Here is a 48,508-nt window from a genome sequence, read left to right as displayed (position 1 = left end):
TCCTCGACCAATACCTCGCCTCCAGTAACCGCCCCATCGAAGGCGGCGAACGCCCGCACCTGAACCTGCACATCGGCCTGCGCGATCTCACCGACCTCCAGGGCAGCGCCGACACCGACGACATCACCGACGACATCACCGACGACGAGAACACCCGCACTGCAGCCGAATCCGATGAACCACCTGCCGCTGAGCGTGGCGCGTATCGCGACTTGTTCGGCGACGGCACTTCGGTCGGGTGGCTGCCGTGGATGGGACCGCTCTCCCGCCATACTTCCCGCCAGTTGGCGTGTGATTGTGTCCTCACTGCCATCGTGATGGACGAGAACGGTAACCCGTTGAACCTTGCGCGCACTGCACGCACCGTCACCGCCACACAGCGCAAAGCCCTCACCGCCCGCGATCACGGCTGCGCCTTCCCCGGCTGCGGCAAACCCGCCGCCTGGACCGAAGGCCACCACATTTGGCATTGGGCCGACGGCGGCCCCACCGACATGAACAACCTCGTCCTGCTCTGCGGATTCCACCACCGACTCATGCACCACTCCGACTGGGAAGTGTTCATCGGCACCGACAACCACCCGTGTGGGGGCACCTCCCGCTTGCGGGGGATCATCCCACCCGCAACCGTCGACCCCTACCGACAACCCCGACAATCCCACGCCCGAGCAGGCCCCCACATCGCATAACCAGCGCACCACACAAGCCCGCTGACAACTCCAGCCCCGCACCGTGAACACGGTGCGGGGCTGGAAGAGATTGTCGTACAGACTGATTCAGTGAAGCAGACTCTCAGTCGTTGGCGTGCAATGCCGCGTTCAGCTCGACTCCGGTGCCCTTCCACGGCACCACCTCGACAGCACCCGACAGAGAGTTACGACGGAACAGCAGGTTGGACTTCCCCGTCAGCGTCGCCGCCTTCACCACGGTGCCATCCGGTCCACTGACCTTCGTGCCCGCGGTGATGTACAGCCCCGCCTCGACGACGCAATCGTCACCGAGAGAAATGCCGAGCCCTGAGTTCGCACCGAGCAGGCAGCTCTTCCCGACCGAAATGACGTTCTTGCCGCCGCCGGAGAGCGTGCCCATGATCGACGCGCCGCCGCCCACGTCGGAGCCGTCGCCCACGATGACGCCCGCGGAGATCCGACCCTCGACCATCGAGTTGCCGAGCGTCCCGGCGTTGAAGTTCACGAAGCCCTCGTGCATGACCGTCGTTCCGCTGGCCAGATACGCGCCGAGACGGACGCGGTCGGCGTCGGCGATACGAACTCCGGTGGGAACGACGTAGTCGACCAGACGCGGGAACTTGTCGACGCCGTACACGGTCACGTGACCGCGGGCACGGAGCTTGGCGCGCACCGTCTCGAAACCGTCGACCGCCGCCGGGCCGAAGTTGGTCCACACGACGTTCGACAGCAGGCCGAACAGTCCGTCGAGATTCTGCCCGTGCGGCTGGACCAGCCGATGCGAGAGCAGATGGAGGCGCAGATATGCGTCGTGCGCGTCGATCGGAGCGTCGTCGAGCGATGCGATGCTGGTGCGCACTGCGACTACGTCGACTCCGCGGGCTTCGTCCGGTCCGACGAGAGCGGCCAGTTCCCCGGGGATATCGGATCCCTCGAGCCTGGTGGTACCGGTCTCGAAGCCCGACCCGAGCTCCGGGCTCGGAAACCAGGTGTCGAGAACGACACCCGATGTCGTGATGTTGGCAATACCTACTGCTGATGCTCCCTGTGCGCTCACGGGACGAAGAATACGCGGTGGACCCGGCGGGTGGGTTCGGCCGTCATCGCGGGAACGTCGACTGTTCCTGGACTCCGATCCGGACGCGGCGTCGGTTCGTTACCTGTTCGAGTGCCGAGTGTGATCGCATCGGGACGCGGGGCTATGGGTGGACGGCGGGGGAGCTGACAGAGTTTCACCGGTGACCACCCGCACCGGCTCGCGCAGTCGTGGACCTGCCGCAGTGATGGCCGAGGGTGTCTCGTTCACCGGACTGGTCACGACGCTGGCCACGACGATCGTTCTTGGAATCGCCCTGGGTTTGGTTGTCGCAGGGGCGTGGTAGACATGCCCATCGGCTGACAGGGGTCGCCGAGTCTGGGGGACGTCATGGGTTCGAGAAAGTTCACACACGTGCGGTCGGCAGTGATGGCGATCGCTGCGGCATCGATGGCGGCGGGCAGCGTCGTTGTCGGGTCGGGCACCGCAGTCGCAGCTCCCACCTGCGCCGGAGTCGGCGGACCGTCCGCGGTGGTCGCACGGATCCCGGGGGCGGCTCTCGAAGGACTGGCGGTGGACGCGTCGGGACGCGCCTATGTCACCGACATCGTGTCGGGCAGGGTCTTCCGAATCGACGCACCGGGCCGGCCCGCGTACCCCATCGCGAAGGTGCCGAGCGGCGGCGGAGGAGCGCTGGCCTGGATGCCCGACGGCACTCTGTTGGTCGGCTACGGAGCCGACCCTCGAGTATTCGTCGGTGACGCCGTCAAGGCCGCCGGCATCGTTCGACTCGACGTGAACACGCTTGCCGTCACTCCCTTCGCGAAGGGTCTCAGTGCGGCCAACGGACTCGCTGTGGCTGCCGACGGAACTGTCTACGCCACCAACGACTTCGGCTCACTCATCGGTCGGATCGGCCCCGACGGTTCCGTCGATCCGGACTGGGCTCGCTTCCCGAGCGCCAACGGCGCTGTCCTCGACGCGGCCGATCAGTATCTGTACGTCTCGCGAACATTCGTGAATCCAGGGGTCAGCCGAATTCCGATCGCCAACCCGTCGGCACCGGAAAGCCTGCTCGACCTGTCGGGGCTGGGCTCCTTCGGAGCCCCGGACGGGCTGACTCTCGATGCCGCCGGACGCCCCGTGGTACCTCTCAATGCCGGCGGATCCGTCGTCCGCATCGATGCACCGGGGGCCACGTGCGTTATCGGCACCGGTACCCGGTTGACCAGTGTCGTCGTCTACGGTCGCTCCGAACAGGGCTTTTCCAGCGGAAGATTGTTCGGCGCAGGCTTCGACGGCGTGGTCCGCGAGATTCCGGGGCCCAAAGCCTAGGGTTGTCGCCGTGACGCTCGAACTGCATGCCGACCCGATAGACCTCACCGCGGCACTGGTGGACATCCCCAGTGTCAGTGAGGACGAATCGCGCATCGCCGACGAGGTGGAGCAGGCGCTCCGCGAGCAGACCACGGGCTTCGAGATCATTCGGAGCGGCAACGCCGTTCTGGCCAGAACGAACCGCGGGCTCGGATCGCGGGTGATGCTGGCCGGCCATCTCGACACGGTTCCCATCGCAGACAACGTGCCCTCGCGGCGAGAGCACGACAGCGCCGAGGGCGACATCCTGCACGGGTGTGGAACTGTCGACATGAAGTCGGGCGACGCGGTGTTCCTGCATCTCGCAGCCACGATCGACAACCCAGCGCACGATCTGACCCTGGTGTTCTACGACTGCGAGGAGATCGCGGCCGCACGCAACGGACTGGGCCGTATCGAACGAGAGCTGCCCGAGTGGCTCGAAGCCGACGTCGCCATTCTCGGTGAACCGTCCGGTGGTTTCATCGAGGCCGGTTGCCAAGGGACGCTGCGGGTTCGGCTGACGGCGTCGGGAACGCGGGCGCACAGTGCGCGGTCCTGGTTGGGCGACAACGCAATTCACAAATTCGGTGCGGTCCTGAACCGACTCGCCGCGTATCGCGCACGCACCGTCGATATCGACGGTTGCGTGTATCGGGAAGGGCTGCAAGCAGTCCGGATCTCCGGTGGAGTCGCGGGCAACGTCGTTCCCGACGCCGCCGAGCTCGATGTCAACTTCCGGTTCGCGCCGGATCGCACCGTCGAGGAAGCCGTCGAACACGTTCGTGAGGTGGTCGAGGGACTCGATCTGGGCTTCGAGGTCACCGACTCGTCACCCGGAGCGCTTCCCGGTCTGAACCGACCCGCAGCGGCCGCTCTCATCGAGGCCGCGGGCGGTCAGTTCCGAGCCAAATACGGCTGGACGGACGTGTCCCGGTTCTCGGCGCTCGGAATCCCGGCGGTCAACTACGGGCCCGGCGATCCAAACCTCGCCCACAAGCGCGACGAACGCGTGCCCGTCGAGCAGATCACGCACGTCACACAGGTCCTCCGGGCCTACCTCACCGCCCGATAGCCTGAACGCCATGAACAGCGTCGAGGAGCACGGCAGCTCCGAGGAACACAGCGGCGAGAAGTCGGCCAAGCACAAGGGATCCGTCGTGTTGCGGCGCGGCCGAAACACCGAGACGTCCACGTCGGATCAACGGCTGCTCGACGAGCGTGGATCCGGTAACTGGATTCACTCGGACACCTGGCGCGTCCTGCGTATCCAGAGCGAATTCGTCGAGGGATTCGGCGCACTCGCCGAGGTACCGAAAGCAGTGACGGTGTTCGGCTCGGCCCGCACCCCCGTCGACCATCCCGAGTATGCGCGAGCTCGGCAGCTCGGAGCCGCCCTCGCGAAGGAGGGTTTCGCCGTCATCACCGGCGGTGGCCCCGGGGCGATGGAGGGTGCCAACCGTGGCGCGTGCGAGGCCGACGGCTACTCGATCGGGCTCGGCATCGAGCTTCCGTTCGAGCAGGGTCTCAACGAGTGGGTGGATCTGGGCGTCAACTTTCGATACTTCTTCGTCCGCAAGACCATGTTCGTGAAGTACTCCCAGGCGTTCGTGTGTCTGCCCGGCGGCTTCGGTACCCTCGACGAACTCTTCGAGGCATTGACCCTGGTGCAGACGGCCAAGGTCACCAGGTTCCCGATCGTGTTGCTGGGCACGGATTTCTGGTCGGGACTGCTCGACTGGATCAGGACGACTCTGGTGAAAGAAGGCAAGGTGTCCGAGAAGGACCTCGATCTGATCCACTGCACGGACAGCGTCGACGAGGCCGTCCGCATCGTCCGCGAGGCCCAGCAGTGAGCGAGCGCGCATCCACCGAGCCTGGGCTCAGTATCTGCGTCTACTGCGCGTCGGGTCCCGTCGATTCCTCCTTCATCGACCTCGCCCGCGACGTCGGGACCGAGATCGGTCGACGCGGCTGGCAACTCGTCTCGGGCGGCGGCAACGTCTCGATGATGGGCGCGGTGGCCGCGGCGACGCGAGCGGCAGGCGGCAACACCGTCGGCGTGATTCCGAAAGCGCTCGTGCACCGCGAGGTCGCCGATGTCGACGCGGACGAGCTGATCGTCACCGACACCATGCGCGAGCGTAAGAAGATCATGGAGGACCGCGCCGACGCGTTCATCACGTTGCCCGGCGGTATCGGGACGCTCGAGGAGCTGTTCGAGACGTGGACGGCCGGCTACCTGGGAATGCACAGCAAGCCGATGGTGATGCTCGATCCATTCGGGCATTTCGACGGCATGCTGCAGTGGATCGACGGTCTGCGTGCGACCGGATTCGTGCAGCAGCGCGCGCTCGATGCCCTGGTCAGAACGACATCGGTCGACGAAGCTCTGGACGCCTGCGCCACGTTGTGACAGGTCACCAACCTCGGGGGCCGAGTGGGATGCTCAAAGTTGTTACTCTCAAGTAGGGTAAGAAATCTCACACCGTCTCAAAGGGGAGTTCATGGCTGTCGATGCCCGTCAGAAAATTGGAGTGACCGACCTCGCGGTCGCGTTGCCGAAAATGGTGACGGAAGTGCCGAGTCTGCTCAAGGGTCTGGCGGGATTCACCCGTAAGCCCGACCACAAGGCGTCGATCGGCCAGATCTTCCAGGACACCGCCGCCAAACACAGCGATCGTCCGTTCGTGCGGTTCGAGGGCGAATCGATCTCGTACAAGGACGCGAACGATCTGGTCAACCAGTACGCGGCCGTGTTCGCCGATCATGGAGTCCAGCGTGGCGACGTCGTCGGAGTACTGAGCAAGAACCGTCCCGAGGCGTTGTTCGCCGCACTGGCGGCCGTCAAGCTCGGAGCCACTGCGGGAATGCTGAACTACAACCAGCGCGGCGACGTGCTCGAGCACAGCCTCGGGATCCTCGACGCGAAGGTACTGGTTCTCGACGAGAACGCGCAGGAAGCGCTCGATTCGCTCGACGGGGAACCGAAGGTCGGAGCAGTGCTGCCGCTGAAGAAGCTGGCCGAGCTCGCAGCCTCCGCATCGACGGCGAATCCGAAGGTCACCGCCGAGATCCAGGCCAAGGAGAAGGCGTTCTACATCTTCACCTCGGGTACCACAGGCATGCCGAAGGCCAGCCTGATGAGCCATTTCCGCTGGCTCAAGTCGATGTCCGGGCTGGGCAACATGGGTGTTCGGTTGCGCAGCAACGACGTCATCTACTGCTGCCTGCCGCTGTACCACAACAATGCTCTGACGGTGACGCTGTCCTCGGTGCTCGCCGGTGGCGCGACCATGGCCATCGGCAAGCAGTTCTCGGTGAGCAATTTCTGGGACGACATCCGGGTCAACAAGGCCACGGCGTTCACCTACATCGGTGAGCTGTGCCGTTACCTGCTGACGCAGCCGAAGAAGAGCTCCGACCGCGACAACTCGGTCAAGCTGATCGTCGGCAACGGACTGCGCCCGGAGATCTGGGAAGAATTCACCGAGCGGTTCGGCATCTCCCGCGTCGCCGAGTTCTACGGTGCCAGCGAGTGCAACATCGCATTCATCAACGCCCTGAACATGAAGAAGACCGCGGGCATCTGCCCGCTCCCGTACGCCGTGGTGCAGTACGACGAAGAATCCGGAAAGGCCAAGCGCGGCCAGGACGGCAAGCTCCGCAAGGTCGGCAACGGCGAGATCGGATTGCTGCTGTCCAAGATCACCGACCGGGCACCGTTCGACGGCTACTCCGACGACAAGGCCACCGAGAAGAAGATGGTGCGCGACGGCTTCAAGGACGGTGACGCCTGGTTCGACACCGGCGACCTGGTCCGCAAGCAGGGCTGGATGCACGTCGCCTTCGTGGATCGCCTCGGTGACACCTTCCGCTGGAAGGGCGAGAACGTGGCCACCACCCAGGTCGAGGGCGCCATCGGTGGACACTCGTCGGTCGACGGTGCCGTCGTGTACGGCGTCGACATCGAGGGAACCGACGGCAAGGCAGGCATGGCTGCGGTGACGTTGCGCGAGGGCGAGACGTTCGACGGCAAGTCGATGGCCGAGCACCTCTACGACAAGCTCCCGACCTACGCGGTACCGCTGTTCGTCCGCATCGTCGACAGCCTCGAGCAGACCTCGACGTTCAAGAGCCAGAAGGTGGCCCTGCGCAAGCTCGGCTACGAAGAAGACAGTGCGAGCGATCTGTACGTGCTGCGCGGCAAGTCCGGTGGCTACGAGAAGGCGTACGACGGGTACGTCGACGAGGTCGCCGCAGGTAAGGCCCCCAAGGGCTGAGCAGTCGAAACATGCGCGCGTGTCACTATTGATTTCATGAGCACCCTCTGCGGCAAACCGGTCGCCGACGATCGCGCTTTGGTGATGGCGATCGTCAATCGCACCCCCGATTCGTTCTACGACGGGGGTGCGAACTTCTCCGACGATGCAGCTATGGCGTCGGTGCATCGGGCCGTCGCGGAGGGTGCCGACATGGTGGATATCGGCGGTGTGAAGGCCGGTCCCGGCGACATCGTGGACGCCGACGAGGAGATCCGCCGCGTTGTTCCGTTCGTCGAGGCCATCCGGGACGCCTATCCGGAACTGCTGATCAGTGTCGACACCTGGCGCAGCGAGGTTGCCCGATTGGCCTGCGGAGTCGGCGCGGATCTGATCAACGACACCTGGGCAGGAGCAGATCCCGAGTTGGTGCGCGTCGCTGCCGCCGAGGGGGTCGGCATCGTCTGTTCACACACCGGCGGCGCTGTGCCGCGCACGCGGCCGTATCGGGTTCGGTACGCCGATGTGGTGGCCGACGTGATCGCGGAAGTCACCGCAGCCGCCGAGAACGCAGTCGCCGAGGGGGTGAAAAAAGATTCGATTCTGATCGATCCGACGCACGACTTCGGGAAAAACACCTATCACGGGCTCGAGTTGTTGCGGCGGGTGGACGATCTTGTAAACACCGGGTGGCCTGTGCTCATGGCGCTGAGCAACAAGGACTTCGTAGGCGAGACTCTAGGGGTAGAGCTCGCCGACCGGTTGGAGGGAACATTGGCAGCGACAGCATTGGCCGCAGCAGGCGGAGCCCGAATGTTCCGGGTGCACGAAGTTGCGTCGACCAGAAGAGTCGTCGACATGGTGGCAGCGATCCAGGGGCTCCGAACCCCGTCGCGGACGGTCAGGGGTCTGGCATGACACTCGCAGATCGAACGGATGTGACCAGGGCGTGGTCCGAGACCAACAGCTGGGACACCCCGCAATGGACAATCGCCGAACTCGAGGCCGCCAAGGCGGGCCGGACAGTATCGGTGGTTCTCCCCGCGCTGAACGAGGAGCAGACGGTCGCCGCCGTCATCGACACCATCCATCCGTTGCTCGGCGGCCTCGTCGACGAGCTGATCGTGTTGGACTCCGGTTCGACGGACGAAACGGCCGTACGTGCCACGGCGGCCGGTGCGCGAGTCATCAGCCGAGAAGAAGCAGTACCCGGCGTCGATCCGGTACCGGGCAAGGGCGAGGTGCTGTGGCGTTCGGTCGCCGCGTCGACCGGTGACCTCATCGCGTTCGTCGACTCCGATCTGATCAACCCCGACCCGGCGTTCGTGCCCAAGTTGCTCGGGCCCCTGCTGATGGGCGACGGTATCCACCTCGTCAAGGGCTATTACCGCCGTCCGTTGCGCACCAGTGGGACAGAGGATGCCAACGGTGGTGGACGCGTCACCGAACTCGTGGCCAGGCCGCTGCTCGCTGCCCTGCGACCGGAATTGACGGGCGTCATTCAGCCTCTCGGCGGGGAATACGCGGGCACTCGGGAGCTGCTGTCCGCGGTGCCGTTCGCGCCCGGCTACGGAGTGGAGATCGGGCTGTTGCTCGACACGTACGACAGGCTCGGTCTGCAGGCGATCGGTCAGGTGAATCTCGGTGTGCGCAAGCACCGCAACCGTCCGCTGGTCGAACTCGGGGCGATGAGCAGGCAGATCGTCGGAACGATGCTGAACCGGTGCGGCATGGTCGATTCCGGGGCCGGTCTGATGCAGTTCCGGGTCGACGGTGACTCGTTCGAGCCGTTCTCGACCGAGGTGTCGCTGCTCGATCGACCGGCGATGAACTCGCTGAAATAGTCGTGTCGGACGGTCGTGACAAGATCGTGGCATGTTGACGCTGCTGATCTACGTCGTCGTCATTGCCGTCGTCGCTGCTGCATTGTTCTTCGTGGCGTCGATCGTGTTCGGTCGCGGTGAGGAGCTGGGCCCGCTGCCCGAGGGAACCACCGCGACCGTTCTGCCTGCGGAGGGCGTCACCGGTCCCGATGTGCGCTCGCTGAAGTTCCAGCAGACCCTGCGGGGATACAAGCCCAGCGAGGTCGACTGGGCACTCGAGCGGCTCGGCGGCGAAATCGACATGCTCAGGTCCAGGTTGTCCGCAGCGCAGTCCTCGGCCACCGCGCAGTCCTCGAACGCAGCGCAGTCCTCGACCACCGCGCAGTCCTCGACCGTCCCACAGGCGGCCGTATCCGAGCCGGACGAGCAGTGAGCGCTGTCGCGGGACCGGACGGCAGGCTGCGCTGCCCCTGGGGTGCCACCGACAACGAGCTGTATCGGGATTACCACGACACGGAGTGGGGACAGCCCCTCCACGGGCGCAACGAACTGTACGAGCGGTTGTGCCTCGAGGCGTTCCAGTCGGGGCTGGCGTGGATCACGATCCTGCGCAAGCGCGACAGTTTTCGCAGCGCATTCGCCGGTTTCGACCCGGAGCGAGTGGCAGGTTTCGGCGAGGCCGACGTCGAACGATTGATGAACGACGCGTCCATCGTGCGTAATCGCCTCAAGATCGAGGCCGCGGTGAGCAATGCTCGGGCCGTTCTCGACCTGGACGACACGGACCTCGACACCTTGCTCTGGTCCTTCGCTCCCGAACCTCGGCCTGCGCGTCTCACGGAGCTCACCGAGGTCCCGGCCTCGACCCCCGAATCGAAGGCCATGGCCAAGGAGCTCAAGCGTCGAGGGCTTCGGTTCGTCGGTCCGACAACCGCCTACGCCTTGATGCAGGCCACCGGAATGGTCGACGATCACCTGTCGGGGTGTTGTGTGCAGGTCACGAATACCGACTCCGATTCCCGGTATCGGGGTCGATAGGGAAGAATAGGACTCAACACCCGTCGCCCCGCGACGAAATATATCTTTTAGGCCGAGGCGCCGTGCTGATGGGCGCAGATCTGGAGGGAGCAGAGGATGGCGGCGATGAAGCCCCGGACCGGGGACGGTCCCCTCGAAGCAACCAAAGAGGGACGAGGAATCGTCATGCGTGTCCCGCTCGAGGGGGGCGGCCGATTGGTCGTCGAATTGACCCCCGACGAGGCCGCGGCACTAGGTGACGAACTGAAGGGTGTCACCGGCTGATAGTCACGTCGATCGATCGTCGCTCAGCCCCGCTCGCCGCACCGGCAAGCGGGGCTTTGTGTTGTGTCGAACTGCGGGATTCGTCTCGATGTGGAGGAGGTGCTCGATGTTGACCGACGTCGTCGATCTGCTGCTGTGTCCGCAGTGCCGGGCACGCGACGTCGAATCCGGGCTCGGCGTCGGCGATACCGACAGGACGCTGTGGTGCGATCGCGGGCATTCGTTCGACGTGGCGCGGCAGGGTTACGTCAGTCTGTTGACCGGAGACGGCGGCAAGTTCACCGGTGACTCGGCCGAGATGATCGCCGCTCGCGACGCGTTCCTCGGCAAGGGCCACTTCGATTCGATCGCGGCAGCGGTCTCGGCTGCCGTCCCGGCCGACACCGAGGTGGTGCTCGATGTCGGTGTCGGCACGGGTCACTATCTCGCGGCCGTCCTCGACGCCCGTCTCGATGCGCGGGGGATAGGCGTCGACGTGTCGAAGTTCGCCGCTCGCCGCGCCGCGCGCTCACATCCTCGGCTGGGATCGGTGGTCGCGGACATCTGGAGCGGCTTGCCGGTACGGACCGAGAGTGTGTCCGCAGTGACGTGCGTCTTCGCTCCGCGCAACGCCGGTGAACTGAATCGGATCCTTGTCGACGACGGTGTACTGGTGGTCGTCACTCCCACGTCCCGGCATCAGCGCGAGCTGCGAGGGCCGCTCGGCCTCATCGGCGTCGAGGAAGACAAGACCCGCCGGCTCGGCGAATCGTTGTCGAGCATGTTCGAGCCGGTGGCCGAGTCTGCGTTGCAGTACCCGATGATGCTCTCGCACAACGATATCGAGGCGCTGATCGGGATGGGCCCGTCGTCGCGTCACGGCGACCCCGATGCGCGGTCGGCCGCTCTGAGGCAGCTACCGGACATCACCGAGGTCACCGCGTCGGTGACGGTGTCGACCTATCGCAAGGCGAATCGCTGAGTCGTCCCGATCAGCGGCGGCGCGCCAACGCGTCGTTGTAGACGGCGAGGGTCTGCTTGGCGATCGACGCCCACGAGAACTCGGCGACGGCGCGCTCGCGTCCTGCCTTGCCCATGGCCGTTGCGAGTGCGGGGTCGAGGACGACCTCGTTGACGGTGTCGGCCAGGTTTCGTTCGAAGGCGTCGGGTTCGTAGGAGTTGTAGTGCACCAGCCGTCCGGTGCGGCCGTCGTCGACGACCTCGGGGATGCCGCCGACATCCGATGCCACGACGGCAGTTTCGCAGGCCATCGCCTCGAGGTTGACGATGCCGAGTGGCTCGTACACCGAGGGGCAGACGAACACGGATGCTGCAGTGAGTATCTCGCGAATCTTGTCGGTGGGCAGCATGTCCTTGACCCAGAAGACGCCGCTGCGCTGCTCGGCGAGCAGCGCCACTGCGCGCTCGGTTTCCGCAGCGATCTCCGGGGTGTCGGGTGCGCCTGCGCACAGAACGAGCTGGATCGACGGATCGAAATGGTGGGCGGCCGCGATCAGATGCCCGACGCCCTTCTGTCGGGTGATGCGCCCGACGAAGGCGACGATCGGCTTGCTTCGATCCACGCCGATCTCGTCCAGGGTCGAGGTGCCGTGGTCGGCGAACCAACGCTGCGTGTCGATTCCGTTGCGCACCACGTGGACTCGACTCGGATCGAGGCGCGGATAGGCGTCGAGCACATCTTTGGCCATGCCCTCACTGACGGCGATGACGGCGTCGGCGTATTCCACGGCGTTGCGCTCGGACCAGGACGAGATGCGGTATCCGCCGCCGAGTTGCTCGGCCTTCCACGGCCGTCGCGGCTCGAGGGAGTGAGCGGTGAGGATGTGGGGGACGTCGTACAACTCGGCCGCGAGGTGACCCGCGAGGCCGGTGTACCAGGTGTGCGAATGGACCACGTCCGCGTCGGCGGCTGCGTTCGCCATCCGCAGCTCTGCCGACAGGGTCGTCAACGCAGCGTTGGCTCCGGCGAGCGCGGGATCCGGGTCGTGCACCTGCGCAGTGTCGCGGGGCGCGCCCATACAGTGGATGTCCACGTCGCACAGTGACTTCAGCTGCGCGGACAACTCGGTGACATGAACTCCTGCGCCACCGTAGATCTCCGGGGGATATTCCTTGGTCATCATTGCTACGCGCACGTGAACGAACCTACATTCCCCAGCAGTTGTGCGTGTACTGCTCGCAAGGTTCTCTCGGTGCGGATAGGTTGAGTGGGTGAGGACACAACCGCACGTACTAGGGATCGTGCTTGCCGGCGGCGAGGGTAAGCGTCTTTACCCGATGACCGCGGACCGAGCCAAGCCGGCAGTTCCCTTCGGGGGCGCCTACCGACTCATCGACTTCGTGCTGAGCAATCTCGTCAATGCCGGTTACCTCCGGCTCTGCGTGCTCACCCAGTACAAGTCCCATTCACTGGACCGCCACATCTCGCAGACGTGGCGGCTGTCCGGGTTCGCCGGGGAGTACATCACCCCGGTTCCGGCGCAGCAGCGTCTCGGGCCCCGGTGGTACACCGGCAGCGCCGACGCGATCTTCCAATCGCTGAACCTGGTGTACGACGAGGACCCCGAGTACATCGTGGTCTTCGGAGCCGATCACGTGTACCGGATGGATCCGGAGCAGATGGTGCAGCAGCACATCGACTCCGGTGCGGGCGTGACCGTCGCCGGTATCAGGGTCCCGCGCAGCGAGGCATTCGCGTTCGGGTGCATCGATTCCGACGAAAACGGCAAGATCACCCAGTTCCTCGAGAAGCCGGCGCAACCGCCCGGCACACCGGACGACCCGGACGTCACCTACGCGTCCATGGGCAACTACGTGTTCACCACCAAGGTGCTCGTCGACGCCATCAAGGCCGACTCCGAGAACGTCGACTCCGATCACGACATGGGTGGCGACATCATTCCCGCGCTCGTCGAAGCGGGCGTCGCCTCGGTCTACGACTTCAACGACAACGTCGTGCCAGGTGCCACCGAACGCGACCGCGGTTACTGGCGTGACGTCGGCACCATCGATGCGTTCTACGACGCCCACATGGACCTGGTGTCGGTCCACCCCATCTTCAATCTGTACAACCGCCGCTGGCCCATCCGCGGATCGGCCGAGAACCTGCCACCCGCGAAATTCGTTCAGGGCGGCTTGGCTCAGGAATCGGTGGTCGGTGCCGGCTGCATTCTGTCGGCCGCCACCGTGCGCAACTCGGTACTCAGCTCCAACGTCATGATCGACAGCGGTGCGACAGTCGAGGGCAGCGTTCTGATGCCCGGCGTCAAGATCGGTAAGGGTGCCGTCGTGCGGCACGCGATTCTGGACAAGAACGTCGTCGTCGGTGACGGCGAGATCATCGGCGTGGATCACGAACGCGATCGTGAACGATTCAACGTCAGCGCCGGGGGAGTCGTCTCCGTCGGTAAGGGCGTCTGGATCTAGGAGCCTGCGGCACGTGCGCGGTAATTCGTAGCTGAATCCGAGTTACCGCGCACATGCGGCGCAGCAGCTCACGCTCTCGACGCGCAGATCAGGCCGTCGCCGAGCGGCAGTAGCACCGTCGTGAGCCGCTCGTCCTCGGCAATCGCTCGCGCAGCGGATCGGACGGCAACGGCGGTGGCGTCGCGCTGAGTGGGATCGGCGACCCGTCCACCGAGCAACGCATTGTGCAGCACCAGAACTCCGCCGGGGCGCAGCAACCGAACGCTCTCGGCAACGAAGTGTGGATGGTCCGCTGGACTGGCGTCGATGAACACGAGGTCGTAGGTGTCGTCGGCCAATCGGGGGAGCACATCCAGCGCCCAGCCGTTGATCAACCGGGTGCGTGAGGGCGCAATTCCTCCGGCGCGGAACGCTTCTCGGGCCGCCCGCTGATGTTCGGGCTCGGTGTCGATGGTGGTGAGGACGCCGTCCGCGCGCATCCCGTCGAGCAGCCACAATCCGCTGATCCCTGCGCCGGTTCCGATTTCGACGACCGTCTTCGCTCCGAGCATCTGCGTGAAGACGGACAGAATCGCTCCGACCGACGGCGGGACCGGGGCCGCGCCGAGATCGACGGCACGCTCTCTGGCTGCTATCAGAACCTCGTCCTCCTGAGCGGAGTCTTCGGCGTAGGCGAGCATCTTCTCGGCATTGGTCGGCACGCCCCGAGGTTATCGTGCCCCGGGCAACTTCTCACGCACACATTCTCAGGTGCGCCTCAGGTGATTCATACCGGACCCACACGAGGATCGGTCAGGCTATGGAGGAATCGAAGGTCCGTCTCGATTGCGAAGTGTGAGCTGGAACATCCGAGGGTAGTCGTCGGTTGAATCAGAAGGACGTACGCAGTCCTGAGCAGGAGGATCCAGCTATTTACAAGTTCAACGGCGATCGCGACACCGCGCGTCTACCCGAGTCTGTACCCGCGCCCGAAGACCTCAGCGGAACCGCAGTGTTCGATGCGACCGGCGAGGATTCCACCATGCCGTCCTGGGACGAGCTGGTTCGCGAGCACGGCGACCGCGTGTACCGACTCGCATACCGCCTCTCCGGCAATGCTCAGGATGCCGAAGACCTGACCCAGGACACGTTCATCCGGGTGTTCCGTTCCCTGTCCAACTACCAGCCGGGCACATTCGAGGGGTGGCTGCACCGCATCACCACGAACCTGTTCCTGGACATGGTTCGACGCCGCAGCCGGATCCGCATGGAAGCGCTGCCCGAGGATTACGACCGCGTTCCCTCCGACCGACCCAACCCCGAGCAGATCTACCACGACGCACGACTCGATCCCGATCTGCAGTCCGCACTCGACTCGCTGGCACCGGAGTTCCGCGCCGCAATCGTGCTGTGCGACATCGAAGGACTGTCGTACGAAGAGATCGGTGCGACACTGGGAGTCAAGCTCGGAACGGTCCGCAGTCGCATTCACCGTGGACGCCAGGCGCTACGCGAGTACCTTCGAGTGCACGGGAAGGTCGACTCAGGTCACGCAAGTGTCCACTAGCTACGAGGAGGGTTGGATGACGCAGGCGCGCAAGCCCCGGCAGTTCAGCTCCACCGAACATCTGGCCAGTGAGGCCGTTGCGGCATACGTCGACGGCGAACTACGAATGCCCGCTTACCTCCGTGCTGCCCACCACCTTGCCGAGTGCCCGGAGTGCGCGGCCGAGGTCGAGGCCCAGCAACAGGCCCGTCGGGCCCTGCGCGGGGCCGGCGAGATGTCGATGCCGCATTCGTTGCTCGGCTTGCTCAGTCAAATACCGTCGTGCGCTGGGGACGACCGGCCCACCCACACCAAACGAACCTTCATGTCGTCCGTGGCAAGCGTCCGCCGCCGTCGACGTTGATCGCATCGAGATCTGCCCGACGACTTCTCACCTGCATCGAGCCGCGCCGACCGCTCGAGTGATACTGAACTCTCACACCGACGTATGCGAGGGGTAACCGGACGCGTGACATCGAATTCGACCAGCACCGAGACCGCAGGCACCGACCCATCGGATTTCGAAGCCGCGCAGAACGGTCCGGAAGGTCCACGGTTGCCACCGCGTCCGGTATATCGGCCCTCCGTCGATCCGATGTCGGCCTCGGTGTTCGGACGTCCCGACGATGTCGACGGCTCTTTCTCTCCGCGCCGACCCGGTGAACAGTTGCCCTCGCGGGTGTCGGTTCGGCCACCCGATCCGGTTCTCGCCGAGGCGTTCGGGCGTCCGGTCGATGCCCAGGAATCGCTTCAGCGCGATCCCGACGCCGAGAACGGGACGACCGCCGCGCCGTCGGAGCCGGCCGATCCGTGGCGCGATCCCACGTCGCGGGTGTCCCTCGGCAGCGCCGCGGTCGACACGCCACCGCCTCCCGTTCTTCCGCCGGGCACCAAACTCGGTGTCCGCGACGTGCTGTTCGGTCGCTCGGTGTCCATCCGGGCTCTCGTCGTGCTCGGTGTTCTCGCGCTCGTCATCGGGCTGGTCGGCGGCCTGTTCGGTCGTCTGACCGCAGAGGTCACAGGCGCTCTGACAAGCCAGAAGGTCACTCTGACCCAGTCCAGTGGCGACGACATCCCGCGCGGTCAGATCAGCAAGGTCGCCGACGCCGTCCTGCCATCCGTCGTGTCGATCCAGGTGACGCTGGGGGAGACCGGGGGCACCGGCTCGGGCGTCGTACTGAGCGGTGACGGCTACATCGTGACGAACAACCACGTGATCTCACTCGCCGCGTCCGACCCGGACAACTCGACACTCGAAGTGACCTTCTCCGACGGCACCAAGGTGCCAGGACGCATCGTCGGCCGCGACACCAAGACCGACCTCGCTGTCCTCAAGACCGATGTGGGCAACCTGACCGAGGCCGTACTCGGGCGCTCGGAGGACGTTCGCGTCGGCCAGGACGTCATTGCCGTCGGATCGCCGCTCGGGCTGAACAAGACGGTCACCTCGGGCATCGTCAGCGCGCTCGACCGGCCCGTCGCGCTGTCGGGGGAAGGCACCGATACCGATGCCGTCATCGACGCCGTACAGACCGACGCCGCGATCAACCCCGGTAACTCCGGTGGCCCGCTCATCGACTTCGAGGGACGCGTCATCGGTATCAACTCGGCGATCCGAAGCGAGAGCGGTGGCTCGGTCGGCCTCGGGTTCGCAATTCCTGTCGACGAGGTCTTCGAGGTGACGCAGTCGTTGATTCGGGACGGCGTCATGCGGCACCCGGACTTCGGCATCAACGCCCGATCGGTCATCAACGACACCTCGGCCGGCGCGGAAGTAGCGAACGTCCGCGCCGACGGTCCGGCGCAACAGGCCGGGATCGTCGAAGGCGACGTCATCACCAAGGTCGGCGACCGCACCGTGGGCGACGCGGACGAACTCGTGGTCGCGGTGCAGGAAACCACGATCGGCCAAGCGGTACCCGTACAACTCGTCCGTTCCGGTCGGCTGGTGGACGTCTCCGTCACGCCGGTTTCGGACTGACGACGTAGGCTGGCAGGCGTGTTCGGCAACATCGGTTGGGGAGAGCTCGTAATTCTCCTCGTAGCAGCTCTGGTCATCCTCGGCCCGGATCGCCTTCCCGGCGCGATCAGCTGGGTGTCCAAGTCCATCCGCCAGGTCAAGGACTATGCCAACGGCGCGAGTCAGCAGCTCAAGGACGAGCTGGGCACCGACTTCGAGGACCTTCGCAAGCCGCTGGCCGACCTCAACCAGCTCAGGGGAATGACCCCGCGAGCGGTGATCACCAAACACCTGCTCGACGGCGACGATTCGATCTTCAAGAACCCCCTGGACGACACCTTCAAGGGCAAGCCCTTCGAGACCAAGCCCTTCGAGACCAAGCCGAAGAATTCAGGCGGCCCGACGCCCCAGATCAGCACTCCACAGGGTGGGGTGTCGATGAGCAAGAACGAACCGAAACTGGCGGCCGGCGATACTCCGCCGATCGACGCCGACGCCACCTAGCCTGAATCCTTCCTCGTTCGGTCTCACCCGTCCGCGTGAATGGACCCTTGCATACGTCTGGGCGCGGCAATGGTCCATTGACGCCGACACCGCTGCTGCGTGAATGGACCACTGCACACGTCTGAGCGCGGCAGTGGTCCATTGACGCAAACGGGGGAGCGCGGGCTAGAGCACCTTGTTCAGGAAGTCCTGGGTACGTGTGTTCTGTGGATTCCCGAACAACTCGTCGGGGGTTCCCTCCTCGACGATGACGCCCTCGGCCATGAAGATCACACGATCCGCGACCTCGCGGGCGAAGCCCATCTCGTGGGTCACGACGACCATCGTCATACCGCCTTTGGCGAGGTCGCGCAGCACCTGCAGTACTTCGCCGACCATCTCGGGGTCGAGTGCGCTGGTGGCCTCGTCGAACAGCATGATCGACGGGCTCATGGCCAATGCTCGGGCGATGGCGACACGCTGCTTCTGCCCGCCGGAGAGGTTGGCCGGCTTGTAGTCCGCGCGCTCGCTCAGGCCGACCTGTTCGAGCAGTTCGACGGCCGAATCCTTGGCCTGCGACTTCGACATCTTCTTGGTCTCGACGGGCGCGAGCATGACGTTCTCGAGGGCGGTCATGTGCGGGAAGAGGTTGAAGTGCTGGAACACCATGCCGATGTTCTGGCGCACCTTGTCCAGGTCGACGTTCTTGGCAGTGAGGTCGGTGCCGTCGACGACGACCGATCCGGCGGTGATGTCCTCGAGCTTGTTCAGGCAACGCAGGAACGTGCTCTTGCCGGAGCCCGATGGCCCGATCACGCACACCACTTCACCGTTGGCGATCTCGGCGTCGATGCCCTTGAGGACCGTGTTGTCGCCGAACGCCTTCTGCAGGCCCTTGATGGAGATCTTGGTTCCGGAACCGCTGTCGACCGGCAGGTCCTTGGTCAGTTCGGTGCTCATTTGTTGATCCTCTTCTCGAGCCGGTTCGACAGCTTGGTGAGAGCCATGATGATGATGAAGTACAGAACGCCGACGATGAGCCACATGTTGAACGACTCGAAGTTGCGGGCGATGATCAGACGACCCGTCTGTGTCAGTTCGGCGAGGCCGATGACCGAGAGCAGTGACGTGTCCTTGAGCGTGATGACGAACTGGTTGATATACGACGGGATCATCGTGCGAATTGCCTGTGGCATCACCACTTTTCGCATCGACTTGAGGTAGCTGATGCCGAGACTGCGCGACGCTTCCATCTGGCCCTTGTCGACGGCGAGGATGCCGCCGCGGACGATCTCGGCCATGTAGGCACCGGCGTTGAGCGAGAGGGTGATGATGCCTGCGGTGAACGCCGACATCTGGAAGTTCAGCGCCGCGGGCACACCGAAGTAGATGAAGAATGCCTGCACCAGAAGCGGTGTGCCACGGAAGATGTCGACGTAGGTGGTGCCGATACCGCGGAGCACGATGTTGGTGGAGACGCGGAACAGGCCGAAGATGCCGCCCAGTACCAACGCGATGGCGATGGAAATGACGGTCAACACGATGGTCAGCCACAGGCCCTTGAGCAACAGCTGCCAACTGCTGGCGATGAGGCCGGGGATGGACGTGTCTGCGGTGGACGCATCGGCGTTGAGGTAGGTGTCGAGAATCTGGTCGTACTGGCCGTTGGCGCGCAGGTTCTCGAGGCCGGTGTTGAACTGCTCGAGCAGCTGCGCGTTGGTGCCCTTGGCGACGGCGAATCCGTAACTGGCACCGGCTTCTTTCTCGGTGACGGTCTTGAATCCGTTGCCCTGGGTGATGCCGTAGGCGAGCACCGGGTAGTCCTCGAAGGCGGCCGCGGAGTTACCGGTGCGCACTTCCTCGAACATCGTCGCCGAGTCGTCGAAGCTCCGGATGGTGAAGCCGTACTGATCTGCGATCGACGCGGCGAAGGTCGCGCCCTCGGTGCCGTTCTTGACTGCGACGGACTTGCCGCGCAGATCCTCGTAGCCCTTGATCTCGTCGTTGGAATCCAGAATCGCCATCTGGACACCGGAATCGAAGTACGGCTCGGAGAAGTCGAAGGTGGCCTTGCGTTCGTCGGTGATCGACATGCCGGCGATCATTCCGTTGAACTGGCCGCTGGTGACGCCCTGGAGCGCGGTATCGAAACCGACTTGCTCGACGGTGTAGTCGAAACCCTGATCCACCGAGATCGCGGCGAGCAGGTCCATATCGATTCCGACGAGTTTGCCTGTCTCGTCCTGGAATTCGAACGGCGCGAACGTGGTGTCGGTCGCGATCGAATAGTTCTGGGCGGGCGGGGCGGGTTGCGCCGACGCCATGGCGGGACCGAGCATCGATCCCAGCAGGGTGATCAGCAGTGCGATCAGAACCGGAACGACGACCGGCCTGACCCGATGCGGCTTCTTCATGAAGGCCACTCTCTATCGACAGTAGGATTGAAGGCAAATCATAAGGCTCCAACCCTGTTTCCCGCGTCGTTTGTCGGGTATAAGCGCGCGCTCTACAGCTTGCGTGCCGAATCGATACCGAGCGACATTCCCACCAGGCCTCGCTCGCGTACGGCGAGTTTCGCCGCGACGGCCTCGAGTGCTTGTGCCGCAGGCGATTCCGGGTTGCTCAGCACGATCGGTGTGCCGGCGTCACCGCCCTCTCGGACGGCGGTGTCGAGAGGAATCTGGCCCAGTAGCGGAACGCTCGCACCGACTGCTTTGGTCAATCTGTCCGATACGTCCTGTCCGCCACCGGATCCGAAGATGTCCATCCGGGTGCCGTCGGGCAATTCGAGCCACGACATGTTCTCGACGACACCGGCGACGCGCTGACGGGTCTGCAGTGCAATCGCTCCGGCTCGCTCGGCCACCTCGGCCGCGGCCTGCTGCGGCGTGGTGACCACGAGGATCTCCGCGCTCGGAATGAGCTGTGCGACAGAGATCGCCACGTCCCCGGTGCCGGGCGGAAGGTCGAGCAGCAGAACGTCCAGGTCGCCCCAGAAGACGTCGGCGAGGAACTGCTGCAACGCACGGTGCAGCATCGGCCCGCGCCAGACGACGGGAGTGTTGCCCTGCGTGAACTGGGCGATCGAGATGAACTTCACGCCGTGCGCCTGCGGCGGCATGATCATCTTCTCGACCTGAGTGGGCCTGGCGTCGTTACCGAGCATCCGCGGCACGGAGTGACCGTAGATGTCGGCGTCGAGCACACCCACCGACAGCCCACGAGCGGTCAGGGATGCCGCGAGGTTGACCGTCACGCTGGATTTACCGACGCCGCCCTTGCCCGACGCCACCGCGTACACGCGCGTCAGGGATCCGGGTTGCGCAAAGGGGATGATCGGCTCTGCGGAATCGCCACGCAAGGACTTGCGGAGTTCGGTGCGCTGCTCGTCGTTCATCACGTCGAGTTCGACCGTCACGGTGCCCACACCTGCGACGTCGGCGACGGCGTTCTTCACGCGATCGCTGATCTCGGTCTTCATCGGGCAGCCGGAGGTGGTGAGGTAGATCCCGACACCGACGGCTCCGTCGGCGGAGATGTCGATGCTCTTGACCATCCCGAGGTCGGTGATGGGTTTGCGGATCTCGGGGTCGATGACCTTCGTCAGCGCGGTCCGAACGTCGGATTCGGTCAGTACAGCCATTGCCTCATGCTAGGCGGTGCGCCGACTCCCGATGAACAGCAGGGCTGGCACGGACACCCGATCAGTGAATGCGCGGCAGCTGGTCGGAGGTCGGGACGATGCCGGTGGCGTAGCCGGCCGACCAGGCGAGCACGTTCGCGACGTAGGCCATCGAATTGTTGTAGCGCAGGATCGCTTTGGTGGTCGATCCCAGGTCGCGCATGTTGGTGCCGCCGTCGCACAGGTACATGCCGGTGGCCAGGGCCGCGTCGTACAGGTTCTGTGGGTCGGAGACTCCGTCGCCGTTGCCGTCGGCGTGATAGAGGTTCCACGTCGAGGGCAGGAACTGCATGGGTCCCACGGCGCGGTCGTACTGGGTGTCGCCGTCGAGTGCGCCGCCGTCGGTGTCGCGAATCACCTGATTGCCGGCGAGGGTGCCGTTCAGAACCGGGCCGAGGATGGGCTCGTGCAGCTCGCCCGAGTCGTCGACCTTGCCGTTGTTGGCGTGGGTGGACTCGACGCGGCCGATGCCGGCGATGACGGTCCAGCTGATGCTGCAGCCGGGCTGCTGCTGGGCCAGGATCCGCTCGGCGTTCTTGTAGGCGGCGACGTTGACGACCGGGATCGCGATGGGGCTGACGGCCAGGTTGGTCGGGAGCTCCGGTGTGGGCGGGATCTCAGGGACCGGTGCGGCTGCAGGAACCGGTGCCGGTACCGGAAGCTCGGCCTGGGCCACCGGCTGTGCCTGCTGATCCTGTGCGATCGGTTGCGGTGTTTCGACCACGGCGTTCGATTCCTGTGCTGCCGGTGTGGTCTTGGCGGAGACGAACGGAATGTATTCCGTTGCTCCAGCGCTGGTGGCGGCGGTGACGAGTCCTGCGGGGACGAGACCTGCCAGAGCAATCACCGAATTCCGTCGAACCTTGGAAGTCGATGCTTTTCTGTGACGACCCACGCGTGCTGTACCTCCTGATTTCCCCGGTGAGAACCGGGGCCCGACCTGATGACCGGGATCGAGGGTACCTGATTCGAGACTGTTCTGTTATCGAGCCGTTACAGAGCAGGTCTAGGGCGTATCGGCGTCCGACGCTACCGGCATACCCGCGTCGTCCTGCGCCCGTGCGGCCGCCTTCTTGCGTGCCTTCTTCGGTGCGGTGACCGGTTGACCCGTCGCATGTTCGAGCAGCGCCTTGATCTCGTCGAGTTCACGGCGCAGGTAGTCGCGGGTAGCGACCTCACCGACGGCGATGCGCAGCGCAGCGAGCTCGCGGGCCAGGAATTCGGTGTCGGCCTTGGTCTGTTGGGCGCGGGAGCGGTCCTCCTCGAGGGAGACGCGGTCGCGGTCGTCCTGCCGATTCTGGGCCAGCAGAATCAGCGGCGCGGCGTACGCGGCCTGAGTCGAGAAGGCGAGGTTGAGCAGGATGAAGGGATACGGGTCCCACTGCAGATTGACCGCAACGACGTTGAGGAAGATCCAGACGATCACGATGGCCGTCTGAATGGCCAGATAGCGCCCGGTGCCGAGGAACCTGGCGGCTTTCTCGCCCGACTTGCCGAGATCGAAGTCGAGATTGACGTTGAACATCCGCGATCCGCGCGGGGTGTCCATTCTCTGGCGTGCTGTTTCTTTCACTGTCCGGCCACTTCCTGATCTCGCCAGTCCTCGGGCAGCAGGTGATCGAGGACGTCGTCCACGGTCACGGCCCCGACCAGGTGGTCCTCGTCGTCGACCACCGGGCCGCAGACGAGGTTGTACGTCGCGAAGTATCGCGTGACGGCGGTGAGGCTGTCGTCGGGGGACAACCGCGGAAGAGCGCTGTCCACCACTCCGCCGACCAGGCTCGCCGGGGGTTCTCGCAGTAGCTGCTGCAAATGGACGCAGCCGAGGTAAGGCCCGGTCGGAGTCGCGGTCGGGGGCCGCACCACGAACACCAGGGATGCCAGCGCAGGCGTCAGGTCGGGGTTGCGCACCCGGGCGAGCGCCTCGGCCACCGTCGTCGACGCGGTCAGCACGACCGGCTCGGGGGTCATCAGACCACCGGCGGTGTCGGGGGAGTGTTCGAGCAGACGGCGGACGGGTGCCGAGTCCTCCGGATCCATCAGTCGCAGAAGCGATTCCGCCTCGGTCTCGGGCAACTCGCCGAGTAGGTCGGCGGCGTCGTCCGGGTCCATGGCCTCGAGCACGTCGGCACCGCGGTCGACGCCGAGGTAGTGCATCAACTCCACCTGATCGTCGTCGGGCAATTCCTGAACGACGTCCGCGAGCCGCTCGTCGTCGAGCGCCCGCGCCACCTCCATGCGGCGTTTGACGGGAAGCTCGCGCATCGCGTTCGCCACGTCGGCCGCGCGGAGATCCTCGAACTGCATGAGCAGTTGCGCCACCCCCTGATCGGGCATCGACAGCTCGTTCTGCGTGAGCCCCTGCACGTGCTGCCAGTCCACGACGTGGATCGCACCGCGGCGCGCGAGGCGCTGACGCTGCTTACGCACAGCCACTCGCGCGACCACCCAGTCCCGCGTTCGGGTGAGCTCGATACCGAGGTCGACGACGATCGAATCGGCGTCGTGCAGTTCGTCGAGTTCGGGATCGTCGACGCGCACCTTGGAGTCGAGAATCTGCGCGAACACCAGGATCTCGTTGGCGCGCTGGGTGAATCGACGCAGACTGACGTTACCGGTCGTGAGCTGAACGGAGTTGGGCTCGATGCTGGTCACGCGCAGCATCGGCACGAAAATTCTTCGGCGAGTTGCCAATTCGACCACGAGGCCGAGGACTCTCGGCTGCGCTCTGCCGACACGCATCGAGATGACCACGTCGCGAACCCGACCGATCGATTCGCCGTCGGGGCCCAGGACACCCAGGCCTGCGAGCCTGGCCGCGAATACCTTGCTCAGTGCTGCCATGATGGCAAGGTTAGAGGCTGGGCAATACAGACTATGAATCAGACAGGGGTTGTGCTGCGGTGAGTGCGTCGGGCCTAAGGAGATCGGTACTGGCCGTTCCGGGCAGTTCGGACAAGATGATCGCCAAGGCCAAGGGCCTCCCCGCCGACGCGATCTTCCTCGATCTCGAAGATGCCGTCGCGCCGATCGCGAAAGTCGAGGCGCGGGCGCGCATCGTCGATGCACTGAACTCCGACGGCTGGGGCGATCAGATCAAGGTCGTCCGGGTCAACGACTGGACGACGCAGTGGACCTACGGCGACGTCATCGACGTCGTCTCGGGCGCAGGCCGCAACCTCGACGCCATTCTGTTGCCGAAGGTCGAGTGCGCCGCGCACGTACAGGCGTTGGATCTCCTTCTCACCCAGCTCGAGAAGGAGCACGGTCTCAACGTCGGTGCGATCGGGATCGAACCGCAGATCGAGAGTGCACGCAGCCTGCGCAACATCGACGAGATCGCGACCGCGAGCCCCCGGGTACAGACGTTGGTGTTCGGGCCCGCGGACCTGATGGCCAGCGTGAACATGCGCACCCTCGTCGTCGGCGCACAGCCGTTGGGATACGACACCGGCGACGCCTATCACCACATTCTGATGACCATTCTGCTCGCCGCGCGGACCCACGGACTGCAGGCGATCGACGGCCCGTACCTGCAGATACGCGACCTCGAGGCCTTTCGTCGGGCGGCGGGGCGCACCGCAGGCCTCGGTTTCGACGGCAAGTGGGTACTGCATCCGACGCAGATCGAGGCAGCCAACGAGATCTTCGCGCCGCGGCAGTCCGACTACGACAAGGCCGAGCTGATTCTCGACGCGTACGAGTTCCACACCTCCGCGGCGGGCGGCGGCCGCGGGGCGGTGATGCTCGGCGACGAGATGATCGACGAGGCGAGCCGCAAGATGGCGCTGGTCGTCTCGGCGAAGGGGCGCGCGGCCGGCCTGACGCGTACGACGACGTTCGAGCCGCCCACCTCCTGATCCGTCGTCACGTTCGCGGACAGAACAATGGGTGTGCCGAGTGTCCGTTTCGGGGCACAATGGAGTCATGACCAATCCCCTCTCGCAGTCCGGTCGCCCAGGGCAGGGCCTGCCGACGCCGCCCTCCGGCTGGCCCATCGGTTCGTACCCCACCTACGCCGAGGCTCAGCGCGCCGTCGACTACCTCTCCGACGAAGAGTTCTCGGTGCAGGACGTGACGATCGTCGGCGTCGATCTGATGCAGGTCGAGCGCGTCCTCGGCCGCCTCACGTGGCCGAAAGTCATTGGTGGAGGCATTGTTTCGGGCGCATGGCTGGGAGTCTTCCTCGGTCTGGTGCTCGGAATCTTCAGTGAGAACATCTTCGGAGCGCTGCTCATCGGCGTCGGCGGTGGCATCATCTTCGGCCTGATCTCGGCGTCCATTCCGTACGCGGCCACCAAGGGGCAGCGAGATTTCGCGTCGAGCATGCAGTTGGTCGCGGGCCGATACGACGTACTCTGCGAGCCCCGAACCGCGGAGAAAGCACGCGACTTGCTCGCCAAACTGTCGATCTGATCACACCTGGTGGACGACCAGGCAACCGACAGGTAACGGAATAGCCCCAAATCGCCCTCGATGCCAGTGAGTTCGGTTACGTTTCTTTCGTGCACGGCAGTCCCACACAGTGTGCTGCGCGAGTAACTGAACGTACGGAGGCGGAAAGTGCCGAGACATTGTGGTCGTAGGCGTGGAAGAGCAACGAGGATAGGGGTGTTGGCAGCAGCGGCTCTGGTCACGAGTCCGTTGCTCGCAGCGTGTGGTTCGTCCGACAGTTCGGTACCGGTTCTGAGTTTCTACACTGCCGCAGACGGCGCAGAGCAGTACGCCGCTGCGGCACAGGTGTGTTCGGACGCCTCCAACGGCCGATACCGGGTGGAGCAGCGGACGCTGCCCAAGAGTGCCAACGACCAGCGCCTCCAGCTCGCGCGGCGTCTCGCGGGTAACGACAAGACGCTGGATCTGATGACGCTCGACGTGGTGTGGACCGCCGAGTTCGCCGAGGCGGGATGGGCATTGCCCGTCCCCGCAGACCTTTCTGCGAAGCTGCGCGACGGCTCCACACTCGAAGGTCCGCTCGCCACCGCGGAATGGCAGGACCAGTTGTACGCAGTTCCGCTCAATTCCAACACCCAGTTGCTCTGGTACCGGCCGGACGAGGTTCCCGACGGGGTGCCCCCGCAGACGTGGGACCAGCTGATCGACGTGGCCGAGGCCAATGCGGCCGCGGGCAAGCCCGCACAGATCGGCGTCCAGGCCAAGCAGTACGAGGGCTTCATGGTGTGGTTCAACTCGCTGCTCGAGAGCGCGGGTGGGTCGGTCGTCGGAGAAGACGGAACGACGGTGACGCTGAACGACACTCCCGAACACCGCGCTGCCACCGAGAAGGCGCTCGAAATCATCAAGCGGGTGGCCACGGCAGACGGCCACGATCCGTCGGTCTCGCAGAGCGACGAGGCAACCGCCCGACTGGGCATGGAATCGGGACGGATGGCCTTCCAGGTCAATTACCCCTTCGTGTTGCCCGGTCTGAAGGAGAACGCCGTCGCAGGTGCCGTCTCGTTCCTCGATCTCGCGAACGTGCCTGCCGACCAGCAGGACGCGCGGATCGCTGAGGTCTTCCGCAGTGCTCCCTACCCCGAGGTGAATCCGGGCGAGCCCGCGAAGGTCACCATCGGTGGATTCAACATCGGCGTCGCCAAGACCACCCAGCACGAGGATCTCGCGTGGGAGGCCGTCGAGTGCCTCACCAACGAGGAGAACCAGCGCAACAACGCCGTCGACGGTGGCGTGCCGCCGGTGCTGAAGTCGCTGTACTCCGATCCCGAGTTCCAGGCCGTCTATCCCGCATGGGAAGGCGTTCTCGGATCCATCGAATCGGCGGCAGTCCGACCCGTATCGCCTGCCTACCAGAGCATTTCGATTCTGCTGACCGATGCGCTCAACCCGCCGCAGAGCATCGATCCGGTAGCCGACGTGGACAAGCTCGCAGATCTGGTCACCAAGGCCGTCAATTCCGAAGGGTTGATTCCATGAGTGCTCCTACCGAGTCACAACCTCAGTCGCAGCCTGTGGACAAGCAGGCAGCCCTGAAGAACGTCTCCGACGGCAAGAAGGCAGAACGTCGCCTGGGATTGCTGCTCGTCGCACCGGCGGCGATCCTGATGATCGCGGTCACCGGCTATCCGATCATCTACGCGTTCTGGCTCAGCCTGCAGAAGTACAACCTCGCGTTCCCCGAGGACCGTGAATTCGTCGGCATCTCCAACTACGTCACCGTCCTCTCAGACGGTTACTGGTGGACGGCGTTCGGCGTCACGGCGGGCATCACGATCATCTCGGTCATCATCGAGTTCATCCTCGGCCTGGCGGTGGCTCTGGTCATGCACCGCACCATCTTCGGTCGCGGACTCGTGCGCACCGTGGTGCTCATCCCGTATGGCATCGTGACCGTCGCCGCCGCGTACAGCTGGTACTACGCGTGGACCCCCGGCACGGGCTATCTCGCCAATCTGCTGCCCGACGGTAGTGCTCCGCTCACCGAGCAGTTCCCGTCACTGGCGATCGTCGTGTTGGCCGAGGTGTGGAAGACCACGCCGTTCATGGCGCTGCTGCTGCTGGCCGGGCTGGCGCTGGTGCCCGACGACCTGCTCAAGGCAGCCGAGGTCGACGGAGCTGGCGCGTGGACCCGGTTGATGCGCATCACGATTCCGTTGATGAAGCCGGCGATTCTGGTCGCGGTGCTCTTCCGCACCCTCGACGCGTTCCGCATCTTCGACAACATCTACGTACTCACCCGAGGGAGCAACGAAACCGGATCGGTCTCGATTCTCGGTTACAACAACCTGTTCGGAGCGTTCAACCTCGGACTCGGGTCGGCGATCAGCATCCTGATCTTCTTCTGCGTCGCGATCATCGCGTTCGTGTTCATCAAGCTGTTCGGTGCCTCGGCACCGGGATCCGACGACGGAGGCCGCAAGTAATGACCACTGTTACGCCTCGCAAGAAGGTCGGTTGGACGGTAGTCAACGTCCTCGTCCTGCTCTACGCACTGGTTCCGCTGCTGTGGATCATCAGCCTCTCGTTCAAATCGACGGCAACGATCGCCGACGGCAACTTCATTCCGCGTTCGATCACCTTCGACAATTACAAGGGCATCTTCCAGACGAACCAGTTCACCTCGGCGCTGGTGAACTCCATCGGAATCGGTCTGATCACCACGGTCATCGCCGTGGTGATCGGCACGATGGCCGCGTATGCCGTTGCTCGCCTGGATTTCCCGGGGAAGAAGGCGCTCGTCGGTGCGGCTCTGCTGATCGCGATGTTCCCCCAGATCTCACTGGTGACACCGTTGTTCGACATCTCCCGTTCGCTGGGACTGTTCGACACCTGGCCGGGACTGATCATTCCGTACATCACCTTCGCGTTGCCGTTGGCGATCTACACCCTCTCGGCGTTCTTCCGCGAGATTCCGTGGGAGCTCGAAAAAGCAGCGAAGATGGACGGCGCAACGCCCGCACAGGCGTTCCGCAAAGTCATTGCCCCACTGGCTGCCCCGGGCATCGTCACCGCAGCGATCCTGGTGTTCATCTTCGCCTGGAACGACCTTCTTCTCGCCATCTCGTTGACGGCGACGGAGCGTTCGGTCACCGTCCCGGCGGCCATCTCACAGTTCACCGGTAGCTCTCAGTTCGAGGAGCCAACAGGGTCGATCGCGGCGGCAGCAGTCGTCATCACGATCCCGATCATCATTTTTGTGCTCTTCTTCCAACGACGTATCGTGGCGGGCTTGACGTCCGGCGCAGTGAAGGGATAACCGTCATGGCCGAAATCGTTCTCGACAAAGTCACCAAGCTCTACCCCGACGGCGCGGCTGCCGTCAGCGACGTCGACATCACCATCGCCGACGGCGAGTTCATCATCCTCGTCGGTCCGTCAGGTTGCGGAAAGTCCACCACTCTCAACATGATCGCGGGTCTCGAGGACATCTCCTCGGGAGAGCTGCGTATCGCGGGGGAGCGGGTCAACGAGCGGGCACCGAAGGATCGCGACATCGCGATGGTGTTCCAGTCGTACGCGCTGTACCCGCACATGACGGTGCGGCAGAACATCGCCTTCCCGCTGACGCTGGCGAAGCTCTCGAAGTCCGAGATCAACACCAAGGTCGAAGAGGCAGCCAAGATCCTCGACCTGAGCCAGCACCTCGATCGCAAGCCGGCGAATCTCTCCGGTGGTCAGCGACAGCGAGTTGCCATGGGCCGCGCCATCGTTCGCACACCCAAGGCGTTCCTGATGGACGAGCCGCTGTCCAACCTCGACGCGAAGCTGCGCGTGCAGACGCGCGCCGAGATCTCGCGGCTGCAGAAGCGGCTCGGCACCACCACCGTCTACGTCACGCACGATCAGACCGAGGCGATGACCCTCGGCGATCGCGTCGTGGTTCTGCGCGGCGGGCTGGTGCAGCAGATCGGATCCCCGCAGGAGCTCTACGACAAGCCGCGAAACCTGTTCGTGGGCGGCTTCATCGGATCGCCCTCGATGAATTTCGTTCCCGGGCAGCTCACCTCGAACGGTGTGTCCACCGCGCTCGGTGAGATCGACATCCCGCTCGAGCGGATGGATGCGATCAAGGCCAAGAACCCGGGCCGCGAGGTGGTCGTCGGCATCCGCCCCGAGCACTTCGAGGACGCAGCCCTGATCGACGGCTACCAGAAGATGAGCGGTGCCACCTTCACCGCCACCGTCGACGTGCTCGAGTCGATGGGCAGCGACAAGTACGTCTACTTCACCCTCAAGGGTGCCCGCGTCGAATCCAGTGAGCTTCAGGAACTGGCAGCCGACGCTGGTATCGCCGATCTCGGTGGCGCACAGGTGGTTGCGCGTCTGGCCGCCGAGTCCAAGGCCGCCGAGGGCGGTCAGGTGGAACTGTGGTTCGACCCGGCCAAGATCTCGGTCTTCGACCAGGCCTCGGGTGCCAACCTGACGCTGTAGAGAGCGCTGCGCGCATGTGCACGGAACTTCGTAGTGGGCTACGAAGTTTCGCGCACATGCCGCAGGCTCTACACCGGCATGTTCGACGTGGTGGTCGGCTCGGACTCGGCCACTCGCACCGATTCCCGAGCGGCGGGGGTGCTCCTGATCGCCAGCGCCGCGAGTACGACGACGAGGCAGGCCACCGCGCCTGCGACAAACGCTGCGGTGTACACGCTCTCGCGGGCAACGGCCGTCCCGTCGATGGTGAACATGGCCAGGACGGTGGACAGCGTGGCACTGGCAATCGAGGTACCGACTGTCCGGACGATCGAATTGACGCTGTTCGCCACCCCGGTGTCCGCTGCGCTGACCTCTGCCATGAGCAGGTTCGGCAGGGCAGCGAACGCAAGACTGACGAACAGGTTGATGACGATGCCTGCGGTGATCAGCTGCCAGGTGTGATCGTGGGCGAGTGCGACGAAGACGAATCCGAACAGCCCGATCACGGCTCCTGCGATCAGTACTCGGCGCGGCCCGAACGACCGGATGAGACGGCCGCTGACGACGGCGGCGACTACTCCGACCGCCGCGCCGGGCAGCAGATAGACAACGCTCGCCTCGAGCACGTTCGCGGTGAAGCCGTAGCCGGCCACGGCTCGTGGTGTCTGCACGAAGTACGAGCAGGCGAGGAAATTGACGAACATCCCGATACCGACGAACAGGGTGGCGACGTTGGTGGCGAGCAACGGTCCGTGGGTGAGCATGCGGGGTGCGACGAGTGGCTCGTCGGCGCGCTTCTCGAAGTTCCACCAGATGGCTCCCGCGACGACACCGACGACCGCGCAGCCGATGGTGGCAATCGAACCCCACCCCCACGTGCGGCCCTGGGTCAGGGCGAGGAAGAGCAGAAGCAGGGTCACCGCGAGCAGTGCAGCTCCCCACCAGTCGACTGAACCGCCGCTGGTTCTCGGACGCGCCGGTACACCGAACCAGGCGATCGCGAGGGCGAGCACGACGAACGCAACGGTGAGCCAGAACACGCGGTGGTAGTCGGCACCGTTGGCCGTCAGCAGCCCGGTCAACACCAGTCCGAACCCGCCGCCGACGCCGAGTGTGCCGGACAGGACGGCCATCGAGCCCACGAGTTTTCGAGGAGGCATCTCGTCACGAAGGACGGCAAGCGCGATGGGGAACAGTGCGTAGGACACGCCCTGCAGGACCCGGCCGACGATCAGCCACAGCAACGAGTGAGTCAGGGCCGCGAGCAGAGATCCGGCGAGGACGACGGTGAGCACACCGATCAGCACCGGACGCTTACCGTGCAGGTCGGCGAGCCTACCGATGACCGGGGTGGCGATCACCGCCGCGAGGAGGTTGGCCGTCAGTACCCATCCGGCGGCGGTGGTGCTGACCCCGAGTTGGGTGCCGATGGTCAACACGATGGGGACCACCATCGTTTGCAGAACGGCCAGAGTCATGACGATGAAACAGAGTCCGGGCAGCAGTATGCGGCGGGTGGACATGAAAGAACGACCTCGTTACGTATCGACTATTCGATGGAACCGAAAAATTAAAATGATGAACGCATCTAAGTAACTATCAGAGATCGGTGCATCAGGGAAGTGAGCCGGGGCTGCCACGACGGCCGAGCATCGACACGGGCGGTACTACGGCCGGGTGGGTTTGCCCAGCGCTTTCTGTCGGAGTTCGCTGACGATCTCGTCGTTCCACACGTGTTCGCGCACCAGGCGGTAGCGTTCGCGGCTCATCCACAGGTACGCCTCCGCGTCGGTGCGGTCCTCGAGGATCTCGGCCGCGCGCACCATGCGCACCACCGGCAGGTACTCCTCACCGAACCAACGGCGCGCGACGGTACCGCGGTCGACGAATTCCCCGACCTCCTGCATCAGCCGGAAGCCCCACGCCTCGACCGACTCGCTGAGTTGGGCGTAGTCGAAGGGATCGGTCACCTGTACGGCCTCGCGGGCCTTGCCGACCAACGGCACCCGGCTGAGGAAGATGCGACGGTGGTCCTTGATCAGCAGATCGCCGCGTCGGGTGATGCCCTCGGGTGAGATGCGGGTGATGATCTCGGTGACAATGGCGTCGATCGTCGTGCGGTGCATGGCGAATGCGATGGACACGCGATGATGGCCGTCGACGACGAAATGCATTCCACCGATGCGGTACACCTGGATCGGCGGCATTGCCTCACCGCGGCGCTGAGCTGCCGCCAGTCGCTGCCAGCGCTCACGAATGCGGGCCGAGGTCGGGCGGAAGAAACGGTCGAAATCGCGTGTGCGGTCGACGCTTCCGACGATGGTGTCGACCCGGATCACCTGCAGACCGAGGTGGCGCTCGCCCACCTTGCCGAGGGCGGCGACCACCTCGTCGAACGGCAGGATGGTGTTGACGTCGTCGGGTTGACGCCGGAGCCACCCGACCAGACGTGCGACGTCGGCGCGTCGGCGTTGGCGGGTGAAGTCGTTCTCCGCGTCGGCCGCCGGAAATCCGGTGTCACGTGCCATGTCTGCGCCTCACGATCTTCGGTGCCTCGATGTCCTGGCTCGGTCCGCCCGGTTCGATGTCGAGCAGGGTGTATCCGACGGTGTTGATCACCGTCGCGCCGTGCAGGGTCAGATCCTCCGGGGTAGCTCCGTGCGGATGAATGTGACCGTGCAGCAACAACTGCGGAGACAGTCGGCGCGTCACCTCGTCGAGGCAGTCGAAGCCGATGTGCGCGGGGTCGGTGTCGTCACCGACACCGAGCGGCGGACTGTGGGTGAGCAGAATATCGAGCGGCCGTTGGTCTTTGCGTACGTTGCGATGCCACGCGAAGGTGCGAGTAAGGGTGCGCGATCGGCGTCGCTGCTGCCGCTGGGTCCACTGATTGGGTCCACCGTTGTAGCGGATGGACCCGCCGAGACCGGCGATCCGCAGGCCCGCCGCAGAGACGATTCGGCGATCGACGTTGACGGCACCGACCGGTCCGGGCCAGGTGGTGGGCAGCCCGGCACGCATCCATCCCGCGCGCCCGGCCGAGTATCCGGTGAGGTCCGCGTCGTGGTTGCCCGGAACGAACACGCATGGCGCGTTCAACGCGTCGGTGAGGTACTCGAGGTAATCGAACGGGAGGTCACCCGCGCCGAGAATCAGGTCCACCCCGAGCGACTTCACCTGCGGACTCCACAGGGATTCGATCGTTTCGTCGGCAACTGCGAGAACGGAGACCACGGGTACGACGGTACCCACCCCGGGTGTGGCGGCACCTCCGAACGGACTTCTCGGGCATCGGTGGTGTTGGATGGGTCAGGTGAGCGACAGTGTTGGATGGGTCACGTGAGCGACAGTGTGATTGCAGCGGTACGCGCACATCTGGTGGCCGAGATCGGCGACGACAGTCCGTCGTCGGCATCGGTGACGTTTCTCGGTCTCGAGCCGCTGGACGTCCTGAGATTCGGCGCGGACTCCGATGTGGTCCGGTACGTCAGTCTCGGCTGCTCCCGGCACCCCATGGCCGACCCCAACGAACTGGTCGCCGATCCCTCGCGTGGTCCCCGTGCCGAACTGGTGTTGACGCTCCGAGGTGGGGCAGGCGTGGCGTCGGGCGTGCACAAGTCCCTGGCTGTGCTGGCTGCCTCTCCCGCGGTGGAAGGCGTCGTACTCGTCGAGGATGCCCTGCTCGACCTGAGCGAGCCGCTGTGGACCAACGCGCCGTTCACGGCCGTTCTGCTCGGCGCGAGCGACATCGCGGACCTGACTCTGCCCGAGCCCTACGATCCGGTTCGCTTTCTGGCCGCCGTCCCTCTCACCGGTACCGAGGCCGCCTGGGTGCGGCTACGCGGAGCCGATGCGCTGCGTGAGGCCTGGGCCGAGGCGGGAATCGACGTCCGCGATCCGAATCGGTCGGCAGCCAGTCTCTGACCGTCGTCATCGCGCGTAGGACGCCAACTCTGGCTCGCTACCCACGGAGTCGTCCTCGAAATGCTGGGGCACCTGGAGCAGGAATTTCAACCCGTTCGTCGCGGATCCCGTGGTGGAGCGCACGTTCGGCATGCTGACCGTGAAGCACAGATTGTCCGAAATGCGTGAGCGCACAGCAGGTCCGTCGTGATCGAGTGCGTCGAGGACGATGTTGTACGCAACGTTGTCGCCGAGAATCGTGAAGTGCTCCACCGGCCGGAGCGGACAGACGTCCTGAACGGCGATGTTCGAGGCTCCGGCGAGGGTGCTCGCGCGCGGTTGCGGATAGATCAATTCGTCGAATCGCGTGAAGATCGAGGTGTAGCCGGGGCCTACCGGCAGGGGGCGGGCAGCCAATGCGGTCAGGAACTTCGATCCGGTGGCGATCTGCCAGTTCGCCGGCGGGCAGTCCTGCGAGTCGTCACAGCCGCGTCGGGCCGAATCGGTCCCGTTGTACGGGGTGGCGAGGGAAATGACATCCGACACCAGGGCAGGCAGATCCGGCCAGAACGTCAACGCCCAGAGTTCGTTCAGCGGACCGTGCTGATGACCCATCATGACCACCTTGCGGCCACTGTCGGCGGCCATCGTACGAACCGCGTTCACCACGTACTCGGCGGAGATCTGTAGGTCTCCGTACCCGGCGTCCGGGAGCGAGAGGCTGCACACCGGGATTCCGATCGCAGGCAGCGACTGCAGGTAGTTCCAGCCGAACGATTGCTGATCGGTGGCGAACGCCGGGGTGAGCAGAACCGGATCGCGGGTGGCGTCGTGCAGATCCGTTGTACACGTGAGGGCTTTGTCGAGATCGGCCTGCGCGACGGTCAGCGGCGGGCCGGCGGGATCGGCGTGAACCGGCCGAGCCGACGCGGCCCCCGGCGCGGACGAACAGATCACGGCGACGGCCAGAGCCAGTACCAGCGTGCGGATTCTCATCGATCCCTTCCGGATGACATTGCAGGACTTCTGCAGTCTCATCCGGGACGAACCGACGGGTTCATCACGAGGGAGCAGTCGGGGCAATCACCAACGACCGCTCGATCCGGTTGGACATCGCCCAACCGGGCCCAGTTGCTAGAGCCAGTCGTTCTTGTGGAACGTGCGCCACAGGCCGATGCACACGCACAGCACGACTGCCACCATCAGGTGATATCCGTACGTCCAGTGCAGCTCGGGCATGTTGTCGAAGTTCATTCCGTAGATGCCCGCGACCATGGTCGGCACGGCTGCGATCGCCACCCACGACGAGATCTTGCGCATGTCCAGGTTCTGCTGCATGGTCACTCGGGCCAACGCCGCGTCGACCAGAGAACTGAGCACCTCGTCGTACTCCGAGATGCGTTCGGCGACCGTCGTGTGATGGTCCTGCACGTCTCGGAGGTAGCGTCGCACCGCTTTGGGGACGCTCGGTTCCTGCACCAGACGCGCCAGCGGAGTCGACAGTGGCGTCACCGATCGACGCAGCTCGACCACCTCGCGTTTGAGCAGATAGATGTTCTCGATGGGGACGTGGTGGTGCGGGGAGAACACTTCCTCCTCCATGCCGTCGACGTCCCGCTCGATCGAATCGGTCACGGCGAGATATTCGTCGACGACGTGGTCGGCCACCGCGTGCAGCACCGCCGACGGGCCGAGCGCGAGCTGTTCGGGGTTCGCCTCGAGGCGCTGGCGCACGCCGGCCAACCCCGAATGCTCACCGTGGCGGACGGTGATGACGAAGTCGCGGCCGACCATCACCATGATCTCGCCGCTCTCGACGATCTCGTTGGCTGTCGTCACCGACTCGTGCTCGACGTACTTCACCGTCCGCAGCACCAGGAACGCGACGTCGTCGTAGCGCTCGAGCTTGGGCCGCTGGTGTGCATGCACAGTGTCCTCGACCATCAATTCGTGCAGTCCGTAGCACTGCGCGATCGCGTTCATCTGATGGTCGTCGGGCGCGTGCAGGCCTACCCATACGAATCCATCACCGCGGGATCGCACCTCGGCGATGGCCGAGGTATGAGTGAATCTGCCGGGCAGTCGAACGCCGTCGACGTAGACCGCGCAGTCGACGATCGCGCGAGCCGTGGGTACCGGAATTCGGGGGCCAGGATCGTGTTCCGCCTTTGGTCCTCGTCGATGCAGCGACGGGAGCGACGGTCGAGGGGGAAGGGACGGCATGGCGCGCAATCGTACGCCTGCAAAACGACGAGAGAGTGGGCCTGGAACACTGTCGAAGGTGCTCATCGATCTCCACACCCATTCGACGGCGTCCGACGGCACCGACAGCCCTGCCGAGCTGGTCCGCGCGGCGTCCGCGGCGGGGCTGTCGGTGGTGGCTCTCACCGACCACGACACCACGTCGGGTTGGGACGAGGCGTCCGCGGCACTGCCGTATGGTCTGACACTCGTGCGCGGTATGGAACTCTCGTGCACCGGACGAGGCGAGGACGGGCGGCCGGTTCCCGTGCACCTGCTCGCGTACCTGTTCGACCCCGCGAACGAGGCGTTCGCGAGGGAGCGCGCTCGCCTACGGGGAGAGCGGGTGACTCGGTTGCGTGCCATTGCCGAGAACATGGCGGCCGACGGGTTGCCGATCGATCCCGACGCGGTGCTTGCCTCGGCAGGGGAGGCGGCCGGACGACCGCACCTGGGCCGTGCTCTGATCGACGCCGGATACGTTCCCAACATGGACGCTGCGTTCGCCGGTCCGTTGGCGACGAGCGGCAAGTACTACGTGGAGAAGGTCGACACACCGCTCGAGGTTGCGGTGGACATGATCGCAGCGGCGGGCGGTGTCAGTGTGCTCGCGCACGCGAGAGCTCGCGCCCGCGGCCGCATCCTCGACCTCGACCACATTCGTGAGTTGGCGCAGTCGGGGCTCGGCGGAGTGGAGGTGCATCACATGGACCACTCACCGGAGGACACCGCGGTGATGGCCGATCTCGCCGCCGAACTGGACCTGATCGTCACCGGATCCTCGGATTACCACGGCACCAACAAGACCGTGAAATTGGGCGAATTCACCACTGCCCCAGAACAATTCGACCGACTGGTTGCGGCGGCCCGCGCATGACATTCGACGTGACGCTCTATCTGACGGTGCTGATAACCCTGTTCGTCATCATGGACCCACCGGGCGCGATCCCGGTGTTCCTGTCACTGGTCGGCCGCAAGAGCAAGGAAGCCCGCAACAAGGCGGCCTGGCAGGCCCCCGCGGTGTCGCTGACCGTCATCTCGGTGTTCGCGATCGGCGGCCAGGCAATCCTGAATTATCTGCATATCGGGATTCCGGCGCTGCAGGGTGCGGGCGGCTTGCTGCTCCTGCTCATCGCACTGTCGCTGCTCACCGGCAAGGGTGCGGGAGGCGACGGCGCCGCGGAGGACGTCAACGTCGCACTCGTGCCGCTCGGAACTCCGCTGATGGCCGGTCCCGGTGCCATCGCCGCGGTGATCGTCTACGTCAGTCAGGCCGACGGTCACGTCGGATCTCTCGTCGCGATCGCATTGGGCATCATCACCATTCATCTTCTGTTCTTCCTGGTGCTTCGATTCTCGACGGTCTTGATACGGCTTCTCGGTGAAGGTGGCATCTCGTTGCTGGCACGTATCGCAGGTCTGTTGCTGGCCGCGATCGCCGTGCAGTTGATCGCGGAATCGGTCCGCGGATTCGTGGCCGGCGGATGACCCGGGCGTCGTTCGGGCTCCGCTTTCTGCGCGGGATCAGCGGTACCGTCACCGCGGGGCTGGTGGTGCTCGCGATCGCCGTTGCCGTCACTCAATATCTGGGACATTCTCGCGGGTTTCCGGGTCCGGGCGGTCTCTCGGTGGCCGCCCATATCGCCGCCGCCGTCGTTGCCGTGATCGCGCAGCGCATCACCGATCACCGTCGCGGATTCTCCGCATTCCTCGGCGCGATCGTGGTCTTCGTCGCCACGGGCCTCGTGTTGTGGACACAATGGTGGCAATGAGCACCCGTTCCTGACTCTGTGGTCAGGTGGGGCGGCGATGTGGCACACTGAGGCACCGACAGGGCCACAGCCCATCGCTGATCGTGCAGGCGCACCCGCCTCACATGCGAGACACGCTCTCGGCAGTTTGCAGCCAGCACTGGCGCACTCCGATTGCCCTCATCCCCACCATCATCACTTCGTTGACATGCGTCGCCTTGCTGGTCGAGGTCGACAGACAGTGCGAGGAGCTTTCACCGTGACGGCAGTCGAAGACACCGCAGCACCACACACCGCACCGGCCGGGCCGGCGGCAATCACCGACGAGGAGATCTTCGCCGGGCATCTCGGCGGCAAGCTGTCGGTCGAGTTGGCCGCACCGCTCGACACCCAGCGCGATCTGTCGATCGCCTACACCCCCGGAGTGGCGCAGGTCAGCCGCGCCATCGCCGCCGATGCGTCCCTGGCCAAGCGATACACCTGGACGGACCGCCTCGTCGCCGTCATCTCCGACGGTTCCGCGGTGCTCGGCTTGGGCGACATCGGTCCGCGCGCGTCGTTGCCGGTGATGGAAGGCAAGGCCGCACTGTTCAAGAAGTTCGCAGGCCTCGACTCCATCCCGATCGTGCTCGACACCAACGACGTCGACGAGATCGTCGAGACCATCGTGCGGATGCGGCACAGCTTCGGTGCCGTCAACCTCGAAGACATCTCGGCGCCACGCTGCTTCGAGATCGAACGCCGCGTCATCGAGGCGCTCGAATGCCCGGTGATGCACGACGATCAACACGGCACCGCCATCGTCGTCCTCGCCGCGCTCAACGGGGCCGCGAAGGTGCAGGGCCGCAGCACGTCCGAGCTGAAGGTTGTCGTCTCCGGTGCCGGCGCAGCGGGCGTCGCCTGCGCCAACATGCTCCTTCTGGCCGGCATCCCGGACGTGGTGGTGCTGGACTCCAAGGGGATCGTTTCCTCCGATCGCCTGGACCTCAACGGCGTCAAGACCGATCTCGCTGCGCGCACCAATCCGCGTGCACTGTCCGGTGGAGCGGCCGAGGCATTGGCCGGAGCCGACGTGTTCCTCGGTCTGTCCGCAGGCAAGGTCGACGAGGGCTACATCGCCTCGATGGCCGCGAACTCCATCGTGTTCGCGTTGTCCAACCCGGATCCGGAGATCCACCCGGAGGTGGCGAAGAAGTACGCCGCCATCGTCGCGACCGGACGCAGCGACTTCCCGAACCAGATCAACAACGTTCTCGCTTTCCCCGGTGTGTTCAAGGGCGCGCTCGACGCCGGCGCACGCCGTATCACCGAGGGCATGAAGCTCGCCGCTGCCGAGGCAATCCTCTCGGTTCTCGGCGACGAGTTGGCTGCGGACAAAATCGTGCCCAGCCCGCTCGATCCTCGTGTCGCCCCGGCCGTTGCGGACGCAGTTGCGGCAGCAGCGCGAGCCGAGGGCGTCGCGTAGGAAAACGGAAGAAACACCGGCGAACCCGGCCCCCACCCGGGCCTGCGGTTCGCCGGTGTCTTTCGTCGGCGGGTCGGTCAGACTTTCGCGAGTCCGGTGGGCATCCGCCGCAGGCGACCGGTTCCAGGAACGGACGTCCACACCGCGAGGGCGAGCACGCCGTCGACGACGAGGGTCAGCACGGCCACCAGAATCGCGCCGACCAGAACGCGGCCGTAGTCGTACAGCGCGAGACCGTCGAAGATGTAGCGGCCGAGCCCACCGAGGTTGACGTAGGCCGCGATGGTCGCCGTGGCGATGATCTGCAGGGTGGTGTTGCGCAACCCGCCGAGGATCAGGGGCAGCGCATTCGGGATCTCGACCCGCAGCAGCACTTGGGTTTCGGTCATCCCCATCGCCCGGGCGGCGTCGACCACATTCGCGTCGACGTTGGCGATGCCGGAGTACGTGCCGGCCAGCAGCGGCGGAATCCCGAGCAGTACCAGCGCGATGATCGGTGGGATCAGCCCCAACCCGATCACCAGGACCAGGAACACCAGGATGCCCAGGGTGGGCAGTGAACGCAGCGCATTGACGAGCCCCACGATGACGGCCTCACCGCGGCGCAGATGGCCGATCAGCAGTCCGATCGGCACCGCGATCGCAGCCGAGAGCAACACCGCCAGCAAGCTGTACCACATGTGCTCGATCAGCCGAGCGCCGATTCCCGTTGGCCCGGACCAGTTTCCGCCGTCGAGGATGTAAGAGAACGCCTCCGAGAACAGATTCATGCGCGCGCCTTCTTCTTCGACGAACCCGTGCCGAGGCGCGTCCACGGGGTGAGCCGACGACCGAGTAGGAACAGGGCCGCGTCGAACACGAGCGCCAGGAACACGATCGAGATGATGCCCGCGAATATCTGGTCGGGGTAGTCACGCTGGTAGCCCTGCGTGAACAGCTGACCGAGGCCGCCGATACCGATCACCGAGCCCACCGAGACCAGTGAGATGTTCGTGACCGCGACGACCCTGATGTTGGCGATGAGCACCGGAAGTGCCAGTGGCAGTTCGACGGTCACTGCTCGTCGTAGGGTCGAATACCCCATGGCCTCGGCCGAATCGACGACGGCGAACGGAACCGAGTCGAGTGCTTCGGGAACAGCGCGCACCAGCAGTGCAGTCGAGTAGACGGCGAGAGCGATCACGACGTTCAGCGGATCGAGAACGGGGAGACCCACCACTGCCGGGATGGTGACGAACAGTGCCAGCGACGGAAGAGTGAACGCAATACTGGCCACTGTCAAAGTGATTCGCCGAACCCAGCGGGTGTTACGAATGACGGTGCCCAACGGGATGGCGATCAGCAGTCCGACGAACAGCGGGACGAGCGAGAGATACAGGTGCGTCTTCGTGTAGCCGAGAACGACATCGAAGTTGTCGAACAGCCAGGTCACTGTTCGGTGTCCCCGGTCGCGAGGAAGTGGTGTCGGTTGCGCTCCTCGTCCTCGGACTTGCGTTGTGCAGCAAGGTTTTCGAGTATCTCGGCACCGTCGACGCTGCCGACGGCCGCCCCGGAGGAGTCGACCGCGACACCGATTCCCGACGGCGACGAGATCGCCGAATCCAGTGCCTGACGCAGATCGCCGCCCTCGAGGAACAGCGACCCTCCGGCGGCCGTGCTGTCGTCGATGCTCCCGCCGCTCCGCACCTTCTCGACGCCGGTGGCGTCGATCCACCCGAGCGGACGGCGCTGTGAGTCCACCACGAGAACCCATTGCCCCTGCGCGAGTCTCAGCCCGGCCACCTCGTCCTGCGCGGCCGTCTGGATCGGGTGCATCGTCACCGACTGAGCCGATCGAAACGACAGGCCTCGGTATCCGCGATCGCGGCCGACGAACGACGCCACGAAGGGTGTCGCCGGGGCCGCGAGGACGGTCTCCGGCTTGTCGTACTGCTGCAGACGTCCCTGTGGCCCGAACACCGCGATGTGGTCGCCGAGCCGCACGGCTTCGTCGATGTCGTGGGTGACGAACACGATGGTCTTCTTCAGGTCGGCCTGGAGCCTGAGCATCTCGGTTTGCAGATCCTCACGTACCACCGGATCCACGGCACTGAACGGCTCGTCCATCAGCAGGATCGGCGGGTCGGCTGCCAGTGCTCGGGCCACTCCCACACGCTGTTGCTGGCCACCGGACAGTTGTGCCGGGTAGCGCGAGGCGAAGGCCGGGTCCAGCCCAACTCGCTCGAGGACGTCGAGCGCGGCCTTTCGGGCCGCGCGCCGGGATTGCCCGTTGAGCACCGGCACCGTGGCGACGTTGTCGACGACGGTGCGATGTGGCAGCAACCCGGCACTCTGAATCACGTAGCCGATGCCTCGACGCAATTTCACCGCGTCGGTATCGGCGATGTTGCGACCGTCGACCGTGATGACGCCCGAGGTGGGCGTGATCATCCGATTGATCATCCGCATCGACGTGGTCTTGCCGCAGCCGGACGGCCCCACGAACACGGTGAACGAGTGTGGCTCGATCACCAGGTCCAAGGAGTCGACCGCTGTGGTTCCGTCCTGATACGTCTTGTTGACGTGCTCGAAGGTGATCATCAGCTGACCGGCTGGTCCAGGCCCTTGTCCTTGACCCATGCCGCTGCTGCTGCCGCCGGCTCGACCTTCTCGTCACCCGAGACCGAGGTGTTCAATGCGATCAGCTCCTCGGTGGTGATCTGAGCCGATACGGCGTCGAGAACCTGAGTGAGCTTGTCGGACTGCTTGGCCGTGCGCAGCACCGGGATGATGTTCTGGGCGGCGAAGTTGTTCTCCGGATCCTCGAGGACAACCAGATCGTTCTGCGCGATCGCGGGCGAGGTGGTGAAGATGTCCGCGGCGACGACCTGGCCGGAGACGAGAGCCTCGACCGTTGCCGGTCCGCCGCCGTCCGAGATCGGAACGTAGTTGCCTGCCGCGATGTCCAGACCGTACTTGTCTCGCAGACCGGGCAGGCCGCCGACGCGCTCCTGGAATTCCGGGGTACCGGCGAAGGTCACCTCGGAGGAGAACGGAGCGAGGTCGCCGATGGTGGTCAGGTTGCGCTCGGTCGCCGTGGAACGAGTGACGACGACGGCATCCTTGTCCTCGCCGGGGGCCTGGGCCGTCACGGTGAGGTCGTCGCCGAGAGCCGCAGGCAGAGCTGCCAGGACGTCCTCGGAGGACGTGGCGGTCGCGGATTCGTCCAAGTACTGCAACAGGTTTCCGGTGTAATCGGGAATCAGGTCGATCGATCCGTCTCGCACTGCGGGAATGTAGGCCTCACGGCTGCCGATGTTGAGCTTGGTGCTCACGTCGAAACCGTTGGCACGCAGCGCCTCGGCGTAGATGTTCGCCACGGTCTCGGACTCGGGGAAGTTGGCCGAGCCGATGATGATGGAGTTGGTGTCGCTGTTGCTCTCGCCGCCGCCACTGGACAGTGGATCCGAATTTCCGCCGCAGGCGGTCAGAGCGGTGACCGAGAGAGCGAGTGCGGCAACGGCTGCGACTGCCCTCGGTGCGGAGAACGCGCGCGTGATTCGGGAGGTGGTCATGGTGTCCTTCCATCGGTTCGGGCACAGTCCTACCCATCTCCGACGACCGCAGACGGGCTGCGGGTGCATCGCCGAAACCAGGACTCGGGCTGCTCGGGATGGTAGTCGAATTCAGCGTGCCCATAAGGTTGGATCGACTACCGTCTCGTTCGCACTAGTGCCCCGCGGCCCTGATCGGTAAACCACCCGGGCAGTGAACAGGAGAAAATGACAGTGCGTTCGTCGGTTCTGGCCACGGTCGCGGTGATCTCGATCGCCGGATTGCTCGGCGGCTGCAGTGCGGCCACGTCGACCGAGCCCGCAGCTACGCCCATCGTCGTCGGATCCGGCAGTTCGGACATCTCCCAATTGCTCGCTGAGATCTACGCCGGGGGACTGCGGTCGACGGGAGCGGACGTCGAGGTGAAGGAAGACCTGGGCGATCGGGCCGACTACCTCGCAGCGCTGGACCGCGGTGAGGTGACGATGGTCCCCGACCTGACCGGAGAGCTGTTGCGCACCTTCGACACTCTGTCCGCGGCAACAGAGGCCGAGGACGTGTACACCGAACTGAACCGGTCGCTGCCGGCCGGGTTGTCGGTGGGAGATTATGCGACGGCCGAGGATCGGATCGCCATCGCGGTGGCGTCGGGATCGACGTCGACAGACACACCCCGCGACGTCGTGTTCGGTGAGGAGGCGACCATCGGCACGGTAGAGGGCGAAGTGGATCCGTTGGATGTGGTGAATATCCTTCCGCGATCGGAGCCCACCTTCACCGGGGCGAGCTTCTCGGAGTTCATGGTGTACCCGGACGCGCAGTTCGCGGTCGACGAGCTGAATTCCGGGGCGGTGACTGCACTCGCGATCCGCACCGCGTCGTTCGGCCCGCTGGCGAAAGACCTGACGACGCTGCCCGATGACGACAGCGTCTACCCAGCGCAGAATGTGGTGCCGCTCTATTCCAACGGAGTGCTCGACGAGAGTGCGCTCAGGTCGTTCTCGGTGGTGGCGGGGGAGCTGACGACAGCGGACCTCGCCGACATGATCGGCGAGGTCCGCAGCGGCGTTCCGTCAGGCGATGTCGCCGGTCGCTGGCTCGGTGAGCACAACCTCTGACGCGGTGATCGGCTGTGCTGCCCGGAGCTTGCGGCCGAGGTACGAGCCCATGTGATGGACGGCCTGGGCCGCCTCCCGCAGGATCGATGCCTGTAGATGGGCCACGTGCCAGAGCTTCTTGTACTCCACGTGTTCGAGCTCCACGCCCGACAGGCGCAGCTTGTCCGCGAACGCAGTGATCTGCGCGTACAGCACCTCGTCGGTGCCGACGTGCATGACGATCGGCGGCAGCCCGTCCAGGTTTCCCAGCAACGGGGCGAAACCCTGGTCCAGCGGATCACCCGAACCCAGATACGCGTCGGCCGAGCTGTAGGACCAGCCGGTGTTGACCACCAGATCGCGGTCCTTGGCGGCGTCGCGCGCGCCGGGATCGACCCAGGGCGAGATCAGACCGAGCGCAGCCGGGCTGGTCCCGTCGTCCACCAGCCGCCGGGCGGTGGCCACCGTGAGACCGCCACCGGCCGAATCGCCCGCGATCGCGATGCGGTCCGCGGTGAAGCCGTGGACACGAACCAGCTCGCGGAACGCCGCCACGGCGTCGTCCAGACCTGCCGGGTACGGGTTCTCCGGTGCCAACCGGTAATCGAGTACGTAGACGGCGCTGGCCGATTCCCGGGCGAGATGTGCAGCCAGTGACCGGTGCGTGTTGATGGATCCGATCGTGTACGCGCCACCGTGCAGGTAGAGGATTGCGGTGTCGCGTTCGGTTGCCCCGACGGTGACGCGCTCGGCCTTGCGGCCCGCGAGTGTCATTTTCTGCGAGACCGTTCCGTGCGGAAGCGTCTGCACCGGAGCTGCGGCTTCGAGGATCAGCCGCTGCGTCCGAAACGAGAACCGCGAATTCAGCGCGACGCGATAGAACGGCTTCAACGCAGCCGCGACGATCGGTAGGGGAACGTAGAAGGACTTCATGGTCGGTGCTCGCCTACTTCTTGGTGCGCGGCAGCGCGCGCCTGGAGACGGCGACGATCAGGCCCTGGTATCGCGAGCCGGTGATGCGCTGCAGCAGATCGAGGGCGATCGCATCGGAGCCGATCAGCACGCGTCCCTTGCCCTTCTCGACACCCTTGAGGATGGTCTTGGCCGCGTCGAGCGGGGTGGTCTTGGCGAGCTTCGTGTCGAAGAACTTCGCGAAGTCCGCCTGGTCGTAGTTCTCGGCGACGGTGGCGTTGCGCGCGATGGCGGTCTTGATGCCGCCGGGGTGGACGACGGTCACCTTCACCGGTGCCCTGGAGATCAGCATTTCCATGCGCAGTGACTCGCTGAACCCACGTACGGCGAACTTCGCTGCGTTGTACGCGGACTGCGAAGGGATCGCCAGCAGGCCGAAGAGGCTGGAGATGTTGATGATGTGGCCGTCGCCGGAGGCCTGGATGTGCGGCAGAAATGCCTTGGTGCCGTTGACGACTCCCCAGAAATCGACGTCGACGATGCGTTCGATGTCCTTGAACGAGGACTTGTCGACGTCACCGTGGTACGCGATACCGGCGTTGTTGTAGATCTGGTTGACCTTGCCGAAGTGCGCGACGACGGCCTCGGCGTAGTCCAGCACGGTCTCGCGCTGGGACACATCGAGGAAATCCGACTTGACCTCGGCACCCAGTGCCTCGACCCGTCGGACCGTCTCGTCGAGACCGGCGGTGTCGACGTCGGACAGTGCCAACTTCGCTCCACGCCCGGCCAGCTCGAGGGCCAATGCCCGGCCGATTCCCGAACCCGCGCCGGTGACGACGGCTACCTTGCCTGTGAATGTGCTCATCGAGCGGCCACCTTGTCTGTGTTGTTGCCGGTGCCGGTGTGTGCCGACGATCCGGAGGAGAGGTCTGCGCTGGCGACGCTACGGTACGCATCCAGATCGAACTGCTTGGTGATTCTGCGGAACTCGAACGTGAAGCCCGGCCACAGTGTCGTGTTGTTGCCGTGCTTGTCGAGGTACCAGCTGGCGCACCCGCCGTTCATCCAGACGCTCTTGGACAGCTGGTCCTGCAGCGTCACGTTGTACTCGTCCTGCACATCCTTGCGCACCTCGATGGTGCCGATGTCGTGCTTGTCGATGGTGTTCAGCGCGTCGACCAGGTAGTTGATCTGCGACTCGATCATGAAGACCATCGAGGTGTGTCCGAGTCCGGTGTTCGGCCCCACCAGGAAGAACATGTTGGGGAAGTTGGCGACCGCTGCGCCCTTGTAGCCCTGCTGGCCACCGTCGTCGAAGGTCTCGGCCAACGTGCGGCCGTCCTTGCCGGTGATGCCCTGGTAGGCAGGGGAGTCGGTGACGTGGAAGCCGGTGGCGACGACGAGCGCGTCGATCGGGCGCTCGGTGCCGTCCTTGGTCACGATGGAGCCCTCGCGCACCTCGGCGATGCCGTCGGTGACGAGGTCGACGTTGCTCTGGGCAAGCGCCGGGTAGTACGCGTTCGAGATCAACATGCGCTTGCAGCCGATGCGGAAGTTCGGCGTCACCTTGGCGCGCAGGGCCTTGTCCTTGATCTGGGTGCGCAGGTGATTCTCCGACGCCCACTGCAGCGGCTTCATGAAGGCCGGAGCCTTGGCCAGACCGACGACCTGGGTCTCCCGCATCGCGTAGATGCCGGCGCGTGAGAGGCGCTGGAACCCGGGGACGTGCTTGAAGGCGAAGCGCTCGAGCTTGGTGTACGGCCGATCGGCGCGCGGGAGGATCCACGGCGCGGTGCGCTGGTACACGTCGAGATGCTGCACCTGGCCTGCGATGGCGGGCACGATCTGGATCGCCGACGCGCCGGTGCCGATGACGGCGACACGCTTGCCTGCCAGAGAGACGTCGTGGTTCCACTGGGCGGAGTGGAAGACGTCGCCCTTGAAGTCGTGAATGCCCTTGATGTCGGGCAGGTTCGGCTCACACAGCGCGCCGACGGCCGAGACGACGATCTTTGCGGTGTAGTTGCCGGACGTGGTCTCGACATCCCAACGGTTGGTCTCGGCGTTCCAGCGGGCCGAGGTCACATCCGTGCCGAACACGTGCTTGTCCATGACGCCGTACTTGCGGGCCACCCCGGCGATGTACTTCTGGATCTCGGGCTGAGTGGAGAACGACCGAGTCCAGTCCGGATTCAGGGCGAACGAGTACGAGTACAGGTGCGACGGCACGTCGCAGGCGGCACCGGGGTAGGTGTTGTCGCGCCAGGTGCCGCCCACGTCGTGGCCGCGTTCGATGACGACGAAGTCCTTCTTGCCTGCCTTCGTCAGCTTGATGGCGGCACCGAGGCCGGCGAATCCGCTGCCGATGATCAGCGTATCGACGTGACGCGGCGTCGTTGCACGGTCCGAAGTATCTGTTACGGGAAGACTCATGTAGGGGAGCGTAGAAGCTTATTGAGCGTGAGTCAATAGTTATTGACTAATATTCAGTAGGGTGGTTGCATGGCGATCGTGAACAGTCCCGGCGCATCGACCACGAAGAGGACCAGGCTCAGTCCGGAGCAACGACGAGCCCAACTGATCGAGCTCGGCACCGAAATGCTCGCCGACCGCCCCCTCGAGCAGATCTCGGTCGAGGACATAGCGGACCAGGCAGGTGTCTCCCGAGGCCTACTGTTCCACTATTTTTCGTCCAAGCAGGAGTTTCACCTCGAAATAGTTCGCGAAGCATCCCGGTCGATGATCGAGCGCACCGCCCCCGACCCCGAACTCGAACCCTTCGAGATCCTGCGCGACTCCATCGCCAACTACGTCGATTACGTCGCCGAGAAGCGCGACACTTTCATCTCCCTGCTTCGCGGTACCGCGAGCGGAGATCCCCTGATGCGTGAGGTGTTCGAGCAGACCCGCACCACCATGGCCGAGCGCACCCTCGTCCAACTCGCCGGCCTCGACATGGACGTGACCCCCACCATCGACCTCGCCGTCCGCGGCTGGATCGCCTTCGTGGAGGAAGCAACCATCACCTGGCTCCGGGATCCGCACATCAGCCGCGAGGAACTCATCGACCTCAATGTCAACGCCTTGCCTGCAGTCGCCCTGGCGCCGGGCATGATCTCCGCGCTCCTGGGATCCGACGAAAACGCCTGACCGCGCCCGCGCCCACCCCGCTGCACGCCCCCGCTCC

General features: G+C 64.9%; 52 protein-coding genes. 31 read left to right on the top strand and 21 right to left on the bottom strand.

Annotated features, from left to right (window positions below; genetic code table 11):
* The coding region (locus tag CH275_RS29085; protein ID WP_143546905.1) for an HNH endonuclease signature motif containing protein at window positions 1–689 on the top strand (689 nt) is incomplete at its 5' end.
* 103 nt (window positions 690–792) lie between these two features.
* On the opposite strand, the gene dapD is transcribed toward CH275_RS29085, so the two are convergent.
* Complete coding sequence (dapD, locus tag CH275_RS29080) at window positions 793–1,746, bottom strand: 2,3,4,5-tetrahydropyridine-2,6-dicarboxylate N-succinyltransferase (protein WP_094681537.1); 954 nt, start codon at window positions 1,744–1,746, stop codon at window positions 793–795.
* Between the two features lie 181 nt (window positions 1,747–1,927).
* On the opposite strand from dapD, the gene CH275_RS29750 reads away from it, so the two are divergent.
* The 12 genes from CH275_RS29750 to CH275_RS29025 all read left to right on the top strand — a co-directional run bounded on the left by CH275_RS29750 (window position 1,928) and on the right by CH275_RS29025 (window position 11,429).
* Window positions 1,928–2,071: a hypothetical protein gene (locus CH275_RS29750; protein WP_179276405.1), complete on the top strand. Its 144-nt coding sequence runs from the start codon at window positions 1,928–1,930 to the stop codon at window positions 2,069–2,071.
* A 44-nt stretch (window positions 2,072–2,115) separates the two neighbouring features.
* Window positions 2,116–3,060, top strand: a complete 945-nt coding sequence (locus CH275_RS29075) for an SMP-30/gluconolactonase/LRE family protein (RefSeq protein ID WP_094681536.1) — start codon at window positions 2,116–2,118, stop codon at window positions 3,058–3,060.
* Between the two features lie 10 nt (window positions 3,061–3,070).
* Window positions 3,071–4,156 carry a succinyl-diaminopimelate desuccinylase gene (dapE, locus tag CH275_RS29070; RefSeq protein ID WP_094681535.1) on the top strand — a complete coding sequence of 362 codons (1,086 nt, stop codon included), beginning with the start codon at window positions 3,071–3,073 and terminating at the stop codon, window positions 4,154–4,156.
* A 10-nt stretch (window positions 4,157–4,166) separates the two neighbouring features.
* Complete coding sequence (locus CH275_RS29065; RefSeq protein ID WP_094681534.1) at window positions 4,167–4,937, top strand: TIGR00730 family Rossman fold protein; 771 nt, start codon at window positions 4,167–4,169, stop codon at window positions 4,935–4,937.
* Window positions 4,934–5,497, top strand: coding sequence for a TIGR00730 family Rossman fold protein (locus tag CH275_RS29060; RefSeq protein WP_094681533.1), 564 nt, complete (start codon window positions 4,934–4,936; stop codon window positions 5,495–5,497). Before CH275_RS29065 ends, CH275_RS29060 begins: the two co-directional genes overlap by 4 nt.
* Before the next feature lie 91 nt (window positions 5,498–5,588).
* Window positions 5,589–7,364, top strand: coding sequence for a long-chain-acyl-CoA synthetase (locus CH275_RS29055; protein WP_094681532.1), 1,776 nt, complete (start codon window positions 5,589–5,591; stop codon window positions 7,362–7,364).
* Between the two features lie 36 nt (window positions 7,365–7,400).
* Complete coding sequence (gene folP / locus CH275_RS29050; RefSeq protein WP_094681531.1) at window positions 7,401–8,261, top strand: dihydropteroate synthase; 861 nt, start codon at window positions 7,401–7,403, stop codon at window positions 8,259–8,261.
* A complete protein-coding gene (locus CH275_RS29045) occupies window positions 8,258–9,187 on the top strand; it encodes a glucosyl-3-phosphoglycerate synthase (protein WP_094681530.1) in 930 nt (309 codons plus the stop codon). Before folP ends, CH275_RS29045 begins: the two co-directional genes overlap by 4 nt.
* 31 nt (window positions 9,188–9,218) lie before the next feature.
* Window positions 9,219–9,599 carry a DivIVA domain-containing protein gene (locus CH275_RS29040; RefSeq protein ID WP_094681529.1) on the top strand — a complete coding sequence of 127 codons (381 nt, stop codon included), beginning with the start codon at window positions 9,219–9,221 and terminating at the stop codon, window positions 9,597–9,599.
* Window positions 9,596–10,204 (top strand): DNA-3-methyladenine glycosylase I, encoded by a 609-nt coding sequence (locus tag CH275_RS29035; protein ID WP_094681528.1) that lies wholly within the window; start codon window positions 9,596–9,598, stop codon window positions 10,202–10,204. Before CH275_RS29040 ends, CH275_RS29035 begins: the two co-directional genes overlap by 4 nt.
* Before the next feature lie 96 nt (window positions 10,205–10,300).
* On the top strand, window positions 10,301–10,468 hold the full coding sequence (locus CH275_RS29030) for a DUF3117 domain-containing protein (protein ID WP_008714277.1): 168 nt from the start codon (window positions 10,301–10,303) through the stop codon (window positions 10,466–10,468).
* A gap of 106 nt (window positions 10,469–10,574) precedes the next feature.
* Entirely contained in the window at window positions 10,575–11,429 is an 855-nt protein-coding gene (locus CH275_RS29025) for a methyltransferase domain-containing protein (protein WP_094681527.1), read from the top strand.
* A gap of 10 nt (window positions 11,430–11,439) precedes the next feature.
* Here CH275_RS29025 and glgA read toward each other — a convergent pair whose 3' ends face one another.
* Complete coding sequence (glgA, locus tag CH275_RS29020) at window positions 11,440–12,603, bottom strand: glycogen synthase (RefSeq protein ID WP_094681526.1); 1,164 nt, start codon at window positions 12,601–12,603, stop codon at window positions 11,440–11,442.
* Between the two features lie 76 nt (window positions 12,604–12,679).
* Here glgA and glgC point away from each other — a divergent pair, with 76 nt between their 5' ends.
* Complete coding sequence (glgC, locus tag CH275_RS29015) at window positions 12,680–13,894, top strand: glucose-1-phosphate adenylyltransferase (protein ID WP_094681525.1); 1,215 nt, start codon at window positions 12,680–12,682, stop codon at window positions 13,892–13,894.
* A gap of 68 nt (window positions 13,895–13,962) precedes the next feature.
* On the opposite strand, the gene CH275_RS29010 is transcribed toward glgC, so the two are convergent.
* A complete protein-coding gene (locus tag CH275_RS29010; protein WP_094681543.1) occupies window positions 13,963–14,574 on the bottom strand; it encodes an O-methyltransferase in 612 nt (203 codons plus the stop codon).
* A 185-nt stretch (window positions 14,575–14,759) separates the two neighbouring features.
* Here CH275_RS29010 and sigE point away from each other — a divergent pair, with 185 nt between their 5' ends.
* The 4 genes from sigE to tatB all read left to right on the top strand — a co-directional run bounded on the left by sigE (window position 14,760) and on the right by tatB (window position 17,883).
* Entirely contained in the window at window positions 14,760–15,440 is a 681-nt protein-coding gene (gene sigE / locus CH275_RS29005; RefSeq protein ID WP_094681524.1) for an RNA polymerase sigma factor SigE, read from the top strand.
* 16 nt (window positions 15,441–15,456) lie between these two features.
* Window positions 15,457–15,783, top strand: coding sequence for a zf-HC2 domain-containing protein (locus tag CH275_RS29000; RefSeq protein ID WP_094681542.1), 327 nt, complete (start codon window positions 15,457–15,459; stop codon window positions 15,781–15,783).
* Window positions 15,784–15,867: 84 nt separating this feature from the next.
* A complete protein-coding gene (locus tag CH275_RS28995; protein WP_373453758.1) occupies window positions 15,868–17,400 on the top strand; it encodes a S1C family serine protease in 1,533 nt (510 codons plus the stop codon).
* 18 nt (window positions 17,401–17,418) lie between these two features.
* Complete coding sequence (gene tatB, locus CH275_RS28990) at window positions 17,419–17,883, top strand: Sec-independent protein translocase protein TatB (RefSeq protein ID WP_094681523.1); 465 nt, start codon at window positions 17,419–17,421, stop codon at window positions 17,881–17,883.
* Between the two features lie 165 nt (window positions 17,884–18,048).
* Here the strand turns inward: tatB and CH275_RS28985 are convergent, their stop codons facing one another.
* The 6 genes from CH275_RS28985 to CH275_RS28960 all read right to left on the bottom strand — a co-directional run bounded on the left by CH275_RS28985 (window position 18,049) and on the right by CH275_RS28960 (window position 24,388).
* Window positions 18,049–18,822, bottom strand: a complete 774-nt coding sequence (locus tag CH275_RS28985) for an amino acid ABC transporter ATP-binding protein (protein ID WP_094681522.1) — start codon at window positions 18,820–18,822, stop codon at window positions 18,049–18,051.
* Window positions 18,819–20,276 (bottom strand): amino acid ABC transporter substrate-binding protein/permease, encoded by a 1,458-nt coding sequence (locus tag CH275_RS28980; protein ID WP_094681521.1) that lies wholly within the window; start codon window positions 20,274–20,276, stop codon window positions 18,819–18,821. Before CH275_RS28980 ends, CH275_RS28985 begins: the two co-directional genes overlap by 4 nt.
* 92 nt (window positions 20,277–20,368) lie before the next feature.
* Entirely contained in the window at window positions 20,369–21,505 is a 1,137-nt protein-coding gene (locus tag CH275_RS28975; RefSeq protein WP_094681520.1) for an Mrp/NBP35 family ATP-binding protein, read from the bottom strand.
* A gap of 61 nt (window positions 21,506–21,566) precedes the next feature.
* Window positions 21,567–22,439: a lytic transglycosylase domain-containing protein gene (locus CH275_RS28970; RefSeq protein ID WP_179276404.1), complete on the bottom strand. Its 873-nt coding sequence runs from the start codon at window positions 22,437–22,439 to the stop codon at window positions 21,567–21,569.
* Between the two features lie 111 nt (window positions 22,440–22,550).
* Window positions 22,551–23,093 carry a DUF1003 domain-containing protein gene (locus CH275_RS28965; RefSeq protein WP_094681518.1) on the bottom strand — a complete coding sequence of 181 codons (543 nt, stop codon included), beginning with the start codon at window positions 23,091–23,093 and terminating at the stop codon, window positions 22,551–22,553.
* Window positions 23,094–23,113: 20 nt separating this feature from the next.
* The gene (locus tag CH275_RS28960) at window positions 23,114–24,388 is read right to left on the bottom strand and encodes a magnesium transporter MgtE N-terminal domain-containing protein (protein ID WP_032375920.1); all 1,275 of its coding nucleotides are present in this window, start codon (window positions 24,386–24,388) and stop codon (window positions 23,114–23,116) included.
* Between the two features lie 59 nt (window positions 24,389–24,447).
* Here CH275_RS28960 and CH275_RS28955 point away from each other — a divergent pair, with 59 nt between their 5' ends.
* From CH275_RS28955 to CH275_RS28930, 6 genes are all read left to right on the top strand, one after another.
* The gene (locus CH275_RS28955) at window positions 24,448–25,404 is read left to right on the top strand and encodes an HpcH/HpaI aldolase/citrate lyase family protein (protein WP_094681517.1); all 957 of its coding nucleotides are present in this window, start codon (window positions 24,448–24,450) and stop codon (window positions 25,402–25,404) included.
* 67 nt (window positions 25,405–25,471) lie between these two features.
* Window positions 25,472–25,960 (top strand): general stress protein, encoded by a 489-nt coding sequence (locus CH275_RS28950; RefSeq protein WP_008714301.1) that lies wholly within the window; start codon window positions 25,472–25,474, stop codon window positions 25,958–25,960.
* 195 nt (window positions 25,961–26,155) lie between these two features.
* Entirely contained in the window at window positions 26,156–27,478 is a 1,323-nt protein-coding gene (locus CH275_RS28945; protein ID WP_094681516.1) for an ABC transporter substrate-binding protein, read from the top strand.
* The gene (locus CH275_RS28940; RefSeq protein ID WP_094681515.1) at window positions 27,475–28,425 is read left to right on the top strand and encodes a carbohydrate ABC transporter permease; all 951 of its coding nucleotides are present in this window, start codon (window positions 27,475–27,477) and stop codon (window positions 28,423–28,425) included. The genes CH275_RS28945 and CH275_RS28940 overlap by 4 nt, the downstream gene beginning before the upstream one ends.
* Window positions 28,425–29,258: a carbohydrate ABC transporter permease gene (locus CH275_RS28935; RefSeq protein WP_094681514.1), complete on the top strand. Its 834-nt coding sequence runs from the start codon at window positions 28,425–28,427 to the stop codon at window positions 29,256–29,258. The genes CH275_RS28940 and CH275_RS28935 overlap by 1 nt, the downstream gene beginning before the upstream one ends.
* Window positions 29,259–29,263: 5 nt before the next feature.
* The gene (locus tag CH275_RS28930) at window positions 29,264–30,433 is read left to right on the top strand and encodes an ABC transporter ATP-binding protein (protein WP_032375915.1); all 1,170 of its coding nucleotides are present in this window, start codon (window positions 29,264–29,266) and stop codon (window positions 30,431–30,433) included.
* Window positions 30,434–30,501: 68 nt separating this feature from the next.
* On the opposite strand, the gene CH275_RS28925 is transcribed toward CH275_RS28930, so the two are convergent.
* From CH275_RS28925 to CH275_RS28915, 3 genes are all read right to left on the bottom strand, one after another.
* Entirely contained in the window at window positions 30,502–31,938 is a 1,437-nt protein-coding gene (locus CH275_RS28925; protein ID WP_094681513.1) for an MFS transporter, read from the bottom strand.
* A 144-nt stretch (window positions 31,939–32,082) separates the two neighbouring features.
* On the bottom strand, window positions 32,083–32,943 hold the full coding sequence (locus tag CH275_RS28920) for a chromosome partitioning protein ParB (protein ID WP_094681512.1): 861 nt from the start codon (window positions 32,941–32,943) through the stop codon (window positions 32,083–32,085).
* The gene (locus CH275_RS28915) at window positions 32,933–33,649 is read right to left on the bottom strand and encodes a metallophosphoesterase family protein (RefSeq protein ID WP_094681540.1); all 717 of its coding nucleotides are present in this window, start codon (window positions 33,647–33,649) and stop codon (window positions 32,933–32,935) included. The genes CH275_RS28920 and CH275_RS28915 overlap by 11 nt, the downstream gene beginning before the upstream one ends.
* Before the next feature lie 96 nt (window positions 33,650–33,745).
* Between CH275_RS28915 and CH275_RS28910 the strand changes: the two genes are divergently transcribed.
* Window positions 33,746–34,339 carry a suppressor of fused domain protein gene (locus CH275_RS28910; RefSeq protein ID WP_094681511.1) on the top strand — a complete coding sequence of 198 codons (594 nt, stop codon included), beginning with the start codon at window positions 33,746–33,748 and terminating at the stop codon, window positions 34,337–34,339.
* Between the two features lie 6 nt (window positions 34,340–34,345).
* Here the strand turns inward: CH275_RS28910 and CH275_RS28905 are convergent, their stop codons facing one another.
* Window positions 34,346–35,314, bottom strand: a complete 969-nt coding sequence (locus CH275_RS28905) for an esterase/lipase family protein (RefSeq protein WP_094681539.1) — start codon at window positions 35,312–35,314, stop codon at window positions 34,346–34,348.
* A gap of 138 nt (window positions 35,315–35,452) precedes the next feature.
* A complete protein-coding gene (locus tag CH275_RS28900; protein WP_094681510.1) occupies window positions 35,453–36,541 on the bottom strand; it encodes a magnesium and cobalt transport protein CorA in 1,089 nt (362 codons plus the stop codon).
* A gap of 58 nt (window positions 36,542–36,599) precedes the next feature.
* Here CH275_RS28900 and CH275_RS28895 point away from each other — a divergent pair, with 58 nt between their 5' ends.
* From CH275_RS28895 to CH275_RS28880, 4 genes are all read left to right on the top strand, one after another.
* Entirely contained in the window at window positions 36,600–37,436 is an 837-nt protein-coding gene (locus CH275_RS28895; protein WP_094681509.1) for a PHP domain-containing protein, read from the top strand.
* Window positions 37,433–38,047 carry a MarC family protein gene (locus CH275_RS28890; RefSeq protein ID WP_094681508.1) on the top strand — a complete coding sequence of 205 codons (615 nt, stop codon included), beginning with the start codon at window positions 37,433–37,435 and terminating at the stop codon, window positions 38,045–38,047. Before CH275_RS28895 ends, CH275_RS28890 begins: the two co-directional genes overlap by 4 nt.
* The gene (locus CH275_RS28885) at window positions 38,044–38,331 is read left to right on the top strand and encodes a hypothetical protein (protein WP_179276403.1); all 288 of its coding nucleotides are present in this window, start codon (window positions 38,044–38,046) and stop codon (window positions 38,329–38,331) included. The genes CH275_RS28890 and CH275_RS28885 overlap by 4 nt, the downstream gene beginning before the upstream one ends.
* A gap of 187 nt (window positions 38,332–38,518) precedes the next feature.
* On the top strand, window positions 38,519–39,775 hold the full coding sequence (locus CH275_RS28880; protein WP_373453757.1) for an NAD(P)-dependent malic enzyme: 1,257 nt from the start codon (window positions 38,519–38,521) through the stop codon (window positions 39,773–39,775).
* 77 nt (window positions 39,776–39,852) lie between these two features.
* Here the strand turns inward: CH275_RS28880 and CH275_RS28875 are convergent, their stop codons facing one another.
* From CH275_RS28875 to CH275_RS28860, 4 genes are read right to left on the bottom strand one after another with little or no spacing between them, the layout of a single operon-like run.
* A complete protein-coding gene (locus CH275_RS28875; protein ID WP_094681506.1) occupies window positions 39,853–40,545 on the bottom strand; it encodes an ABC transporter permease in 693 nt (230 codons plus the stop codon).
* On the bottom strand, window positions 40,542–41,207 hold the full coding sequence (locus tag CH275_RS28870) for an ABC transporter permease (protein WP_032403036.1): 666 nt from the start codon (window positions 41,205–41,207) through the stop codon (window positions 40,542–40,544). Before CH275_RS28870 ends, CH275_RS28875 begins: the two co-directional genes overlap by 4 nt.
* Window positions 41,204–42,355: an ABC transporter ATP-binding protein gene (locus CH275_RS28865; RefSeq protein WP_094681505.1), complete on the bottom strand. Its 1,152-nt coding sequence runs from the start codon at window positions 42,353–42,355 to the stop codon at window positions 41,204–41,206. The genes CH275_RS28870 and CH275_RS28865 overlap by 4 nt, the downstream gene beginning before the upstream one ends.
* Entirely contained in the window at window positions 42,355–43,329 is a 975-nt protein-coding gene (locus CH275_RS28860) for an ABC transporter substrate-binding protein (RefSeq protein WP_094681504.1), read from the bottom strand. Before CH275_RS28860 ends, CH275_RS28865 begins: the two co-directional genes overlap by 1 nt.
* 207 nt (window positions 43,330–43,536) lie before the next feature.
* Here CH275_RS28860 and CH275_RS28855 point away from each other — a divergent pair, with 207 nt between their 5' ends.
* Window positions 43,537–44,427 (top strand): glycine betaine ABC transporter substrate-binding protein, encoded by an 891-nt coding sequence (locus CH275_RS28855; protein ID WP_094681503.1) that lies wholly within the window; start codon window positions 43,537–43,539, stop codon window positions 44,425–44,427.
* Here the strand turns inward: CH275_RS28855 and CH275_RS28850 are convergent.
* The 3 genes from CH275_RS28850 to CH275_RS28840 are packed head-to-tail and all read right to left on the bottom strand — an operon-like array spanning window position 44,383 to window position 47,754.
* Window positions 44,383–45,339, bottom strand: a complete 957-nt coding sequence (locus CH275_RS28850) for an alpha/beta hydrolase (protein ID WP_094681502.1) — start codon at window positions 45,337–45,339, stop codon at window positions 44,383–44,385. The two genes, CH275_RS28855 and CH275_RS28850, sit on opposite strands and share 45 nt — an antisense overlap.
* Window positions 45,340–45,352: 13 nt before the next feature.
* Window positions 45,353–46,186, bottom strand: a complete 834-nt coding sequence (locus CH275_RS28845; protein WP_094681501.1) for an SDR family NAD(P)-dependent oxidoreductase — start codon at window positions 46,184–46,186, stop codon at window positions 45,353–45,355.
* Entirely contained in the window at window positions 46,183–47,754 is a 1,572-nt protein-coding gene (locus tag CH275_RS28840; protein WP_094681500.1) for a flavin-containing monooxygenase, read from the bottom strand. Before CH275_RS28840 ends, CH275_RS28845 begins: the two co-directional genes overlap by 4 nt.
* A gap of 69 nt (window positions 47,755–47,823) precedes the next feature.
* Between CH275_RS28840 and CH275_RS28835 the strand changes: the two genes are divergently transcribed.
* Window positions 47,824–48,471: a TetR/AcrR family transcriptional regulator gene (locus CH275_RS28835; protein WP_094681499.1), complete on the top strand. Its 648-nt coding sequence runs from the start codon at window positions 47,824–47,826 to the stop codon at window positions 48,469–48,471.
* Window positions 48,472–48,508: the final 37 nt, after the last annotated feature.

It is taken from the genome of Rhodococcus sp. 06-235-1A, from assembly GCF_002258785.1.
Taxonomy (GTDB): domain Bacteria; phylum Actinomycetota; class Actinomycetes; order Mycobacteriales; family Mycobacteriaceae; genus Rhodococcoides.
This window is presented reverse-complemented; position numbering and strand designations above follow the sequence as displayed.

What these genes read in the sequence shown, in the direction of transcription:
- CH275_RS28975 (WP_094681520.1), bottom strand. Translation starts at nt 21,505, where the DNA reads ATGGCTGTACTGACCGAATCCGACGTTCGGACCGCGCTGACGAAGGTC.
- CH275_RS28865 (WP_094681505.1), bottom strand. Translation starts at nt 42,355, where the DNA reads ATGATCACCTTCGAGCACGTCAACAAGACGTATCAGGACGGAACCACA.
- CH275_RS29010 (WP_094681543.1), bottom strand. Translation starts at nt 14,574, where the DNA reads ATGCTCGCCTACGCCGAAGACTCCGCTCAGGAGGACGAGGTTCTGATA.
- CH275_RS28925 (WP_094681513.1), bottom strand. Translation starts at nt 31,938, where the DNA reads ATGTCCACCCGCCGCATACTGCTGCCCGGACTCTGTTTCATCGTCATG.
- CH275_RS29055 (WP_094681532.1), top strand. Translation starts at nt 5,589, where the DNA reads ATGGCTGTCGATGCCCGTCAGAAAATTGGAGTGACCGACCTCGCGGTC.
- CH275_RS28875 (WP_094681506.1), bottom strand. Translation starts at nt 40,545, where the DNA reads ATGAATCTGTTCTCGGAGGCGTTCTCTTACATCCTCGACGGCGGAAAC.
- CH275_RS28985 (WP_094681522.1), bottom strand. Translation starts at nt 18,822, where the DNA reads ATGAGCACCGAACTGACCAAGGACCTGCCGGTCGACAGCGGTTCCGGA.
- CH275_RS28930 (WP_032375915.1), top strand. Translation starts at nt 29,264, where the DNA reads ATGGCCGAAATCGTTCTCGACAAAGTCACCAAGCTCTACCCCGACGGC.
- CH275_RS28905 (WP_094681539.1), bottom strand. Translation starts at nt 35,314, where the DNA reads ATGAGAATCCGCACGCTGGTACTGGCTCTGGCCGTCGCCGTGATCTGT.
- CH275_RS29040 (WP_094681529.1), top strand. Translation starts at nt 9,219, where the DNA reads ATGTTGACGCTGCTGATCTACGTCGTCGTCATTGCCGTCGTCGCTGCT.
- CH275_RS28840 (WP_094681500.1), bottom strand. Translation starts at nt 47,754, where the DNA reads ATGAGTCTTCCCGTAACAGATACTTCGGACCGTGCAACGACGCCGCGT.
- CH275_RS29045 (WP_094681530.1), top strand. Translation starts at nt 8,258, where the DNA reads ATGACACTCGCAGATCGAACGGATGTGACCAGGGCGTGGTCCGAGACC.
- CH275_RS28900 (WP_094681510.1), bottom strand. Translation starts at nt 36,541, where the DNA reads ATGCCGTCCCTTCCCCCTCGACCGTCGCTCCCGTCGCTGCATCGACGA.
- CH275_RS28920 (WP_094681512.1), bottom strand. Translation starts at nt 32,943, where the DNA reads ATGGCACGTGACACCGGATTTCCGGCGGCCGACGCGGAGAACGACTTC.
- CH275_RS29025 (WP_094681527.1), top strand. Translation starts at nt 10,575, where the DNA reads ATGTTGACCGACGTCGTCGATCTGCTGCTGTGTCCGCAGTGCCGGGCA.
- CH275_RS29000 (WP_094681542.1), top strand. Translation starts at nt 15,457, where the DNA reads ATGACGCAGGCGCGCAAGCCCCGGCAGTTCAGCTCCACCGAACATCTG.
- CH275_RS28880 (WP_373453757.1), top strand. Translation starts at nt 38,519, where the DNA reads ATGCGTCGCCTTGCTGGTCGAGGTCGACAGACAGTGCGAGGAGCTTTC.
- CH275_RS28960 (WP_032375920.1), bottom strand. Translation starts at nt 24,388, where the DNA reads ATGGCAGCACTGAGCAAGGTATTCGCGGCCAGGCTCGCAGGCCTGGGT.
- CH275_RS28965 (WP_094681518.1), bottom strand. Translation starts at nt 23,093, where the DNA reads ATGGACACCCCGCGCGGATCGCGGATGTTCAACGTCAATCTCGACTTC.
- CH275_RS28980 (WP_094681521.1), bottom strand. Translation starts at nt 20,276, where the DNA reads ATGAAGAAGCCGCATCGGGTCAGGCCGGTCGTCGTTCCGGTTCTGATC.
- CH275_RS28860 (WP_094681504.1), bottom strand. Translation starts at nt 43,329, where the DNA reads ATGACCACCTCCCGAATCACGCGCGCGTTCTCCGCACCGAGGGCAGTC.
- CH275_RS28845 (WP_094681501.1), bottom strand. Translation starts at nt 46,186, where the DNA reads ATGAGCACATTCACAGGCAAGGTAGCCGTCGTCACCGGCGCGGGTTCG.
- CH275_RS28950 (WP_008714301.1), top strand. Translation starts at nt 25,472, where the DNA reads ATGACCAATCCCCTCTCGCAGTCCGGTCGCCCAGGGCAGGGCCTGCCG.
- CH275_RS28885 (WP_179276403.1), top strand. Translation starts at nt 38,044, where the DNA reads ATGACCCGGGCGTCGTTCGGGCTCCGCTTTCTGCGCGGGATCAGCGGT.
- CH275_RS28935 (WP_094681514.1), top strand. Translation starts at nt 28,425, where the DNA reads ATGACCACTGTTACGCCTCGCAAGAAGGTCGGTTGGACGGTAGTCAAC.
- CH275_RS28940 (WP_094681515.1), top strand. Translation starts at nt 27,475, where the DNA reads ATGAGTGCTCCTACCGAGTCACAACCTCAGTCGCAGCCTGTGGACAAG.
- CH275_RS28835 (WP_094681499.1), top strand. Translation starts at nt 47,824, where the DNA reads ATGGCGATCGTGAACAGTCCCGGCGCATCGACCACGAAGAGGACCAGG.
- CH275_RS28995 (WP_373453758.1), top strand. Translation starts at nt 15,868, where the DNA reads ATGCGAGGGGTAACCGGACGCGTGACATCGAATTCGACCAGCACCGAG.
- CH275_RS29065 (WP_094681534.1), top strand. Translation starts at nt 4,167, where the DNA reads ATGAACAGCGTCGAGGAGCACGGCAGCTCCGAGGAACACAGCGGCGAG.
- CH275_RS29075 (WP_094681536.1), top strand. Translation starts at nt 2,116, where the DNA reads ATGGGTTCGAGAAAGTTCACACACGTGCGGTCGGCAGTGATGGCGATC.
- CH275_RS28910 (WP_094681511.1), top strand. Translation starts at nt 33,746, where the DNA reads ATGGGTCACGTGAGCGACAGTGTGATTGCAGCGGTACGCGCACATCTG.
- CH275_RS28890 (WP_094681508.1), top strand. Translation starts at nt 37,433, where the DNA reads ATGACATTCGACGTGACGCTCTATCTGACGGTGCTGATAACCCTGTTC.
- CH275_RS29030 (WP_008714277.1), top strand. Translation starts at nt 10,301, where the DNA reads ATGGCGGCGATGAAGCCCCGGACCGGGGACGGTCCCCTCGAAGCAACC.
- CH275_RS28855 (WP_094681503.1), top strand. Translation starts at nt 43,537, where the DNA reads ATGACAGTGCGTTCGTCGGTTCTGGCCACGGTCGCGGTGATCTCGATC.
- folP (WP_094681531.1), top strand. Translation starts at nt 7,401, where the DNA reads ATGAGCACCCTCTGCGGCAAACCGGTCGCCGACGATCGCGCTTTGGTG.
- CH275_RS28850 (WP_094681502.1), bottom strand. Translation starts at nt 45,339, where the DNA reads ATGAAGTCCTTCTACGTTCCCCTACCGATCGTCGCGGCTGCGTTGAAG.